At 27.9% G+C, this 57,671-nt stretch carries 55 protein-coding genes, 2 pseudogenes and 1 other annotated feature (1 of these 58 running past the window's edge); of the genes and pseudogenes, 16 read left to right on the top strand and 41 right to left on the bottom strand.

Annotated features, from left to right (window positions below; all coding sequences use genetic code 11):
- The 3 genes from HMPREF0216_RS15750 to HMPREF0216_RS17260 all read right to left on the bottom strand — a co-directional run.
- Window positions 1-721: the 5' portion of a carbohydrate ABC transporter permease gene (locus HMPREF0216_RS15750; RefSeq protein ID WP_005216359.1), read on the bottom strand. The gene continues 146 nt to the left of window position 1, outside the view; 721 of the gene's 867 nt are visible here — the first part of the coding sequence; it begins with the start codon at window positions 719-721; its stop codon lies off the left edge, out of view.
- A complete protein-coding gene (locus HMPREF0216_RS15745) occupies window positions 715-1,758 on the bottom strand; it encodes an ABC transporter ATP-binding protein (RefSeq protein ID WP_005216358.1) in 1,044 nt (347 codons plus the stop codon). Before HMPREF0216_RS15745 ends, HMPREF0216_RS15750 begins: the two co-directional genes overlap by 7 nt.
- Window positions 1,759-2,014: 256 nt before the next feature.
- The gene (locus HMPREF0216_RS17260; protein ID WP_005216357.1) at window positions 2,015-2,164 is read right to left on the bottom strand and encodes a hypothetical protein; all 150 of its coding nucleotides are present in this window, start codon (window positions 2,162-2,164) and stop codon (window positions 2,015-2,017) included.
- 196 nt (window positions 2,165-2,360) lie between these two features.
- Here HMPREF0216_RS17260 and plsY point away from each other — a divergent pair, with 196 nt between their 5' ends.
- Window positions 2,361-2,951: a glycerol-3-phosphate 1-O-acyltransferase PlsY gene (plsY, locus tag HMPREF0216_RS15740; RefSeq protein ID WP_051040734.1), complete on the top strand. Its 591-nt coding sequence runs from the start codon at window positions 2,361-2,363 to the stop codon at window positions 2,949-2,951.
- Window positions 2,952-3,076: 125 nt separating this feature from the next.
- Window positions 3,077-3,340 (top strand): DUF1294 domain-containing protein, encoded by a 264-nt coding sequence (locus tag HMPREF0216_RS15735; RefSeq protein WP_005216354.1) that lies wholly within the window; start codon window positions 3,077-3,079, stop codon window positions 3,338-3,340.
- On the opposite strand, the pseudogene HMPREF0216_RS15730 reads toward HMPREF0216_RS15735, so the two are convergent.
- From HMPREF0216_RS15730 to HMPREF0216_RS15680, 11 genes and pseudogenes are all read right to left on the bottom strand, one after another.
- A pseudogene (locus tag HMPREF0216_RS15730) lies at window positions 3,337-4,130 on the bottom strand (acetyl-CoA carboxylase carboxyltransferase subunit alpha). The gene HMPREF0216_RS15735 and the pseudogene HMPREF0216_RS15730 sit on opposite strands and share 4 nt — an antisense overlap.
- A 98-nt stretch (window positions 4,131-4,228) precedes the next feature.
- Complete coding sequence (gene accD / locus HMPREF0216_RS15725) at window positions 4,229-5,074, bottom strand: acetyl-CoA carboxylase, carboxyltransferase subunit beta (protein WP_005216350.1); 846 nt, start codon at window positions 5,072-5,074, stop codon at window positions 4,229-4,231.
- A 12-nt stretch (window positions 5,075-5,086) separates the two neighbouring features.
- Window positions 5,087-6,430: an acetyl-CoA carboxylase biotin carboxylase subunit gene (locus HMPREF0216_RS15720; protein ID WP_005216348.1), complete on the bottom strand. Its 1,344-nt coding sequence runs from the start codon at window positions 6,428-6,430 to the stop codon at window positions 5,087-5,089.
- A 16-nt stretch (window positions 6,431-6,446) separates the two neighbouring features.
- Window positions 6,447-6,863: a 3-hydroxyacyl-ACP dehydratase FabZ gene (gene fabZ / locus HMPREF0216_RS15715; RefSeq protein WP_005216346.1), complete on the bottom strand. Its 417-nt coding sequence runs from the start codon at window positions 6,861-6,863 to the stop codon at window positions 6,447-6,449.
- Between the two features lie 14 nt (window positions 6,864-6,877).
- Window positions 6,878-7,363 carry an acetyl-CoA carboxylase biotin carboxyl carrier protein gene (gene accB, locus HMPREF0216_RS15710; RefSeq protein ID WP_040420236.1) on the bottom strand — a complete coding sequence of 162 codons (486 nt, stop codon included), beginning with the start codon at window positions 7,361-7,363 and terminating at the stop codon, window positions 6,878-6,880.
- A 2-nt stretch (window positions 7,364-7,365) separates the two neighbouring features.
- Entirely contained in the window at window positions 7,366-8,610 is a 1,245-nt protein-coding gene (gene fabF / locus HMPREF0216_RS15705; RefSeq protein ID WP_040420250.1) for a beta-ketoacyl-ACP synthase II, read from the bottom strand.
- Between the two features lie 14 nt (window positions 8,611-8,624).
- Window positions 8,625-9,368, bottom strand: coding sequence for a 3-oxoacyl-[acyl-carrier-protein] reductase (gene fabG, locus HMPREF0216_RS15700; RefSeq protein WP_005216341.1), 744 nt, complete (start codon window positions 9,366-9,368; stop codon window positions 8,625-8,627).
- Window positions 9,362-10,309 (bottom strand): ACP S-malonyltransferase, encoded by a 948-nt coding sequence (fabD, locus tag HMPREF0216_RS15695; protein WP_005216340.1) that lies wholly within the window; start codon window positions 10,307-10,309, stop codon window positions 9,362-9,364. The genes fabG and fabD overlap by 7 nt, the downstream gene beginning before the upstream one ends.
- A gap of 13 nt (window positions 10,310-10,322) precedes the next feature.
- Window positions 10,323-11,249: an enoyl-[acyl-carrier-protein] reductase FabK gene (gene fabK, locus HMPREF0216_RS15690; protein WP_040420235.1), complete on the bottom strand. Its 927-nt coding sequence runs from the start codon at window positions 11,247-11,249 to the stop codon at window positions 10,323-10,325.
- A 16-nt stretch (window positions 11,250-11,265) separates the two neighbouring features.
- Complete coding sequence (acpP, locus tag HMPREF0216_RS15685; RefSeq protein WP_005216336.1) at window positions 11,266-11,493, bottom strand: acyl carrier protein; 228 nt, start codon at window positions 11,491-11,493, stop codon at window positions 11,266-11,268.
- A 91-nt stretch (window positions 11,494-11,584) separates the two neighbouring features.
- The gene (locus HMPREF0216_RS15680; protein WP_005216334.1) at window positions 11,585-12,562 is read right to left on the bottom strand and encodes a beta-ketoacyl-ACP synthase III; all 978 of its coding nucleotides are present in this window, start codon (window positions 12,560-12,562) and stop codon (window positions 11,585-11,587) included.
- Between the two features lie 236 nt (window positions 12,563-12,798).
- Here HMPREF0216_RS15680 and HMPREF0216_RS15675 point away from each other — a divergent pair, with 236 nt between their 5' ends.
- Window positions 12,799-13,860, top strand: coding sequence for an NAD(P)H-dependent flavin oxidoreductase (locus HMPREF0216_RS15675; protein WP_005216332.1), 1,062 nt, complete (start codon window positions 12,799-12,801; stop codon window positions 13,858-13,860).
- A 58-nt stretch (window positions 13,861-13,918) separates the two neighbouring features.
- Here the strand turns inward: HMPREF0216_RS15675 and htpG are convergent, their stop codons facing one another.
- Window positions 13,919-15,799: a molecular chaperone HtpG gene (gene htpG, locus HMPREF0216_RS15670; RefSeq protein WP_005216330.1), complete on the bottom strand. Its 1,881-nt coding sequence runs from the start codon at window positions 15,797-15,799 to the stop codon at window positions 13,919-13,921.
- 227 nt (window positions 15,800-16,026) lie between these two features.
- Complete coding sequence (locus tag HMPREF0216_RS15665; RefSeq protein WP_040420234.1) at window positions 16,027-17,016, bottom strand: S8 family peptidase; 990 nt, start codon at window positions 17,014-17,016, stop codon at window positions 16,027-16,029.
- Between the two features lie 289 nt (window positions 17,017-17,305).
- On the opposite strand from HMPREF0216_RS15665, the gene HMPREF0216_RS15660 reads away from it, so the two are divergent.
- Both HMPREF0216_RS15660 and HMPREF0216_RS17255 read left to right on the top strand, forming a co-directional pair.
- A complete protein-coding gene (locus tag HMPREF0216_RS15660; RefSeq protein WP_040420233.1) occupies window positions 17,306-17,728 on the top strand; it encodes a zinc ribbon domain-containing protein in 423 nt (140 codons plus the stop codon).
- Between the two features lie 68 nt (window positions 17,729-17,796).
- Window positions 17,797-17,952 (top strand): hypothetical protein, encoded by a 156-nt coding sequence (locus HMPREF0216_RS17255; protein ID WP_005216324.1) that lies wholly within the window; start codon window positions 17,797-17,799, stop codon window positions 17,950-17,952.
- Between the two features lie 111 nt (window positions 17,953-18,063).
- Here HMPREF0216_RS17255 and HMPREF0216_RS15655 read toward each other — a convergent pair whose 3' ends face one another.
- The 6 genes and pseudogenes from HMPREF0216_RS15655 to HMPREF0216_RS15630 all read right to left on the bottom strand — a co-directional run bounded on the left by HMPREF0216_RS15655 (window position 18,064) and on the right by HMPREF0216_RS15630 (window position 26,896).
- Window positions 18,064-18,867: a class I SAM-dependent methyltransferase gene (locus tag HMPREF0216_RS15655; protein WP_005216322.1), complete on the bottom strand. Its 804-nt coding sequence runs from the start codon at window positions 18,865-18,867 to the stop codon at window positions 18,064-18,066.
- A 92-nt stretch (window positions 18,868-18,959) separates the two neighbouring features.
- Complete coding sequence (locus HMPREF0216_RS15650; RefSeq protein WP_005216320.1) at window positions 18,960-19,871, bottom strand: AEC family transporter; 912 nt, start codon at window positions 19,869-19,871, stop codon at window positions 18,960-18,962.
- A gap of 179 nt (window positions 19,872-20,050) precedes the next feature.
- Window positions 20,051-24,398: pseudogene (locus HMPREF0216_RS15645) on the bottom strand (PolC-type DNA polymerase III).
- 149 nt (window positions 24,399-24,547) lie between these two features.
- Window positions 24,548-24,958 (bottom strand): arsenate reductase ArsC, encoded by a 411-nt coding sequence (locus HMPREF0216_RS15640; RefSeq protein ID WP_005216310.1) that lies wholly within the window; start codon window positions 24,956-24,958, stop codon window positions 24,548-24,550.
- A 220-nt stretch (window positions 24,959-25,178) separates the two neighbouring features.
- Window positions 25,179-26,126, bottom strand: coding sequence for a ribonuclease Z (locus tag HMPREF0216_RS15635; RefSeq protein ID WP_005216308.1), 948 nt, complete (start codon window positions 26,124-26,126; stop codon window positions 25,179-25,181).
- 29 nt (window positions 26,127-26,155) lie between these two features.
- Window positions 26,156-26,896: a nuclease-related domain-containing protein gene (locus tag HMPREF0216_RS15630; RefSeq protein WP_005216306.1), complete on the bottom strand. Its 741-nt coding sequence runs from the start codon at window positions 26,894-26,896 to the stop codon at window positions 26,156-26,158.
- Window positions 26,897-27,049: 153 nt separating this feature from the next.
- On the opposite strand from HMPREF0216_RS15630, the gene HMPREF0216_RS15625 reads away from it, so the two are divergent.
- The 3 genes from HMPREF0216_RS15625 to brnQ all read left to right on the top strand — a co-directional run bounded on the left by HMPREF0216_RS15625 (window position 27,050) and on the right by brnQ (window position 31,125).
- Window positions 27,050-28,447, top strand: coding sequence for an MATE family efflux transporter (locus tag HMPREF0216_RS15625; RefSeq protein ID WP_040420232.1), 1,398 nt, complete (start codon window positions 27,050-27,052; stop codon window positions 28,445-28,447).
- 120 nt (window positions 28,448-28,567) lie between these two features.
- Window positions 28,568-29,011, top strand: a complete 444-nt coding sequence (locus tag HMPREF0216_RS15620; protein ID WP_005216303.1) for a MarR family winged helix-turn-helix transcriptional regulator — start codon at window positions 28,568-28,570, stop codon at window positions 29,009-29,011.
- 295 nt (window positions 29,012-29,306) lie between these two features.
- Window positions 29,307-29,558, top strand: a binding site (T-box leader).
- Window positions 29,559-29,784: 226 nt separating this feature from the next.
- Window positions 29,785-31,125: a branched-chain amino acid transport system II carrier protein gene (gene brnQ, locus HMPREF0216_RS15615; protein WP_005216302.1), complete on the top strand. Its 1,341-nt coding sequence runs from the start codon at window positions 29,785-29,787 to the stop codon at window positions 31,123-31,125.
- Window positions 31,126-31,250: 125 nt separating this feature from the next.
- Here brnQ and HMPREF0216_RS15610 read toward each other — a convergent pair whose 3' ends face one another.
- From HMPREF0216_RS15610 to HMPREF0216_RS15585, 6 genes are all read right to left on the bottom strand, one after another.
- Complete coding sequence (locus HMPREF0216_RS15610; RefSeq protein WP_005216299.1) at window positions 31,251-31,970, bottom strand: GNAT family N-acetyltransferase; 720 nt, start codon at window positions 31,968-31,970, stop codon at window positions 31,251-31,253.
- A 171-nt stretch (window positions 31,971-32,141) separates the two neighbouring features.
- Window positions 32,142-32,885, bottom strand: a complete 744-nt coding sequence (locus HMPREF0216_RS15605) for a hypothetical protein (protein WP_040420231.1) — start codon at window positions 32,883-32,885, stop codon at window positions 32,142-32,144.
- A 69-nt stretch (window positions 32,886-32,954) separates the two neighbouring features.
- The gene (locus HMPREF0216_RS15600) at window positions 32,955-33,701 is read right to left on the bottom strand and encodes a DUF434 domain-containing protein (RefSeq protein WP_005216292.1); all 747 of its coding nucleotides are present in this window, start codon (window positions 33,699-33,701) and stop codon (window positions 32,955-32,957) included.
- 183 nt (window positions 33,702-33,884) lie between these two features.
- Window positions 33,885-34,244, bottom strand: coding sequence for a DUF2500 domain-containing protein (locus tag HMPREF0216_RS15595; RefSeq protein WP_147576287.1), 360 nt, complete (start codon window positions 34,242-34,244; stop codon window positions 33,885-33,887).
- 30 nt (window positions 34,245-34,274) lie between these two features.
- On the bottom strand, window positions 34,275-34,577 hold the full coding sequence (locus tag HMPREF0216_RS15590) for a hypothetical protein (protein WP_040420230.1): 303 nt from the start codon (window positions 34,575-34,577) through the stop codon (window positions 34,275-34,277).
- A 51-nt stretch (window positions 34,578-34,628) separates the two neighbouring features.
- Complete coding sequence (locus HMPREF0216_RS15585) at window positions 34,629-35,471, bottom strand: hypothetical protein (RefSeq protein ID WP_040420229.1); 843 nt, start codon at window positions 35,469-35,471, stop codon at window positions 34,629-34,631.
- A gap of 171 nt (window positions 35,472-35,642) precedes the next feature.
- Between HMPREF0216_RS15585 and HMPREF0216_RS15580 the strand changes: the two genes are divergently transcribed.
- The 3 genes from HMPREF0216_RS15580 (at window position 35,643) to HMPREF0216_RS15570 (ending at window position 39,928) form a co-directional block, all read left to right on the top strand.
- Window positions 35,643-36,083, top strand: coding sequence for a MarR family winged helix-turn-helix transcriptional regulator (locus HMPREF0216_RS15580; protein ID WP_040420228.1), 441 nt, complete (start codon window positions 35,643-35,645; stop codon window positions 36,081-36,083).
- A 142-nt stretch (window positions 36,084-36,225) separates the two neighbouring features.
- Window positions 36,226-37,959 carry an ABC transporter ATP-binding protein gene (locus tag HMPREF0216_RS15575; protein ID WP_005216282.1) on the top strand — a complete coding sequence of 578 codons (1,734 nt, stop codon included), beginning with the start codon at window positions 36,226-36,228 and terminating at the stop codon, window positions 37,957-37,959.
- Between the two features lie 34 nt (window positions 37,960-37,993).
- The gene (locus HMPREF0216_RS15570) at window positions 37,994-39,928 is read left to right on the top strand and encodes an ABC transporter ATP-binding protein (RefSeq protein ID WP_051040735.1); all 1,935 of its coding nucleotides are present in this window, start codon (window positions 37,994-37,996) and stop codon (window positions 39,926-39,928) included.
- 149 nt (window positions 39,929-40,077) lie between these two features.
- Here HMPREF0216_RS15570 and HMPREF0216_RS15565 read toward each other — a convergent pair whose 3' ends face one another.
- From HMPREF0216_RS15565 to HMPREF0216_RS15520, 10 genes are all read right to left on the bottom strand, one after another.
- Entirely contained in the window at window positions 40,078-40,383 is a 306-nt protein-coding gene (locus HMPREF0216_RS15565; protein WP_005216279.1) for a hypothetical protein, read from the bottom strand.
- Entirely contained in the window at window positions 40,340-40,882 is a 543-nt protein-coding gene (locus HMPREF0216_RS15560; RefSeq protein ID WP_005216278.1) for a DUF3299 domain-containing protein, read from the bottom strand. Before HMPREF0216_RS15560 ends, HMPREF0216_RS15565 begins: the two co-directional genes overlap by 44 nt.
- Before the next feature lie 6 nt (window positions 40,883-40,888).
- On the bottom strand, window positions 40,889-42,136 hold the full coding sequence (locus HMPREF0216_RS15555) for an ABC transporter permease (protein ID WP_005216277.1): 1,248 nt from the start codon (window positions 42,134-42,136) through the stop codon (window positions 40,889-40,891).
- Entirely contained in the window at window positions 42,136-42,798 is a 663-nt protein-coding gene (locus HMPREF0216_RS15550; RefSeq protein ID WP_005216276.1) for an ABC transporter ATP-binding protein, read from the bottom strand. Before HMPREF0216_RS15550 ends, HMPREF0216_RS15555 begins: the two co-directional genes overlap by 1 nt.
- Before the next feature lie 112 nt (window positions 42,799-42,910).
- Window positions 42,911-43,255, bottom strand: a complete 345-nt coding sequence (locus HMPREF0216_RS15545) for a hypothetical protein (RefSeq protein ID WP_040420227.1) — start codon at window positions 43,253-43,255, stop codon at window positions 42,911-42,913.
- Window positions 43,256-43,512: 257 nt separating this feature from the next.
- On the bottom strand, window positions 43,513-44,142 hold the full coding sequence (locus tag HMPREF0216_RS15540; protein ID WP_005216274.1) for an ABC transporter ATP-binding protein: 630 nt from the start codon (window positions 44,140-44,142) through the stop codon (window positions 43,513-43,515).
- Window positions 44,132-45,076 carry an ABC transporter ATP-binding protein gene (locus HMPREF0216_RS15535; protein ID WP_005216272.1) on the bottom strand — a complete coding sequence of 315 codons (945 nt, stop codon included), beginning with the start codon at window positions 45,074-45,076 and terminating at the stop codon, window positions 44,132-44,134. Before HMPREF0216_RS15535 ends, HMPREF0216_RS15540 begins: the two co-directional genes overlap by 11 nt.
- 21 nt (window positions 45,077-45,097) lie before the next feature.
- Window positions 45,098-45,964 (bottom strand): ABC transporter permease, encoded by an 867-nt coding sequence (locus HMPREF0216_RS15530; RefSeq protein WP_005216270.1) that lies wholly within the window; start codon window positions 45,962-45,964, stop codon window positions 45,098-45,100.
- Window positions 45,957-46,940, bottom strand: a complete 984-nt coding sequence (locus HMPREF0216_RS15525) for an ABC transporter permease (RefSeq protein WP_005216269.1) — start codon at window positions 46,938-46,940, stop codon at window positions 45,957-45,959. The genes HMPREF0216_RS15530 and HMPREF0216_RS15525 overlap by 8 nt, the downstream gene beginning before the upstream one ends.
- Window positions 46,933-48,567 carry an ABC transporter substrate-binding protein gene (locus HMPREF0216_RS15520; protein ID WP_005216266.1) on the bottom strand — a complete coding sequence of 545 codons (1,635 nt, stop codon included), beginning with the start codon at window positions 48,565-48,567 and terminating at the stop codon, window positions 46,933-46,935. The genes HMPREF0216_RS15525 and HMPREF0216_RS15520 overlap by 8 nt, the downstream gene beginning before the upstream one ends.
- Window positions 48,568-48,763: 196 nt before the next feature.
- On the opposite strand from HMPREF0216_RS15520, the gene HMPREF0216_RS15515 reads away from it, so the two are divergent.
- Entirely contained in the window at window positions 48,764-50,407 is a 1,644-nt protein-coding gene (locus HMPREF0216_RS15515) for a potassium/proton antiporter (RefSeq protein ID WP_040420226.1), read from the top strand.
- A 104-nt stretch (window positions 50,408-50,511) separates the two neighbouring features.
- Here HMPREF0216_RS15515 and HMPREF0216_RS15510 read toward each other — a convergent pair whose 3' ends face one another.
- Window positions 50,512-50,838 carry a metal-sensing transcriptional repressor gene (locus tag HMPREF0216_RS15510; protein ID WP_425458695.1) on the bottom strand — a complete coding sequence of 109 codons (327 nt, stop codon included), beginning with the start codon at window positions 50,836-50,838 and terminating at the stop codon, window positions 50,512-50,514.
- A gap of 440 nt (window positions 50,839-51,278) precedes the next feature.
- Between HMPREF0216_RS15510 and HMPREF0216_RS15505 the strand changes: the two genes are divergently transcribed.
- The 3 genes from HMPREF0216_RS15505 (at window position 51,279) to HMPREF0216_RS15500 (ending at window position 53,878) form a co-directional block, all read left to right on the top strand.
- Complete coding sequence (locus HMPREF0216_RS15505; RefSeq protein ID WP_005216261.1) at window positions 51,279-52,382, top strand: DEAD/DEAH box helicase; 1,104 nt, start codon at window positions 51,279-51,281, stop codon at window positions 52,380-52,382.
- A 115-nt stretch (window positions 52,383-52,497) separates the two neighbouring features.
- The gene (locus HMPREF0216_RS17425; RefSeq protein ID WP_083875448.1) at window positions 52,498-52,686 is read left to right on the top strand and encodes a hypothetical protein; all 189 of its coding nucleotides are present in this window, start codon (window positions 52,498-52,500) and stop codon (window positions 52,684-52,686) included.
- Window positions 52,625-53,878, top strand: a complete 1,254-nt coding sequence (locus HMPREF0216_RS15500; protein WP_169317592.1) for a nucleotidyltransferase family protein — start codon at window positions 52,625-52,627, stop codon at window positions 53,876-53,878. Before HMPREF0216_RS17425 ends, HMPREF0216_RS15500 begins: the two co-directional genes overlap by 62 nt.
- 144 nt (window positions 53,879-54,022) lie before the next feature.
- Here HMPREF0216_RS15500 and HMPREF0216_RS15495 read toward each other — a convergent pair whose 3' ends face one another.
- On the bottom strand, window positions 54,023-54,979 hold the full coding sequence (locus tag HMPREF0216_RS15495) for a poly(ethylene terephthalate) hydrolase family protein (protein WP_005216258.1): 957 nt from the start codon (window positions 54,977-54,979) through the stop codon (window positions 54,023-54,025).
- A gap of 124 nt (window positions 54,980-55,103) precedes the next feature.
- On the opposite strand from HMPREF0216_RS15495, the gene HMPREF0216_RS15490 reads away from it, so the two are divergent.
- Window positions 55,104-55,595 (top strand): TetR/AcrR family transcriptional regulator, encoded by a 492-nt coding sequence (locus HMPREF0216_RS15490; protein ID WP_005216256.1) that lies wholly within the window; start codon window positions 55,104-55,106, stop codon window positions 55,593-55,595.
- Between the two features lie 119 nt (window positions 55,596-55,714).
- On the opposite strand, the gene HMPREF0216_RS15485 is transcribed toward HMPREF0216_RS15490, so the two are convergent.
- On the bottom strand, window positions 55,715-57,484 hold the full coding sequence (locus tag HMPREF0216_RS15485) for an oleate hydratase (RefSeq protein WP_005216254.1): 1,770 nt from the start codon (window positions 57,482-57,484) through the stop codon (window positions 55,715-55,717).
- Window positions 57,485-57,671: the final 187 nt, after the last annotated feature.

The raw sequence follows: 57,671 nt of genomic DNA, 5'->3' as shown, positions 1-57,671 counted from the left end.
ATACCGCACCATCTAGTGTACGTCCTCCAAATAAAACATAAACTTCTGTGTAAACTTTGAAGGCAGCAATTAAACTAATAACATATGTATAAGCAATCATAGGAGAAACTAATTTAACCGTTATTTTTCTAAATATAGTTCCACTTGTTGCTTGGTCTATCTTAGCAGCTTGGTAGTATTGTGGATTTATAGAAGCTATCCCTGTAGTTAATATTAATGTATTAAAGGCTAGACTTTTCCACACAGCAAATATTATCAATGCAACCATTGCATATTTAGGATCATTAAGCCAGTTTATTGGACTAATTCCTATTTTCCCTAATATGAAATTAATTATTCCATATTGTGAGTTAAATAACCAAGACCATACTATTCCTATTGCAACTAATGAAGTTACATATGGAAGGAAGTATATACTTTGGAATACACCTTTAACTTTTTCATTTTTAATATTTGCAAGAGCATTCGCTATCAATAAAGAAATTATTACTGATAAAGCTGGAACTATAGCTGCATAAATTACAGTATTAATTAAAGATTGAATAAATCTCTTGTCTTGGAATAGATATTTATAAGATCCAAATCCAAAAACAAATCCTTTTGCTTTAGTTTCATCAAAACTTAATATAATCGTATTTATTATAGGATAAAATACAAAAATACCTAATATAATCAATGCAGGTAATAAGTATAAATATCCTTTCTTATTTTTCTTTAACATTTTGTTATGAACTCCTCACTTTCAGCATCAAAAACATAACTCTTTCCTTGCTTTGGCCTAATAGTTAATTCTGCTCCTTCATCAATAAAGAATTCTTTATCAACTAACATCTTATATGTAGCACCTTTATGATTTAAAGTTAATAATCTTTCTCTACCTAATATTTCAACTGTAACTACTGTTGTTTTTAAGCCTTCTTCTGATACCTCAAAATCTTCAGCTCTAACACCTAATACAACCTTTGATTTATCTTTTGGTAAGTTTTCTAGTGTTAAAGTATCAATAATACCTTTCCCATCCTTAACATCTACATCTACAAAGTTCATTTCTGGACTTCCTATAAATGATGCAACAAATTTATTTACTGGGTTTAAGTATATATCACTTGGAGAAGATACTTGTTGGATTGCTCCATTCTTCATTAGTACTATTTCATCTGAAATACACATTGCTTCTTCTTGGTCATGAGTTACAAATATTGCTGTAACACCAGTTTCTTTTTGTATTCTTCTTATTTCTTGTCTTGTTTCAACTCTTAGCTTTGTATCTAAGTTTGATAATGGTTCATCTAAAAGAAGTATTTCTGGTTTTTTAGCTAATGCTCTAGCTATGGCAACTCTTTGTTGTTGTCCTCCTGAAAGTTGAGCTGGCTTCTTGTCTAATTGATCTGCAATTTTAACAATTTCAGCAACTTCTTTTACTCTTTTTTCAGCTTCTTCTTTATTCCACTTTAAATTTTTCAGTGGAAATAATATGTTTTCTCTTACAGTCATATGTGGGTATAGAGCATAGTTTTGGAATACTAATCCTATTCCTAATTCTTCTGGCTCAAGCCCTGTAACATCTCTATCTCCAAAGAATATCTTTCCACCAGATGGTTTATGAATTCCTGAAATAGTAAATAGTGTTGTTGATTTACCTGATCCTGAAGGTCCTAATAATGATACTAATTTGCCCTTTGGGATTTGTAATGTAACATCATTAATAGCCTTAAAATCTCCAAATCTTACAACTAGATTTTCTAGTCTTATTCCCATTTTTAATTCACCTCATGTTTTATACATATATTAATCATGCAACATTTTATAAAGTTCGCACATTTAACAGAATACGACAAACATTTTACCTTTGTCAATATTTTTCCTAACATACTATTTATTATTTCACTATTATTTATTATTTATTTAAAATTATCTCTGTATATGATGGATTATTTTCTTCATTTTTACATTTTTCTCAGTTGTTTATCACTTTTTAGCTACCGTATTTATTTTAAAATTCATTTGATTTTTTTTATTTAAATAATCTTGTTACTATATCTTTTGTTTCATACATTATACTTTTATAACAATATTGGTAAAAATATTTATATTTATTTGTACTTTCTAAAATTGCATCACATGTTATAAAAGCAATTAATGCTATCCCATCTATTTTATTCAAAACAAAAAATTTCTCCTTTATAATAAGTATTATTATTATACTATGAAGCTAATTTAAATATTGATATCTTAAAATATCAATAAACTCAAAAATTTAGAGCTTCACATTACTTATATATTAAAGTAAATATCTCTTGCATATTTTCCTATTCTTAAATATTATAATTATTGTAAAGTTATATTTTATGGAGGTATTTATGTTACCATTATTAATTATTTTTTCATATCTTATGGGATCTATTCCTTCAGGATACATATTAGTAAAAAAGAAATTAAATAAAGATGTAAGAGATTACGGTAGTGGCAATATTGGTGCAACTAATGTAAAAAGGGTAGCTGGAGAAAAATTATCTAAAATAACAGCTATATGTGATATGTTAAAAGCTATTATCCCTGTTCTTATTACTCGTATTTTATTATGGAGTAATGTTTTAACTACTGGCGAAAGTCTAAGCTTATCATTAGTAGCAATAGCTGCAATACTTGGACATAATTATACTATTTTTCTTAAATTTAAAGGTGGAAAAGGTGTTGCTACATCAGCAGCTGCTTTTATGTGTGTTGTTCCTATTCCATTTTTAATAACAGCAGTAGTATTTTTTGGATTAAAGTTATTTACTAAAATAGTTTCTATTCGTTCATTAGCTGCTGGAGTTACTTTATTTCTTTCAACTTACTTACTTGGCTACGATAAAAATTATGTACTAGCTTCATTATTCGCATGTTTACTTGTATTTTGGAGACATAGAAGTAATATTGTAAGATTAGCTAAAGGTGAGGAAAAATAGTAAATATAAAAAATATATTAATTTTATTCATTAACGAAATAAACCAGTAGACATGCTCTTACTACTGGTTATTTTTAAATTCATAAATATTTTTAAATTTATAAACAAAGAAAGGATTTTTTATTATGGGTATTTTTCTTTTTTCTTATTTTATAATAATAAATATTATTTCTTTCTCTTTATTTCTTATAGATAAAAAAAAAGCTATTAAGAAAAAATGGAGAATAAGTGAAAATACTCTTTTATTAACCTCTTTATTAGGTGGAAGTATTGGTTCTCTTATTTCAATGTATAAATTTCATCATAAAACTAAGCATTTTAAGTTTACATTTGGAATTCCATTTATAATAATATTACAATTGCTTTTATTTTATATTATCTTTTATTAAAATTTTCTATATCTTAAATATCTCTCTTCTAATAATTCTTCTACAGGTTTATTTTTTAAAATTTTTATCTCTTGAATAATATTTTGTTTTAAGCTTTCCGCTACGGCTTTAATATCATTTTGAGCTCCACCCTTAGGCTCTTTAATTATTTTTTCAATTATACCTCTTTCTAATAAATCATATGAAGTTATACCCATAACTTCAGAAACCTCTTTTGCTTTAGATGCATCTTTTAATAAAATTGAAGCAAATCCTTCTGGTGATAAAATAGAATATATTGAATTTTCAAGCATCCAAACTTTATCACCACAGGCTAAAGCTATTGCTCCACCACTTCCACCTTCTCCAACTATTATAGATATTATTGGAACTTTTATTTTAGCAATTTCCATAAGGTTTTTTGCAATAGCCTCACCTTGCCCTCTTTCTTCTGCTTCAACACCACAATAAGCCCCACTTGTATTTATAAAACAAATAATAGGTCTATTAAACTTTTCTGCTTGTTTCATTAATCTTATAGCTTTTCTATACCCTTCAGGATGGGCTGAACCAAAATTTCTTTCTATATTTTCTTTTAAATTTTTACCTTTTTGTATTCAATTATAGTTACAGGAATATCTTCTAAAAAACCAATTCCACCTATTACTGCTTTATCATCCTTATAGTATCTATCACCATGTAACTCTATAAAATTATTAAATATTAATTTTATATATTCATCAGCATTAGGTCTTTCTACCATTCTTGCAATTTCTAATCTATCCCATGCTTTCATTTTTTTATTTAGCATTATATGGCCTCCCTTGTTTAATAAATTTTCTTTTACTCATATTAAAAGATGTACATATAGTGTATAACTTCAAATCCATCAAATATAAAGTTTTAATTTCACTTATGTAGTTTTAATAATAATCCAAGGGTCTTTCTAAGCTCTTCTCTATTCACTATTTTATCAACAAAACCTTTTTCTAATAGGAATTCAGCACTTTGAAAATCATCTGGTAACTTTTCTTTTATTGTGCCTTCAATTACTCTTCTTCCAGCAAAACCAATTAAAGCCTTTGGCTCCGCTAAAATTATATCACCTAATGATGCAAAACTTGCCGTAACCCCTCCTGTTGTAGGATCAGTTAAAACTGTTATATAAAGGCCTCCATTTTCATCATGCTTTGAAAGTGCAGAACTTACTTTTGCCATTTGCATAAGAGAAAGTATCCCTTCTTGCATCCTAGCTCCACCTGAAGCTGTAAATATTATTATAGGTAAATTTTTTTTTGTTGCTGTTTCAATTGCTAAAGTTAGTTTTTCACCAACTATAGTTCCCATACTCCCCATCATAAAATTTGAATCCATTACTGCTATTATTGCATCATTTCCCCTTATTTTACATTCTCCAGTAACAACAGCTTCCTCAAGCCCTGATCTTTCTTTGTTTTTTTTAATTGTCTCCTCATACCCTGGAAAATCCATTGGATTTTTACTTTCCATATTTTTATTAATCTCAATAAAGGTATCTTTATCGCAAATTTGACTTATTCTCTCATAAGCCCCTAATCTAAAGTGATAATTGCAATTTATACATTTTTTAAAGTTTTCTTCTAACTCTTTTTTATATAAAAGTTTTCCACAATTATTGCACTTTACCCAAGCTCCATCAGGAACTACAGGAAAATCATCACCTTGTTTTTGACTAACACTTAAAACACCATACTGTCTTTTCTTAAAAATATTCATAATTCTCACCAACTATATTCCGTATTCATTACTTATGAAACTTGTATCAAAAGTACCTAATCGGAATCTTTCATTATTCAATATATCTATTTGGAAATCAACATTACTATCAATTCCATCAATAACGAACTCATCTAAAGCTCTTATCATTTTATTTATTGCCTCTTCTCTATCTTTACCATAAGCTATTACTTTAGCTATCATAGAATCATAAGTAGGTGGAATTACATACCCTGGATAAGCTGCAGTATCAACTCTTATACCATTTCCTCCCGGTATATTTAAAAAATTTATTTTCCCTGGTGATGGTGCAAATGCTTTACTTGGATTTTCAGCATTTATTCTACATTCTATAGCATGACCTTCTATTCTTATATCATCTTGCTTTATAGAAAGTTCTTCTCCATTTGCAATTTTTATTTGTTCTTTAACTATATCAATAGAAGTTATCATCTCTGTTACAGGATGTTCTACTTGTATTCTGGTGTTCATCTCCATAAAGTAAAATTCTCCATACTTATCAACTAAAAATTCAATAGTACCAGCATTAATATAATTTACAGCCTTTGCTGCATTTACTGCTGCATCTCCCATCTTTTTTCTTAATTCTTCACTTAAAATAGATGATGGTGCTTCTTCAAGAACCTTTTGATTTCTTCTTTGAATTGAACAATCTCTTTCACCTAAATGAATTATATTACCAAAGCTATCACCTAAAATTTGAAACTCTATATGTCTTGGATTCTCTATAAATTTTTCCATATACATAGAATCATCACCAAAATTATTTTTAGCTTCTGATTTAGCAGTAAGAAAGGCATTTTCAAGTTCATCTTCACTTTTAACTATTCTTATTCCCTTTCCTCCACCGCCTAATGCTGCTTTAATCATTATAGGATATCCAATCCTCTTAGCTTCTAAGATAGCTTCATCTAAATTTTTAATAGTTCCATCACTACCTGGTATTACAGGAACTGATGCATTTTTCATAATTTCTCTGGCTTTAGACTTGTTACCCATTATGCTAATAGTTTCACTACTGGGACCAATAAATTTTATATTGCACTCTTCACACATATTAGCAAAACTTGCTTTTTCAGATAAAAACCCAAATCCTGGGTGAATTGCATTGCATCCAGTTATTACAGCTGCACTTATAATATTACTTTCATTTAAATAAGAATCTTTAGATTTAGAAGTTCCAACACAAATAGCTTCATCTGCAAGCTGTGTATGCATAGCCTCTTTATCAGCTTCTGAATATATTGCAACAGTTTTTATTCCAAGCTCCTTACAAGCCCTTATTATTCTTACTGCTATTTCACCTCTATTAGCTATTAAAACCTTTCTAATCATAAATCACCTCAATATTTTAACCTACCATAAAGGTTAATTCTCCTTCACATACCTTTTTATCATCTACGTATGCTATTCCATATCCTACTCCAGCTCTTCCTCTAATTTTAGTAAGTTCAACCTCTAATCTTAAAGTATCTCCTGGAACTACTTTTCTTCTAAATTTTGCATTATTTATCCCTGCAAAATATGCAATTTTCCCTTTAAACTCTTCTTTACTTAATAATGCTACAGCTCCAGCTTGTGCTAAGGCTTCAATTATTAACACACCTGGCATTACAGGTTCCACTGGAAAATGACCTTGAAAAAAGTATTCATTCATACTAACATTTTTTATTGCAACTATTTTATTATCCTCAATGTTTTCAACCTTATCTATTAAAAGAAAAGGATATCTATGAGGAATTATTTTCATAATCTCTTTAATATCCATATTATCTCCTTATTCTATTTAATCTTAAATAGCTCCATACCAAACTCAACTATATCTTCATCTTTTCTAAGTACTTCTACTATTTCACCATCAAATTCAGATGTTATTTCATTCATAACTTTCATAGCTTCTATGATACATAGCGTATCACCTTTTTTAACTTTACTTCCAACTTCCACATAAGGAGTTCCCCCTGGTGTTGAAGCAGAATAATAAGCACCTACTAAAGGTGATTTAACTATATTATAGTTTTCTTCATTGAAATCTTCTTTAACTTCATCAGTCACTTCTTTAGCTACTTCTTTTTCTAAAGAAATTTCTTTATTTAAGTATGATGATATTTTTTCTTCTTTACTATAATCTTTGTTATCCTTATATATACTATTTTCTTTATTCTTGCTAAGCTTTAGCTTTATATCTTGACACTCTAATTCAAAAACTCTTAAAGATGATGAATCAATTTCTTTAATTATCTCTTTAATTTGATTATAATCAAGCATTTTTATTCTCCCTTCCACTTCTTAAATATAAGGGTTCCATTATGGCCACCAAATCCTAAAGAATTAGACATAGTATAATTTACATCTATATCAGTCTTTCCAGTATTATTAACTAAATTTAAATCACACTCTTCATCAGAATTTATATAATTAATATTTGCCGGAACAAAATTATCATTTAGTGCTTTTATAGACACTATAGCCTCTACGGCTCCAGCTGCCCCTAATAAATGTCCTGTCATAGACTTAGTTGAACTTAAATATGGTTTATATGAATTTTCTTTAAAAGCTAACTTTATAGCTGCTGTTTCACACTTATCATTTATCGGAGTTGAAGTTCCATGCGCATTTATATAATTTACTTGTGATGAATCAATTTTAGCTTCATTCATAGCACTTATCATTGCCTTAGCAGCCCCACTTCCATCTAAACTTGGTGAAGTTATATGATATGCATCACATGTGCTTCCATATCCAACTATTTCTCCATAAATTTTAGCACCTCTTTTAATAGCACTTTCCAAAGTTTCAAGTATAAGTGCTGCTGCACCTTCTCCCATTACAAATCCATTTCTATCTTTATCAAAAGGTATAGATGCTCTATTTCTATCTTCACTTTTACTTAATGCAGTAAGTGATTGGAACCCTGCTATACCGAAAGGACAAATTGAAGCTTCTGCTCCACCAGCTATAATATAATCGCTATATCCATCTTTAATGTTTCTATAAGCTTCTCCTATACAATGAGTAGATGTCGCACAGGCTGATACTAAACCTAAACAAGATCCTAAAAGTCCATATTCTATTGCAATAGTACCTGCTGCAATATTCGAAATTGCCATAGGTATCATAAGTGGTGAAACTCTATTTGGTCCTTTATTAGCTAAAATCTTAACTTGATTTTCTATAGTTATTAATCCACCAATACCTGAACCAAAGTATACCCCAAATCTTTCCTTATCTATTTTTTCTAAATCTAAATTACTATCATTCATAGCCTCTTTAGCTGCAATCATAGCAAATTGAGTATATCTATCCATTCTCTTAGCGTCTTTTTTATTTAAAAAATCTTCTACATTATAATTTTTAACTTCTGCAGCTAGTTTAACCTTAAATTCTTCTGTATCAAATAAAGTTATATTATCTATTCCATTAACTCCATTTTTTATAGATTCCCAAAACTCTTCTACACTATTTCCAATTGGAGTTATAGCCCCAAGTCCTGTGATTACTACTCTTCTTCCCATTACTTCCATCCTTTCTAGCTCATCACCATTCCACCATCAACATTTATAACTTGCCCTGTTACATAGTTTGATAAATCTGATGATAAAAATACTACTAAATTTGCTACATCCTTTGCACTTCCTATCTTTTTCATAGGAATAGTATTTATAACTTCTTCTTTTACCTTATCGCTTAACACCTTTGTCATATCAGTTTCAATATAACCTGGTGCAATTACATTTACATTTATATTTCTACTTGCAAGTTCTCTAGCCATAGATTTTGAAAAACCTATAACTCCAGCTTTTGAAGCAGCGTAATTGCATTGTCCTGCATTTCCTATAATACCCACAATTGAAGAAATATTGACTATTTTTCCTGATCTTTGTTTTATCATTATCGGTGCTGTAATTTTAGTTGTATTGAATGTACCTTTCAAATTAACATCTATAACATCATTAAAGTCTTCTTCTTTCATTCTAAGAATAAGACCATCCTTAGTTATACCTGCATTATTTACTAAAATATCAATTGATCCAAATTCATCTTTAGTTCCCTTAATAAAATTCTCTACTTCTTCTACATTTCTAACATCACACTTAAATGCAAATACTTTAACATCTAAAGCTTTTATTTCTTCTATAAGATTTTCTACTTCTTTATTTAATGTTCTATAATTAATAGCAACATTAGCACCATTTTTTGCTAGAGTAAGTGCAATTTCTCTTCCTATTCCTCTAGTAGCACCTGTTACTACAGCATTTTTATTTTTTAACATACTTGTAATACCTCCAGAGTTTTGTTTAAAGACTTAAGATCTTCAATATTAAAAATCTTAACATCGGCTCCTCTTTCTTTGCTTATCTCTTTTACAAAACTACTTAAAGTTTTAAGTGGCCCAATTTCGATAAATACATCAATACCACTATCCAACATCTTTTCAATGGTTTCACTCCATTTAACTGATGACTTAACTTGTTTTGTTAAAAGCTCTTTTATATAACTTTTATCTTCTATAAACTCAGCATTCACATTACTAATAACTCTAACTTTAGGATTATTAAAACTTATATTATTAAGTTCCTTCTCTAATTTTACTGATGCTTCTTCTAATAAAGATGTATGGAATGGTCCGCTAACCTTAAGAGGTATAGTTCTTCTTGCACCAGCTTCCTTTAAAAGCTCTGCGGCATAATTTACAGCCTCTACTTCACCACCAATAACAATTTGTTTATTAGTATTATAGTTAGCAATTTCAACCACACCTTTTTCTCTAGCTAAAACTAAAACTTCCTCTATTTTTTCTTTAGATAATCCTAAAACTGCTACCATAGCACCAACACCAAGAGGAACAGCTTCCTGCATAAACTTTCCCCTTTTTCTTACTAAAGCAACGCCGTCTTCAAAACTTAAAGCTGAGCTTGCAACAAGAGCACTATACTCACCTAGACTTAAACCTGCAACTATCTCTGGAGTTATTCCTTTCTCCTTTAATATAGACAATGTAGCTATTGAAGTTGTTAAAATTGCTGGTTGAGTATTTTCAGTTATATCTAACTCCGATTTTTCTCCATTAAATATAAGCTCTGTCAAGTTAAAACCTAAAACTTCATTTGCTTTATTAAAAACTTCTCTGCAAGATTCTATATTTTCATATAATTCTTTTCCCATTCCTATATATTGAGAACCTTGACCTGAGAAAATAAATCCTATATTCATACTTCCTCCTAACTTAAAAAGCTCTCTTTAATTCTTCATATTCTTCAAACATTTCTTCAATAATTTCTCTTGCACTTTGTACCTTAGATATCATACCTGATATTTGCCCTGCCATAAGAGAGCCATTTTCTACATCTCCAAGTTCTACAGCATTTCTTAAAGCACCTTTTCCCAACGCTTCAAGCTTTTCTATTGGCGCATTTTCTTTTTCAAGACTTAAATATTCTTTTGCAAGTTTATTTTTTAATACTTGTACTGGATGCCCTGTTGTTCTACCAGTTACAACAGTATCTATATCCTTAGCTTTAACTACTGCATTTTTATAATTTTCATGTATTTTACACTCTGTAGATGCTAAAAATCTAGTTCCAACTTGAACTCCGCTTGCACCAAGGAAAAATGCTGCTCCAATACCTCTACCATCTGCAATACCACCTGCTGCTATAACTGGAATATTTACAGCATCAATCACTTGAGGTAAAAGTACCATAGTTGTTAACTTTCCTACATGTCCCCCTGATTCGCATCCTTCTGCTATAATGGCATCTGCACCTGCTCTTTCCATTCTTTTAGCTAGAGCTACTGATGCAACTACAGGTATAACTACAATACCAGCTTCTTTCCATTCATTCATGTACTTACCTGGATTTCCTGCACCTGTAGTTATTACCTTAACACCTTCTTCTATTGCCATTCTTGCAAGTTCATCAGCATTTTTAGAAAGTAACATTATATTTAAACCAAAGGGCTTATCAGTAAGCTCTTTAGTTTTTCTAATTTCTTCTCTTATAACATTTGCAGGAGCATTTGCCCCTGCAATTATTCCAAGTCCTCCTGCATTTGATACAGCAGCTGCTAAAGTGCTATCCGATATCCAAGCCATTCCTCCTTGAAATATAGGATATTTAATATCTAAAATACTTCTTATATCCTTTTTCATAAAAATACCTCCAATATTATTTTTCAGTTGCACTTTTTATAAATTCAACTGCATCTTTAACAGTTTTAATATTTTCAGTATCCTCTACCTTTACATCAAATTCTTCTTCAATTTCCATTATTACTTGGAATAAATCTAGTGAATCTGCTTCTAAATCCTCAATAAAGTTTGTTTCTAATTTAACATCTTCTTCATTTACACCTAATTGTTCTACTACTATTTCTCTAATTTTTTCAAATATCATTTTATAATCCTCCTAAAATTCACTTTAATTATTTTCTTTTTTATCTATTATTAAGTTAAAATTAAACTTACTTTAATTTCTTTATTTCAAATTAAAACTGAACTAAAACTCCAGCCCAAGTTAATCCTCCACCAAAAGCAACTAATATAACTTTATCACCTTTATTAATTGCTTTTTCTTCAATTGCTTCACTTAAAGCTATTGGTATACTTGCAGCTGATGTATTTCCATAATTCTCTAAATTTAAATAAAATTTTTCTTTTTCTATTTTTAATCTTTTAGCTGCTTCATCTATTATTCTTGAATTAGCTTGATGTGGAATTATATATTTTATGTTAGATAAATCTTCTCCTGATTTTTCTAACAGTTTATTTACTACTTCTGGAATTATCGATACAGCAAACCTAAAAACTTCCTTACCATCCATTTCAATAAATTCCTTTTTTGATAATTCATTTTTTGAAAATGGATTATTAAGTGTAAATTCATTTGCGATTAAAGCCTTATGTCCACGTTCACCATCTGAACCAAAATAAGTACTTAATATTCCTTGTTTTTCATCAGAAATTTCTAATACTGCAGCTCCTGCTCCATCTCCAAATAATACACAAGTATTTCTATCTTCCCAATCAACAATTCTTGATAAAACTTCACTTCCTATTACTAAAGCCTTTTTACCTTCTCCATTTTTCAAGAGAGAATTTGCAATTATAGATGCGTATATAAATCCTGAGCAAGCTGCTGAAACATCAAAAGCTACTGCATTAGTACACCCTAAAATATTTTGAACACTACATGCTGTAGAAGGCATAATTCTATCTGGAGAAGTAGTTGAAACTATAATTAAATCAATATCTGTTTCTTTACAATTAGCCATATTTAAAGCCATCTTTGCTGCCTTTATAGCTAAATCTACAGTACCTTCACCATTTGAAATTCGTCTTTCTTTTATGCCAGTTCTTTTAAATATCCATTCATGTGATGTATCAACTATTAATGCTAATTCATCATTGCTTACAATATTATCTGGACAATAATGTCCAACTCCTATTACTTTTACTAATCCCATCTTCACACCTTTGTTTTTATCATCTAATTATTTGACAGTCAAATTAATCTGTAAAAATTTTTTGTATAGTTCAATATTGTTCCTCCTTTAAATATTTTGAGCATCAAACAATTAGATTTTAACTATTATTTGAATTATTGTCAATATTTATTTTTTTGTTGCTATTTTTCTGCACCTGTATTATACTACAAATATATTTTGATTGTCAAAATATTTGATTTGAAAGGAGATAGATCATGAAATTTAATCCATTAATAATAGGGAATTTAAAAGCTTCTATACCAATTATTCAAGGAGGAATGGGAGTTGGTGTATCCTTATCTAAACTAGCAGGAACTGTGTCAAAATTCGGAGGAATAGGTGTTATTTCTGCTGCTCAACCTGGTTATTTAGAAGAAGATTTTGAAAGTAATACTCTTCAAGCTAATCTTAGATCTTTAAAAAAACATATAAAAAAAGCTAAAGAAATTAGTAATAATGGAATTATTGGGGTAAATATTATGGTTGCTATGAATAATTATAGTGATATTGTAAAAGCAACTATCGAAGCTGGTGCTGACATTATTATATCAGGCGCTGGTTTACCTCTAAAATTACCAGAATATACAAAAGGTAGCTCTATAAAAATATTTCCTATAGTATCATCATTAAAAGCTACAAAACTTATTTTTTCTTATTGGAAAAAACATTATGATAAAGTTGCAGATGGTTTTATTATAGAAGGTCCTGAGGCAGGCGGTCATTTAGGGTTTAAAGCAGATAAGCTTAATGATGACATTATAAATTTTGATGATAATGTTTCTTCTATTTTAGAAGAAATTGCTAATTACGAAAAAACTTACAACTGCAAAATTCCAGTTATAGTTGGTGGTGGCGTATTTAATTCATCTGACATAAAAAAATATCTTTCATTAGGGGCTAGTGGTGTCCAGATTGGAACTAGGTTTGTTGCTACAGATGAATGTGATGCTCATATAAACTTTAAAAATGCTTATGTAAATTCTACAAAAGATGACATTAAAATAGTTAAAAGTCCTGTAGGAATGCCTGGTAGAGCTATTAATAACAAATTTTTAGAATCATTAAATTCAGAACATAAAAAAATAAGCAAATGTTATAATTGCTTAGTTCCATGTAATCCTCTGACTACACCATATTGTATAAGCAAAGCTTTAATTGATGCAGTTTCTGGAGATATTGATAATGGTTTAATATTCTGTGGTTCTAATGCCTATAAAATTAATAAAATTGTTTCTGTACAAGAACTTTTATCAGAACTTACTTCAGAATTAAATTAATAAATAAGAATAGTAGTAGCAAAATTACTATTTTGCTACTACTATTTTTTTATCATATCTACTTCATTAATTTACAAATATTATTTGTAAATTCAACTGGATCTTCAATTGATAAACCTTCTATTAATAAGGCTTGATTATACAATAAATTTGTGTATAATCCTAATTTTTCTTTGTCATTTTCATAGGCATCTTTCAAAGCATTATAAACTTCATGATTAACATTAATTTCTAATACTTTATCGGCTTTTACTCCTTGATTATTAGGCATAGAATTTAAAACTTTTTCCATCTCAATTGAAATTTCACCTTCATTTGATAAGCAAACTGGATGTTTCTTTAATCTCTTTGAAGCCTTAACAGCCTTAACTTTATTATTTAAAACTTCTCTCATTGTTTCAAATAAAGCTTTGCTTTCTTCTTCATTTTCATTATTTGAATCTTTTTCATCATTATTTTCTATTCCTAAATCATCGCTATATACTGACTTAAACTCTTTATCTTTATATTTCATTAACATCTTAATTGCAAATTCATCAATATCATCAGTACAATATAAGATTTCATATCCTTTATCTAGTAAAAGATCGATTTGTGGCATTTTTTCTATTCTTGCTATAGATTCACCTGTTGCATAATAAATATATTTTTGTTCTTCAGACATTCTAGTAACATACTCATCTAAAGTTACCATCTTCTTTTCCTTTGAAGAATAGAACATTAATAAATCTTGAAGAACTTCTTTTTCTGCTCCAAAATTATCATAAACACCAAATTTTAATGTTCTTCCAAAAGCAGAATAGAATTTTTCATAGCTTTCTCTTTCATTTTTAAGCATTTTTTCTAATTCGCTCTTTATTTTATTCTTTATATTTTTAGCAATAAATCTTAATTGTCTATCATGTTGAAGAATTTCCCTAGAAATATTTAAAGATAAATCTTCTGAATCAACAATTCCTTTTACAAATCCAAAGTAATCTGGAAGTAAATCAGAACATTTATTCATAATCATTACACCATTTGAATAAAGTTCTAATCCTTTCTCATAATCTTTTGTATAGAAATCATATGGCATATTTTCTGGAATATATAAAATTGCATTGTAACTTACAGTTCCATCTACACTTAAATGAATATGTTTTAATGGCTTATCAAATCCAAAATGCTTTTCATTATAGAAATTATCATAATCTTCCTTACTTAATTCACTTTTATTTTTTCTCCAAATAGGAACCATACTATTAATTACTTTTTCTTCAACGTAATCTTCATATTCATTTTCTGTTCCTTCTTTAAGTTTTCTTTCAGTTATATCCATTTTTATTGGATATCTTATAAAATCTGAATATTTTTTAATTAATGATTTAATTTTATATTCATTTAAATATTCATCAAAATTTTCATCTTCAGTATTTTCTTTTAAATGTAATATTATATCTGTACCTATAGTTTCCTTTGTAGCTGGCTCTATAGTATAACCTTCAACACCTTTAGACTCCCACTTGTAAGCTTCATCACTTCCAAAAGCTTTAGTAATAACAGTTACTTTATCTGCTATTAAAAATGACGAATAGAAACCAACACCAAATTGACCTATTATATCATAACCTTCTTTAGCTTCATTTTCTTTCTTAAATTGAAGAGAACCACTTTTAGCAATAACACCTAAGTTATCATCTAACTCTTCTTTTGTCATACCAATACCAGTATCAGATATTTTTATTATTCTGTTATCTTTATCTATTGATACCTTTATAAAATAATCTTCCTTATTAAAACTTATATTATCTGATGATAATGCTTTATAATAAATTTTATCAATTGCATCACTTGCATTAGATATAAGCTCTCTTAAGAAGATTTCTCTATGCGTATAAATTGAATTAATCATTAAGTCTAAAAGTCTTTTAGACTCTGCTTTAAATTGTTTTGTTTCCATAAAACTCTCTCCTTACATACTTGATTGTTAGCACTCACCAAACTCGAGTGCTAATACATATTTTTATTATATACCTTGTTTTTTTTTAGTCAATACCTTAAAAATTATTAATTGTATTTTTTACATTTTTGAAACATTTTTCATTTATATGTAAACCGAAGTATTGATATACATCTTAATATTTACTAATACTTCAGTTTTATATTTTTAATAATAATTCTATTTTATTAGAAGCTATTTTTTAATATTTCACTTATTAATTTATCATCTTTTATAATTTTCCCCATCAAATCATCTATAGTTAAATATAACATTCCGTTTCCTTCAATATTTTTATCATATCCTAATGATACAGTTTTCTTAATTAATTGTGCATAAATTTCTGTTTCACTTAATTTTCTTTTAAATACATCTTCTGCCCAATTAATTATTAATGCCAATGCTCCTGCAACATGCGGTGTTGCCATAGATGTTCCTTGCATCTCAGCAAATTTATTTCCTGGTGCTGTTGATAATATTCCCCTATTATTATATCCTTGTCCAGGTGCAACTAAATCAACTTGATTATTTGAAGCTGAAAATCTACTACTTTCTTTATTTGCATTAATAGACCCAACAGATATTACTTCATTATAAGCAGCAGGATAACTTAATTCTGTTGTTTTAGCTTTTGCATCTCCATCATTTCCCGCTGCACATACTACAAGTATCCCCTTATTTACTGCATTTTTTATAGCATCATGAAGTGCAATATCGTCATATTTTCCACCTAAAGACATTGAGATTATATTAACATTTTGTTTCACTGAATAATTTATCCCATCTACAATCCAGTTGTAGTTACCTCCATTTTTACTTAAAGCCTTAATTATTAAAAGATTTGCTTTAGGTGCAACTCCTACTACTCCATTTCCTATCTCACTTGCGGCAATAATTCCTGCAACATGAGTTCCATGTCCAACATAATCTGTTACAATACTCGTATTTCCTTTATCATCATCAGTAAAATTTCTTACACCTACTATTCTATCCTTTAAATTAATATGGGTAATATCACATCCAGTATCAATAACAGCAATAGTAATATTTTCTCCCTTTCTACCTCTATCCCAAAACTTTGGTGCATCTATAATATTAACTCCATCTGGAATACCACTAGCTACACTTTGTTGCTGAAGTACTGTATATGAAGTTAAATTTATATCTCTGTTTATCATAATATTTCCCCTCATTTTATCATTAGATTATTTTTATCTTCTAATAATAAAATACGAAGTAAACATTATTATGGTTACGAAAGGTTTATAAAATACAAAAGACGTTGCATTTTGTGCTGCAACGCCCCATAATCAAATTCTAGTTACTTTGTAACTAGATGACTATGCTTTTATTATTTCTTTTTATTAACTTTTTATTCATTATTTATTCTCATAATATAAATTGTACATGGTTATAAAATATATTATAATTATGGTAAATTTATATTTTAATATAAGGAGTGTTTATATGAAATTTTTACAAGGTAGATATGGAGTAGATTTGTTATCCCTATTGCTAACTTTACTTGCAGCAATACTTAATATTTTTGATATAACAAGACTTTTAGCACTTATAATCTTAATTTATGCAATCTATAGAGCTTTTTCAAAAAAAATATATAAAAGAAAAGAAGAATATAATATATTTTTTACATACACAAATAAAATTTTAAAAAAATTTGGTAAATCTATCCCATATAATCTTCCTGTTTATGATTTAAATAATTTAGTTATTTACTTTGATAACTTTAAAAAAAGATATATTGAATTTAGAAATTATAAAATTACAAAGTGTCCTAACTGTAAGCAAAAATTACGCTTACCTAGAAAAAAAGGTAAGATAGTAGTTACATGTAAAAGATGTGGACATAAATTTGATTTAAAAACATAAATATTTTTATTAAATTTGTAACATACTTAAAATAAATAGTTTTAGTAGTTATTTTATGGAGGTTACAAATGAAAAAATTTCTTATGTATATACCAATACTTTTTTTAACATTATCTATGTTTTCAACATCTAATATATATTCTATTTTAGTTGAAAATAAATCAAAAATTACAAATTATTCAATTACTGCTCCAAATAAATCATTGCCGAAATGGTGGAGATAACTTATTTAGAAGTTAGTATTTATAGTTTAAAAAAAGAGATAAAGTCAGTTTATTACTGATTTATCTCTTTTTTATATTTCTCTCAAATATATTTTCTATTAATACTACCCACTAATTAAAAGGTTTTACTCCTTTCGCCATTAAATTTAAAAATATTATTGTACAATTATTACTTAAATTTGTATCATTACATAGTTTTAAAATTTTTGCTATTCGTGGATTTTTTCTTGATATCATTTTCAATTCTTGTTGTCCTATTTTGGGAGTTCCAATTATGTTTTTTATACCTACTATATCACTATGAATAGTAACAGCTTCAAAATCTAATTTTTCAAATCCTTGATATTTTAATATTTTTACAAGCTTTCTACCTATTTCTCTATTCCAACCTACACGTTTTTCTATTTGGCTTATATAGCCTCTACCACTTTTGAATAACATATCTGGATCACTTACACCATAAAGTCCCCTATCAGAGTCTATTATTACAACTATACCACCTGGTTTTAATAGTCTATATACTTCTTTTGCTGCTTCAAATGGATTTTCTAAATGTTGAAATACAAATCTGCAAATTATGAAATCATAGGTGTTTTCAGAAAGACCACTATCTAAAATAGATCCATACTTGAAATTAATTCTTCCTTCCGAATACTTCTTTAATCTTTCCTTTGCTATACTAAGCATATTTTTATCAACTTCTAAATCAGTTATATTTGAATTAGGTAAGTTATCTAATAATAATTCACTATAGACTCCTGTTCCAGAACCTACATCTAATATCTTCATTCCATCTCTTAAACCTAACCATTTTAGAGTTCTAAACTCTTTTTTCCAACCAAGCTTTGCTTGCATTTCAAGTCTATTAATTTCATTATTTAATCCAATAATATTATAAATTGAATTATAACTCACTACATTCCCCTTTTAGTGCTAATTATTCTTTATCTACATGTTATGTTTTTAATAATTAATGTGTTCTTTAATACTTAATAAAAATATATTTTCTATAATATGAATTTCAATAAAATTGGAAATGTTACTAAGAATAATAATGTAGTTATAAAAACAATTATTGCTGAATATTCTACTTCTTTTTCATAGCTTTCAGCTAAAATTGATGTCATTGCAGCTGCCGGCATTGCAGTAAGTACAATCAAAGTCTTAACTACTATAGAATTATCATTTATCACTTTAGATATTATTATAAGAATAATAGGCAATAAAATTAATTTTAAAAATGCACTATAATATATAGTAAAATCCTTTAAATATTTTATAAAATTAGCCTTTGAAAGTATAACTCCTACTATAATCATTGATAAAGGACCTGTTAATGAACCTACTAAATCTAAAGTATTCAAAATTACAGTTGGTAAATTTAAATTAAAAATCATAATTATTAATCCTATAACTACTGCAATAATTGAAGGATTTAAAATAACCTTTTTTATATCTTTAAAACTAACCTTACCTGTATATAACAAAACTCCATAAGTCCATAAAAATATAGTAAAATACATATTAAATATAGATGCATAAATTACTCCTTCAGCTCCAAAAATACTAATTATTACAGGAAATCCTATAAAGCCACAGTTTGAAAAAACATTTGCAAATTGAATTATTACCTTTTTGTCTGATTTTAAAGGTAGAAGTAATAAATATGAAACTATTATTGTTATTAAAATTACTATAGGACTATAATAAAAACATTTTATTATGTTATTTTTAACCTCTTCATTCATATCAAAAATAAAAGATACAATTATCATAGCTGGCAATGTTATTTCTAACAACAAATTAGTTAAACCTTTATTAATTTCTCCTGTAATAATATTTCTCTTACTCCCATAAATACCAACCAAAATTATCAAAAACAATGATATTACACTATTAATTATTACTGATAAATCCATTTTTCATCCCCCTTCATTTCTATATTATTCTAAAACTATCTATAAGAGAAACACTTAACATCTTAATTTTTACAAATTTTTTTATACCAAATATACTCACTTAAAAATTTTAACAAATAAAAATGATAAGTTAAAGAAAACTCTACGTTTTAACTTCAACTTATCATTTAAATTTTTAACTAAAATAATGATAATTGGTTTGTTTCTGACATTCCTTCTAAGCATCCATGATTACTTAAAGTTTCAATTACTGTCTTAGAAACCTTTGATCTCAACCTTAAATCTTCCTTTGAAATAAATTCCCCATCTTTTCTAGCTTCTGCAATAGATTTAGCTGCATTTACTCCAACTCCTTGAAGAGAACTTAGCGGTGGTCTCAATGCATTATCTACAATTTGGAATTTAGTTGCATCTGATTTATATAAATCAACCTTTAGCATTTTAAAACCTCTCTTATACATTTCAAAAGAAAGCTCAAGTACAGTCATTAAACCCTTATCCTTTACTGATGCCGAATTTCCAAGAGCATATAGTTCTTGTAATTTAGCATGTACTGCACTTTCTCCTTTACAAACTAAATCTGCATCAAAATCATCAGCACCTCTTACTGTAAAGTATGTTGCATAATATGCTAAAGGATAATAAACCTTAAAGTAAGCAACTCTAACTGCCATCATAACATATGCAACAGCATGCCCTTTAGGGAACATGTACTTAATTCTTTTACAAGACTCTATATACCAATCTTCAACTTTATTTTCCTTCATTATTTTTTCAAATTCTTCTGTTAAGCCTTTACCTTTTCTTACACTTTCCATTATTGTAAAAGCTGTTTTTGGTGGTACACCTTTATACATAAGGTATACCATGATATCATCTCTTGTTGCAATACAATCTCTAAGTGTAGTGTATCCTTCCTTAATAAAGTTTGAGCATTATTAAGCCAAACGTCTGTACCATGAGATAAGCCAGATATTCTAACTAAATCTGAGAATGTTTGTGGCTGTGTATCAACAAGCATTTGTCTAACGAATTTTGTACCAAACTCAGGAAGTCCATAAGATCCGACTTCACATTCAAGTTCCTCTTTAGTAACTCCTAAAGCTTCTGGTGATGTAAATAAAGACAGTACTTTTTTATCATTAAGTGGAATAGTCTTAGGATCTACTCCAGTTATATCTTGAAGCATTCTAAGTACTGTCGGATCGTCGTGTCCAAGTATATCAAGCTTAAGTAATCTACCTGAAATTGAATGATAATCAAAATGTGTTGTAGTTACATCGGATGTAGAATCATCAGCTGGTCTTTGTATAGGCGTAAAATTATAAACATCTGTATAATTAGGTACAACCATGATACCACCTGGATGTTGTCCTGTAGTTCTTTTAATACCTGTACATCCTATTGTTAATCTTTCGATTTCTGCTTGAGATACCACTATTCCTTTTTGATCTAAATATTTTTTAACAAATCCATATGCAGTTTTTTCAGCCACTGTTCCTATTGTACCTGCCTTAAATACGTATCCTTTACCGAATAAAACTTCTGTATATTTATGAATATCAGCTTGGTTATCTCCTGAAAAGTTTAAGTCGATATCTGGTTCCTTATCCCCTTCAAATCCAAGGAAAGTTTCAAATGGTATATCATGCCCATCCTTAATATATGGCACATGACAATCTGGACAATCCTTATCTTCTAAGTCTGCACCCGAACTTACAGATCCATCTAAAAAGAATATAGATTTTTTACATTTTGGACAAACATAATGAGGTGGAAGTCCGTTAACCTCTGTTATATCTGACATTGTTGCAACGAAAGAAGATCCAACTGATCCTCTAGAACCAACTAAATATCCATCTGAATATGACTTTGCAACTAACTTTTGTGCAATTAGATAAAGTACTGCATACCCATTATTAATGATTGAATTTAATTCTTTATCTAATCTCTTTTGAACTACTTCTGGTAAATTATCACCATAAATAGAGTGAACCTTATTTAAAGTCATATTTCTAATATCATCATCTGCACCTTCAATTTTAGGCGGATAAGTTTCATCTGGAATTGGTTTTAATATATCAATAGAATCTGCTATTGCTTGAGGATTTTTAATTACAACTTCTCTGGCAATATCAGAACCTAAATATGAAAATTCCTTAAGCATTTCTTCTGTTGTCTTAAAATATAGTGGTGGTTGATTATCAGCATCAGCAAATCCTTGCCCTGCCATTATAATTCTTCTAAAAGCTTCATCATACGGCTCTAAGAAGTGAACATCTCCAGTTGCAACTGTAGGCTTATTTATTTCCTTAGCTAAGTTATATATTTTTCTATTTATATCTCTAAGCTCTTCTTCATCTTTAACATTACCTTTTTCAATTAAGTACGCATTATTTGCAATTGGTTGAATTTCTACATAATCATAAAATTCCATTATACTTTTTATTTCATCATCACTTTACCACCAATTACAGAACGATAAATCTCTCCAGCTTCACAGGCCCCACCTATAATTAAATGTTCTCTCATTTCCATAAGTCTTGACTTCTTAGTTCTTGGTCTTCTAAAGAAATTATCTATATGTGCTTCTGAAACAAGTTTATATAAATCCCTAATACCTTCTTGTGATTTTGCTAACATTATTATGTGATATGTAGGTAATTTCTTAATATCAACCTTTTCTAAGAATACCTTATTTAACTCTGTTAAAGTTTCTATTTCTAATTCTTCTTTAATTTTCTTTATACATATAACTAAAATATCACCTGTTGCCTTTGCATCATCTACTGCTCTATGGTGACTTTCAAGCTTAACACCTAAATGCTTAGCAACTAAATTTAACTTTACGGATTTAAGCTCTGGATATAAAAATCTACAAAGCTGTACAGTATCAACGATGGTATTATTAAACTCTAAACCTAAATCCATGCAGTTTTTTGATATAAAGCTGCAATCAAAACTTGCATTATGAGCTACAACAACTGCATCCCCTATAAATTCTAAAAATCTTGGGAGTACATCATCTATTGCATTTGCATTTGCTACCATATCATCACTTATACCAGTAAGTTCTGTTATATTATATGGTATAGGCCTTCTTGGATTAACAAACTCACTAAAGTTATCAACTATAACTCCATTTTGAATTTTAACTGCACCAATTTCAATTATCTTGTCATTTTTAGATGAAAAACCTGTTGTTTCTATATCAAATACAACATATGTATCATCTAAGCTTTGACCTTTTTCATGTAATGCAAGAGGCACACCATCATCAACTAAATATCCTTCAACACCGTATAAAACCTTTATCTTATTTTTCTTAGCTGCAATTTGTGCATCTGGGAATGCTTGAACCCCACCATGGTCTGTAATTGCTATTGCAGGATGACCCCATTTTGCAGCTCTTTCTACAATTTTACCTACTGGTGTTGTACCATCCATAGCACTCATAGTAGTATGGCAATGAAGCTCAACTCTCTTTTCTTCAGCTCCGTCCATTCTTTCAATTTTCTTCATCTTAAGAATATCTCTGCCCATTATTACAACTTCACGCTGATAAGTATCGTATATAGCTTCTCCTCTTACTTTACAATAAAGGCCTTTCTTAACATTTTCAAGAACTTCATCTTTTTCTTGTTGCTTTAAGAAGCACTTAACTGTAATTGACCCTGTATAATCAGTTATATAGAAAGTTAATATTATCTTACCTGTCTTAGTTTCCATAGTTTCAACTTTAAATACTTCGCCAAGTATAGCAACAAAACCTGAAGTTTCATCTATATCTCTAATTGCAGTTGCCTCAATAGAAATATTTCTACCATATATAGCATTTTCAGCCTTAGGCTCTCTCTTATATGTATTTTCTCGCTTTTCATATGGCTTCTTTTCTTGTGGTTTATTAGCTACTGGTTTAGATTGACTAGCTAACTTTGACTCTGAAGCCATTTCCTTAGCCCTATCTGAAAGTGCCTTAGTTAATAATTCTCTTTCTCTTCTTTCAGCTTCCTTAGGATCAATAACAATTTCCATAGCAGGATCAAATTTAACTTCAATTTTACACGTTATTCCAAACATAGCATTTATGGAATTTTCTAAAGACTTTACTCCATCTTTAGCCTTTAAATGATCTGTTAATTTTTCATAACCATTATAAAGAACTACTTTATTTCCTGTAACTTCTTTTCTACAATTCATTAATAGTGTCTTACAAAGTGGTGTTTTCTTTAAAGTATCAGTAGTGCACTCAATCCAATGATTTTTTATTACTTCCTCTAAAGTAATATCACTGGCATCTCTATAAAAAACTATCTCAACAGTTATTTTTATCATAAGAGTTCTACATATAATATTTTTTATTAGCTCTTCTTCTTCTATAGCTAATTTTTCTTTACCTCTTAAAATGACCTTTAAAATCATACTTTTTCTTAAAAGTTGAAATTTTATTATTTTAAGCTCCTTATCTTCTAAGCTTTCTTGCTTATTTATTTCAAGGGTTAACTTTTTAATAATGTCTTTGCTCATATTCTTCCCCCTTAATTTCAACTAAAATAATCAGCTTTACTATTATATCATAAATTAAAATTACTTAAATAACTTTAATTTATTCCATTTATAATAATAAAAAAACAACCTCAAAACTACTTCTTTATAGCTTGAGGTTATTTAATATCTTAAACTAATTCATTATTTTTTATTCTTTCCATTAAATCTTTAATTTTAATTTCTATAGTTTTTGCTGTCTTAATAAAGTCTTCATCACATTTTCCTGTAGGGTCTTCTAATCCCCAATCTTCAATATGCTTTGCTGGTAAATATGGACATACTACATTACATCCCATTTTTATAACTATATCTACAGTTGGAATATCATTTAATAATTTTGATTTTTGTGTTTCATTCATATCAACATCATATAACTCTTTTATTATTCTTACTGCATCTTGATTTATTTGTGGTTTTGTTTCAGTTCCTGCAGAATAACTTTCAAAAACATCTGATCCATATATTCTCCCTAATGCTTCTGCCATTTGAGATCTACAAGAATTGTGCACACATACAAATGCTACCTTTGGTTTATTCATAACTTTCTCTCTCCTTATATAGATATATATCTATATAGTATAAAGAAATTATATTCATAGTCAATATAGTTTCTTCATATTATTCTTAGTTGCTAAAAATCACTAATAATTTCCTAAGTTAATAATCCCTTTGTAGAAAAAATAATCACTAAATTTTATCTTTTTATATCTACTTAATTAAATATAAAAATAATAAATATCGTATTTTTATTACTTCTACTTACTCTGTAAAGCTAATATTTTTTATTAATCTATCTTCACCTATTATTGTATTTTCAAAAATATTAGTTGCATTTTCTATAAATTCCTTTGGTTCTGCTAAAGCTGGACTAAAATGTGTTAATAAAAGTTCTTTACATCGTCCTTCTTTTGCAATAGTAGCTGCTTCACTAAATGTCATATGTTTATTTTTTATTGCCTTATCTTTATCTAAATCACTTCCATAAGTTCCTTCACAAATAAATAAATTACTTTCTTTAATAAAATCTATCATTTCTTCCTTGGGTCTGCTATCTGTAATTAAACTTAACTTTATTCCTCTTCTTTCATCACCTAAAACCATCTCTCCAGTATACTCTTTACCATCATATACTATCACTTCATCAATCCCACCTTTTTGAAGCTTATTCCATAATATTTTAGGCACTCTATTTTTCTCAGCTTTATCCACAGAAAATTTTCTATCACGTCTAAAATAAAAGCTATATCCTATACATGGTGATGAATGTTCAACTTCTAATGTAGTTAATTTTATTTCTCCTTTTTCTTCTACTACATTTATATTTTCTTTAGTAACATTTAAATTAACCTCTCTTGGATTTTCTATTATATTAATATCGTATGGCAAATACTTTGCTATAACTCTAAGACTATTAACAACTTCAGTAATTCCTTGTGGTCCAATTATAGTTAAAGGCTCCAATCTTCCACTATTTCCTATAGTTGCTAAAATTCCTGGAAGTCCTACAATGTGATCTCCATGGCAATGAGTAATCATAATTACATCTACAGACTTAAACCCCCACCCTACTATTCTCATAGAAACTTGAGTTCCTTCACCACAATCTATAAGTATCTTTCTTCCTTTAAAATTCAAAAGTGTTGCCGATAAATTTCTATAAGGCATAGGCATTCCACCTAAACTACCTAATAAACATAAATCAACCATATTTACACCAACTTTCTACTGTATACTTATTAATATTCCATCCTAAACGTACACCCTGGATAGTTTTTGCATCCTTTAAAGCTACCATATCTATTATGACGTTTCTTTAGCTTTCCTCCACATCTAGGACATCTATTTTTATTTAATCTTTTTTTAGCCTTTTTAACACTTCTTTTAATACTTTTAATATGTACTTTTCTTTCTCTTAAAGAATTTATATTTAATTCTTTAAGCTTTCCATAAATATTATTTACCTCTTCTATAGTAAATTCTCTCTCTTTATTTTTCTTTATAATCCTATTTATTTTATTACAATAAACTACGTCTGTTTCAACATTAATATTTAATTTTGCTCTTTTAGTAAATGCAATTATTGAATTTATCTTTTTATATTTAAGTTCCGGAATTATATTTTTTAATGCTATTATATGACCATTATTTTGCTTTATAGGATTTCTTAGAGTTTCTTTCTTATTAAAAAGTATTTGTATCCAATTGTGGTCATATTCATTTCCTTTAATTATTCCTTTATAGTTTTTAGTTTCTATAACAAATATTCCATAAATTGATATAACTATATGATCTATTTGGGTAGTAGTGTTTGGTGCTTTTAAAAGTATATTATTTATTACCTTATATTTTTTCTTATTTAATTTACTAAGTCTTTTACTTACTATTATTTCCCCTATATAACCTTTAACCTTAGATTTATATACATTTATAATAGTCAGTAAAATTATTAATATTCCAACTAATGCTTTTATCTTCATGTACTTCCTAATCTTTCTATCTGATTTGATAATATTATTTTGCCATCTTCCATAGTTATTGTAAATATTTTATTTTTTCGTTGCTAACGCAACAATGTTATGATAAAATTCATTTCGTTGCTAACGCAACAATATTTAAAGGAAGGTGAAAATATGTCTAAAACAAATAATCAAGACACTCTTGGTAATGAAAGTATTTTAAAACTTTTAATTAAATTTTCAATTCCAGCCATAGTTGGTATGATAGTAAATATGCTTTATAACGTAATAGATAGAATTTACATCGGTAATATACCTAATATTGGTGGACTAGCTATAACTGGTGTAGGTATAACTATGCCATTAACTACAATAATAACTGCATTTGGTATGCTAATTGGTATTGGAACATGTGCTAATATATCTATTGCATATGGTAAGAAGAACAAAACTGAAGCTGAAAGTTTCTTAGGAAATGGTGTAGCACTTATAATTATCATTAGTATCTTAATTGCTATACTTGGTAATATATTTGCTAAACCACTTTTAACTTTATTTGGTGCAAGTGAAAATACATTACCTTATGCATTAGCATATATAACTCCATTGTTTACAGGAACAATTTGTAATTTATTTGCATTTGGTTTAAATAACTCTATACGTTCAGATGGTAATCCTAAGCTTAGTATGCTTACTATGATTATTGGTGCAACTATAAACTTACTGTTAGACCCTATTTTTATCTTTGGCTTAAATTTAGGAATAAAAGGTGCAGCCTATGCTACTATTTTATCGCAATTTATAGCTAGTTGTTGGGTTTTACATTACTTTACAAAAAGCAAAAAATCTTCTATAAATATCACATTACCTAAAATGAAATTAAAAAAACATATAGTTAATTCAATATTAATGATAGGCTTATCACCATTTTTAATGCAAATAGCTAGCAGTATCGTTTCTGTTCTTGCAAATAAAGCTTTAATGACTTATGGTGGAGATTTAGCAATTGGAGCTATGGCTATAATAACTTCTATTTATTCAATATTCATAATGCCTATATATGGGTTAAATCAAGGTACTCAGCCAATTATAGGATATAATTATGGTGCAAAAAAATATGATCGTGTAAGAAAAACTTATATTTATGGTTTAACTTGCTGTACGATTATACTAGTATTAAGTGCTATCTTTATTCAATTATTTCCTGAAAAAGCTGTTGGAATGTTCAATAACGATCCACTCCTTACAAATATAACCATATCAGGAATGAAGCTTTATCTTTTATCAATGCCTATAATAGGAATTCAAATGACTGCTTCAAATTATTATCAAGCTGTTGGTAAAGCGAAAAAGGCAATGTTTATAAGCTTAACAAGACAAATAATCTTTTTAATCCCTGCATTTTTAATATTCCCTAAATTATTTGGGCTTACTGGAGTTTGGCTTGCTGGACCTATTGCAGATTTTTTAGCTATATTACTTTCAGGAATTGTTATATTTAGAGAAATGACCTCATTAAAAAATCTCTCTACTGAAGAATCTGATCTAAACACTAAGAAATCTGTTGCATAATAATTAAATTAATATTTCATAATACAATTATTAATTGTATTATAATATAGATTTTTATTTAATTAACATGTTAAAATATCAGTATATATTTTAATAATCGAAAGAAAAGGTAATATATTTATGAATTTATATGATAATGAAACTGTATCAAAATATTTAAGCTTTTTTCATAAAATAGGTGTGAGTTTTTTATCAAATGCTTATGAAAAATATGAAATAGGTGTTGGACAGTATCAATTTTTAATTCAACTTTATTTAAATGATGGTCTATCTCATGATGCTTTAACTGAAAAGGTATCTGTAGATAAAGCTACTACTACAAGAGCCATAAAAAAACTACAAGAATCTGGCTATGTAAAGCTAGAACTTCACGAAAAGGATAAAAGAAAATATCATATATACCTTACAGAAAAAGCAACGTCACTAAAAAATGAAATTTTTGATGTTTATTATTTATGGGAAGAAGAATTAGTTAAATCTCTTTCTGAAGAAGAAGTAAAAACATTACTTTCATTATTTAAAAAAATGTATGAAAATGGTCTGGATAAATTCTTAGTAAAATAAAAAATTAGAGAGCAAGATATAACTTGCTCTCTGTCTTTATATACATATATTTTTCATACATACCTTCTTCAATTATAATTTCAAATTCTAATACAACTATATTTAATACTCACCTCTTTCTTACTTCTCCCTTTAGTTTAATTATTTTTTACTTTTCAATAATATAATTCTCAAATAGTAAATTTACTCTATACTATATATTCATACTTACTCATTAATCTTTATACCAATTATTTTTAAATTTGTGTTGACATATTAAATTCAAAGTTGTATCCTTAATATAACAATTAAGTTAATAAATTCTGTGAAGAGAAAAGTAAGTCTTATATTTGTTCTACAGAGAGTTGGTATTTTGCTGCAAACCAATGTTCAATGTATTACTGAAAATCATCTCGGAGAAGCAGTACTGAACTTTTTAGTAAGTATTGCCGGAGTCTTTCCCGTTAAAAGAAAATCGTATTGTTTGATATGTAACTAAGTGCTATAAGGGATTTTTATAATCTTTTTATAGAATTAGGGTGGTAACGCGGTTAATTCCGTCCCTTGTTTTTAAGGGACGGATTTTTTTTATTCAAATTTATTAATTTAATTAAGTTTTTCACAAAAAGGGGGCAACGTTATGAGTATAGAAAGCGACATAGATATTAAAATAAGAAATTTAAAATCAGATTAAATCATACTACTTGTTATACATTATTGTTAATATTTACTTTAATAAACATATAAATGCTATTTTGTATAACAAATAAATTAAAAATACTGGGGGCAAAATTATGAAAAACTTATCAAAAAAAGATTTATTATTAGTAAGCTTAATGCTTTTCTCATTATTCTTTGGAGCTGGAAATTTAATCTTTCCACCATTTTTAGGGCAATCTGCTGGAAATAAAACTTGGGTAGCTATGGCTGGATTCCTTATAACAGCAGTAGGCTTTCCAATCTTAGGAGTTGTTGCTGTTGCTAAATCTAACGGATTATACAATTTAGCAAAAAAAGTTAATCCTATATTTGCACTAATTTTTACAACATTAATATATTTATCAATAGGACCTGGACTTGGAATTCCAAGAGCTGGTAGCTTACCTTTTGAAATGGCTGTAGCACCTTATTTACCACAAGGCATGTCAAGAACTTTAGCATTATTTTTATTTACTTTAGTTTTCTTTGCTGTGGCTTACTGGCTTTCATTATCACCATCAAAGTTAGTTGATAGAATGGGTAAAGTTTTAACTCCTACTCTTCTATTTTTAATTGCTATAATTTTTATATCTTCATTATTTAGCCCATTAGGCTCTTATGGAAATACTGCACCTGAATATGTTGCTAATCCATTTTTAAAAGGATTTTTAGAAGGTTACTTAACTATGGATACAATTGCTGCATTAAACTTTGGTATTGTTATCTCACTTACTATAAAATCTAGAGGAATAAAAGATGAAAATTCAGTAATTTCATCCTCCATAAAAGCTGGACTTATGGCTGGTTTACTATTAATTGTTATTTATTCAATGCTTGCTCACCTTGGTGCAACTAGTGGTAATTTATATGGTTCAACTTCAAATGGTGCAGAAACCTTGACCAATGTAATGTCTCACATTTTTGGTGCTCCTGGACTAGTATTACTAGCTGTGGTATTTACTTTAGCTTGTTTAACAACATCTGTCGGACTTATAACTTCTTGTAGCCAATACTTTGGTAGTTTAACAAGTAGGATTTCTTATAAAAACTGGGTAAGAATTTTAGTCCTTTCAAGTATGTCTCTTGCTAATATGGGGTTAAATAAAATACTATCTATTTCAGTTCCTATATTGAATGGAATTTATCCAATTGCAATCATGCTTATAGTTCTTGGAATCCTAAATAAATATTTTAAAGATAACTCTACTATATATAAATTAACTATTTTATTTACAGGAGTTGTTAGTTTTTTAGATGCTCTATCTCAACTTGGATTGAATATTGACTTTTTAAATAAATTATTATACAAACTTCCACTTTATTCTCAAGGTCTTTGCTGGCTTGTACCTGCTTTAATTGGATTATTATTAGGGGTTATACTTTGTTTATTTAGAGAAAAATTATCACCTTCAAAATTAAAATCTACTTTAAATTAATATAAATTAAATGGCAAGTAAAAAAAACTTTTGATAATTTTTTATATACATTATCAATTTTACTTCTAACTTGCCATTTATCACTTCTAATTTTAACTAAATAAATTTATATTTAACTTTTAATTTTATTTTATCATTAGCCAATATACCATTTCACTAGAAAGTTCAAATCCTAGTTTTTTTTGAAGCTTAATGGATTTTTCATTATTAACTTTAACTTGTCCATAAGGTATTCTACTTTGCTGTAATGCTAAATTAGTTGCATGTTTTTGTAATAATGCTCCAATCCCATTCTTTCTATACTGTGGTAATACTTCTAATATTCCCATGGAACCCTCTTCATGTGTTCCAATAAAACCGACTAATTTTTCATTAATAAAAGCACCTAACATAGTATTAGTATTAATTCTCTCCTTTATATATTTAATATCTACAGTATTTTTACTTGAATAATTATTAAATATACTTTCTACATATTCTTCATTAAGAATTTTTACATTAATACTACTTTCTTCAATATTAAAAGGTTTATTTTTTGTATAAACACTCTGATAACAACTCATTTCATCATAAACATTAAATCTTTCTTTTAAATAATTACAATAAAAATATTGATGAATAACTAGCATTTCAACACCTTTAGGTATTTTATCTATTAAAGCCTTTGCTGTTTCCATATTAAAAGCTGTTAACATTATTAATGCCTCTTCTTTATCAGATATTAAAACTCCACCTTCAATATACTCAATTATTTTATACTCATTATTCTTAATACATTCTATCATATCAACATGAAGTAAATACTCTTTATATAAAAATTCTAAAACTTTTTCTATAGCTATCACCTCTCATAAGATTTTCACAATATCCTTTGATTTTCATACCTATTACAAAGTTATTACTTTTCTTTTAATTATAAACTATAATTAAAAGAAAAAATATGTTTAATACAAAATAAAGCCATAGGATTATCTATGGCTTAGAATACAAATTATTTCTATATAAAATTAAACTTTTTATAAAAACTCTTCCTCTACATCAAAATTATCTCCACCACTTAAATTCTCTTGTAAATTTATATTTTCTAAATCTCTAAAACTGTCTAACTCACTTAAATCTTCTTGTGAATTTATATTTTCTGAATCCCTAAAACTATCTAACTCACTTAAACTACCTATTTCACTAATACTATCAGTATTAACTAATTCTTCTGTAGAGTTTAAACAATCTATATACTCAAAGAAATTTATATTATTTTCGCAATTTGGATTACTTTCACACTCTGTGTTATTTAAAGATTCTGTGTTATTTAAAGATTCTGTGTTATTTGAAGTTTTAATACACTCTTCATATCTTAATTCTAATATACATCCTTTTTCTTTAGCTTCAATTGATTTATCAATCATATTTAATGCATTTTTTAATGAACATACAGCCCTCTCAATATATTCTTCTGAAAGATCAAACTGCTCATTAGCACTATCTTTTAATTCTTTACAGCTATTACTGTTTGTATTGCATACATTTCCGCAAATATCCTCACGCAAAATCTTTTCTGCTACACGCTTACATGCTCTTGCCTGATCATAAGTTCTACTTGCATTACATAATGTTTTAATGGCCTCAATAATTTCTTTCCTTGCTGTTTTATTAAGCAATTCCTCACTCTTATCAAATAACCTTTCTGAAAGTCTAATTAAAAGATTATACTTTTGTACAGTTCTAATTAAGTTTTTCTTATTGCAATTACAACAACTCATTCTATCTCCTCCTTTGTAAATAAAATCATTTATACTATTTATTATATGGAGATACATGTAAGCTGTTATTTATTTTAATACATTCTTACTAATATCAAGATTAACTATATCTACATCAGTAATATATTCCTCAATAATATACTTAGCTAAATTAATCCAACCTGTACATTTATCAAGTATTATAGAATCGCTAGATACAACATAATCCATATTTTCAAGTTCTTTATCAGGATTTTGAACAATATAAACATTAGTATTACAATTCCATCTTGTACTTGCTTCTAATATGTTTGTTTTAAGTTTTCCAGAATTAGATACAGGCTTATCTATATAAAAATTAACACCTCTTAACTTTAAATCCTCAAATGCTTTTTCTAAAATCTCTAATACAATATATGTTTTATCAATTAATCTATACGTACCCCTAAGACCAGCTAAATCTCTAATTGTTCCATCCATACATCTTATTAAAAGCCCCTTAGATAATGCCACTTCTAATGTAATTATAAAATTAAACGCATCAATGTTAATATCTTTTCCGCTTAATTCATCAATCTTATATTCCTTAGCTTTTCTTAAAGTTAAATTTTTAATTGCACAACTTGCTCTTTGAATTGCTATACGTTGTCTTGATGAAAACTGATACCTTCCCCCCACAAGCTCCATAATACTCGATATATAATATCCTCTATCTAATAACCATACAACCTCTTCTTCTGCTTTCCTTAACATATATATATTTTCAATTGAAAAAAATCTATTATCTTTGGAATCTGTACCTCTTACTGTAATTTTCTTTTGATTTTCCTTCTCCATACTTATTACCTACCTTATTATACTTATATAAGGTTATTATATCCCAAACAAAACTATTACTTTAATTATTATTAAAATTAATTATATGCTACTTACCTTAATAAATTTTTCGTATACTATAAATAAGAGAATCAAAATGATTCCCTTATTTATAGATTATTTCTTATAAATTTTGCATTTTTATTAAACTATATTCCTTTCAAAACTAATAAACCTGCTTCCTTGGAAAGATAAAATTCCATTATCACCTTCAGCTATTAATCCATATTTAGTCGATGGAACCCTAAGTTCTATCCTTTCCCTATTACTAAACTCAAATGTAATATAATACGTTGTAGAACTAGAGCTAGTATGAGTGTTGTTATTATGATGATGGGTAGTATGTCCCCTCTTTGCAACTACTATAGCATCTACTGGTATTATTGGCTGCTTATTATTATAGCTCCATTCTTTTATTCCTTTAAAAATACTAATAATTATTACTCCTACAATTAAAATAAACATTATAGGAAATATAATTGAGAATATATCGCCAAACCACATATTTATCATCCTCCTAAGCAGTTGTTCTTTTTAAAATATATATGTAATGTTTTGTGGTTCATAATATGATAATCCATGAGCTTTTACCATAGATTGAACCAAATCATTTAAATACTCAGCATCTTCTATCATGCACCCTATTATTACAAAACCTTTTCCTTTATCTGCTGTTATATTAAGCTTTTTTGAAATTAAATCTTCATAAAACTCATCAATTATATCTATATCACCAACTAATGTAGTATTACCTTCACATAACATTTCATATAAAACTTGTGCTCCTGCTGCACTAGATACTGCATCACTATTCCATACTGCACAATACCAATCCATAATTTTCTCCTCCATATATTTCTTTTTTCAAACCTTCTAAAAAAATTTCTACTAACTATTGAATATAAATCTATAAATCATCCTCCAAATATATGTTAAAATTACATTAATTATAGAAAATAAAATAGCTAACATTAAAAACATAAGTATATAAGTATTTATAATACAACCTATTTTTAATAATTTCTCTGGACTAAAACCTAAAAATACCATAACTACGTTTACTATAAATATAAGTATAAAAACACTAGGTAATCCTTTTAAAGCCCCCTTTACATCAGCAGAACTTAATGACCTATGTGATGCCACAGACATTGCTAAAAATATAAATATCCAAAATTGTATCTTTGAAAAATTATCTCTTGCAAAAATTATTGTAATCATATCAAAACTTGTTTTCATTATTATAGAAATAAACTCTAAGCTAAAAACTCCAATTTCTTTACTTATATCTAAAGAATATTTAATTATTTCTAGTAATTGAAAATACGTATTTGGTATTAATAACTTCAATATTACAAAAAGGAATAAAGTTCCTCCTATTATAGGTGCTATACCTACTAAAAATAAAAACATCCTATGTATAATATTACTCTTATTATATGAATAATTTACATATCCGAGCCTTCCATCAGTATACCCTTTAATAGGTCTAAATAGCTTTACTTCTGTTGGTTTCATTCCACCTAATAAAACAAAAATTAAATGACTTAATTCATGAATTACTACTCCCAATCCAGTAATTATAATACCTTTATATCCTATTCCTATATATATGTTTTTTATAGCCTGTCTCTCAAATATCTCTATTAAAAATCCTACAATAGTTATGCAAATCAAAGTATAACATAAAGTTACAAATGAATTTTTAATCACTTCAAAAACTATATTCATTACTTCTCCCCTAAATATTTTTATAGTACTCTTTAAAATTATATCAAACAAACAAAATTTATCCAATCTAAATCCCATAGTAACAAAATGGTACAAATTTATTCTTATTTGACTATAATATCTATTAGTGATAAAATACATAGCATACTATGTATTCAAGGAGAAGAAAAAATGAGTGACTTTAATCCTAGAGATCATGTTGGTCTTTTAATTAAATTTCTTAATGGAAGGATTTCAAATAAAGTTAATAAAAATCTTTTACAATTTAATTTAACTGGCGTTCAACATGAAATATTATGCTTCATTGATAGAAATGAACGAAAAAGAGATGTTTTTCAAAAGGATATAGAAAAATGCTTAAAGCTAACTAATCCTACAGTAACTGGTATAGTAAAAAGATTAGAAGAAAAAAAATTGATAGTTAGATGTCCAAGCACTGATGATGCAAGATATAAATGTCTACATTTAACTAAACAAGGTCAAGAAGTTATTTGTAAAAGCCTTAAATTTGGAGCAACTCATATTGAAGGTAAATTAACCGAAGGAATGACAGATGAAGAGATTAAAATGTTTAAGTATTTATTAAATAAGTCACTAGATAATATGGAATAATACTATTATTCATTTTTAATACAATATATAGTCTACTATGTATTTAAAATTAATGTAAAAACATGAATATTACTGTAATAAATATCTACTACAGTAACAGTAGTGTTTTATATAAATAAAAATTTTATAAAGAGGTGAAATCATGATAAAAAAACTACTTCCGTATATGAAGAAATATAAAACGCCTTTAATATTAGCAGTTTTATGTGCTGCTTTAGAAGCTATTTTTGAATTATTAATTCCATTAGTAATGGCTCAAATAGTTGACGTTGGTATTTCTGCTGGAGATACGGGCTACACAATAAAAATGGGACTACTAATGGTTGTTATGGCAATGATATCACTAGCTTTTGGCCTTGGGCTGTCAAAATTTTCAGCACAAGCTGGACAAGGCTTTGGTTCAGAACTTAGACAAGCTGAATATGAAAAAATTCAAACTTTTTCATTTAAAAATATTGAAAGGTTCAGCACATCCTCATTAATTACTCGTTTAACTACAGATATTACAATGATACAAAATTCTCTTACAATGGGAATTAAACTTTTAGTTAGAGCTCCTATGATGCTTATAGTTGCTTGTATATTATCTATTACAATTAGTTCTAAGCTAGCAATGATATTCTTAGTATCTATGCCAGTTCTTATTATTTCAATTGGACTTATAATAAAAAATGTTAAACCAAGATTTGAATCAATGCAAAAGAAAATTGATAATCTTAATACTACTGTTCAAGAAAATTTAATTGGTATTAGAGTTGTTAAATCTTTTGTAAGACGTAATAAGGAAAAAGAAAAATTCAAAGTAAGTAATGATGATTTATTACAAGCTTCTGAAGGTGCTTTTGGTATAGTTGTTCTAAATATGCCAATTATGCAAGCTGTTGTTTTTGCTAGTGTTATAGGTATTCTTTGGTTTGGTGGAAATATGGTTTACGCAGGATCATTAACAGTTGGTAAACTTACAAGCTTTATGACTTACTCTTTCCAAATATTAATGTCTCTTATGATGCTTTCAATGGTTCTTATGATGATGTCTAGAGCTGTTGCATCAGCACAACGTATAATTGAAGTTTTAGAAGAAGAATCTGATATTAAAGACCCAGTAAATCCAATAACTAAAGTTAAAGATGGATCTATTGAATTTAGAAATGTTAATTTTAAATACGAAGATGATAGTGATGAAAATAACTTAGAAAACATCAATATCACTATTAAAGCTGGTGAAACTGTTGGTATAATAGGTAGCACTGGTTCCGGTAAATCAAGTTTAGTTCAACTTATTCCAAGATTATATGACACAACTACTGGAGAAGTTTTTGTTGGTGGAGTTAATGTTAAAGACTATCATTTAGAAACATTAAGAAACGAAGTTGCAATGGTTCTTCAAAAGAACACTTTATTCTCTGGAACTATAAAAGAAAATCTTATGTGGGGTAATGCAAATGCAACAGATGCTGAAATTGAAGCTGCTGCATCCTCTGCTTGTGTAGATGAATTTATAGATAGACTTCCTGGTAGATATGATATGCATCTAGAACAAGGTGGTGTTAATGTATCTGGTGGTCAAAAGCAAAGACTTTGTATAGCGAGAGCTATATTAAAACAACCTAAAGTATTAATCTTAGATGATAGTACAAGTGCTGTTGATACTGCAACTGATGCTAAGATTAGGAAAGCCTTTGCAGAAGATTTAAAAAATACTACTAAGATAATAATTGCTCAAAGAGTTAATTCAGTATCTACTGCTGATAAGATTATCGTTATGGATGATGGTAAAATAAGTGCTATTGGTACTCATGATGAATTAATTGAAAATAGCGAAATCTATAAAGATGTTTACAAATCTCAACAAGAAGGGGTGGGTTTACGTGAGTAAGGAAAAAATTAAGCCTAAAAATATTTCTCATGGAATGCCAGGTAAAGGTGGTAAAAAACCAGGACCTCCGAAGCCTAAAAATATGAAAAAGACAATTAAAACTTTAATGCACTATGTAGGTAAATATAAATTACTTCTATTATTCGTAATGATTTTAATAGTAATAAATTCCTTTGCAATGATTGCAGGTTCATACTTCCTAAAACCACTAGTAAATAATTATATATTACCTGGTGACTTTGCAGGTCTTGCTAAAATGTTAGTATTGCTTGGAACAATTTTTGCTTTAGGTGCACTTGCTTCTTATGGATATTCAAGAATAATGGTTCATATTTCACAAAATACAATAAGTAATATAAGAACAGATTTATTTAATAAGATGCAAGAACTTCCTATTAAATATTTCGATAGAAATACTCATGGTGACTTAATGAGTTTATATACTAATGACATAGATAATATCGGTGAAGCTTTAAATAATAGTTTTACAAATATTTTATCTTCTGGACTTACATTTATGGGAACTATAATAATGATGGTTGTTTTAAGTCCAATCTTAAGTGTAATTACCATTGCCTTCTTAAGTTTAATGATATTTATTATTAGTAAAGTTGGTGGAAAAAGTAAGTACTACTTTGGCATGCAACAAAAAAATATTGGTAAATTAAATGGTTATATCGAAGAAATGATAGAAGGACAAAAGGTTATTAAGGTATTCTGTCATGAAGATAAAGCAATTGAAGACTTTAGAGTTCATAATGAAGAGTTAAGAAAGGCTTCTACTGGCGCTCAAACATTTGGTGGATTTATGATGCCAATGCTTGGTAATCTTTCTCATATGAATTATGCTGTTACATGCTGCGTTGGTGGATTAATGACTATAGGTGGAGCATTTGACCTTGGTTCTTTAGTTTCTTATCTACAATATACAAAACAAGTTTCTAACCCAATTGCTCAAGTTTCTCAACAAGTTAACATGATATTAGCTGCCCTTGCTGGTGCTGAAAGAATATTTGCTGCTTTAGATGAAGAAGTTGAAGTTGATGAAGGTGAAGTTACTTTAACAAGAGTAGAAATCAAAGAAAATGGTGAATTAGTAGAAACTGAAAAATATACAGGCCACTGGGCTTGGAAGATTCCTGCAGCATTAGCCTCAAAATTAAGAGATAGTGAAGATAAGGAAGCTTGCGCTGATTTAGCTAATGATAACTTAAAAGCTCCTGCATTAAAAGAGCTTACTGGTGATGTTAGATTTAAAAATGTTGTATTTGGTTACAATGAAGAAAAAATAGTATTAAAGGATATTAGTTTATTTGCAAAACCTGGACAAAAAATTGCCTTTGTTGGTTCAACAGGTGCAGGTAAAACTACAATAACTAATTTAATAAATAGATTCTATGAAATAAATTCTGGTACAATAACTTATGATGGAATAGATATTAAGGATATTAAAAAGGATGATTTAAGAAGATCATTAGGAATAGTTCTTCAAGATACTCATCTTTTCACCGGAACTATAGCTGATAACATCAGATATGGTAACTTAAAGGCTACCGATGAAGAAGTTAAAGAAGCAGCTAAACTTGCAAATGCACATACATTTATTAAACACTTACCTCATGGATATAATACAGTTATTACTGGAGATGGTGAAGGTTTATCACAAGGTCAAAGACAATTATTAGCTATAGCAAGAGCTGCAATTGCAAATCCTCCAGTATTAATAATGGATGAAGCTACAAGTTCAATAGATACAAGAACTGAAAAACTTATTGCCGAAGGTATGGACAAACTAATGGAAGGAAGAACTGTTTTCGTAATTGCACACAGACTTTCTACTATTAAAAATTCTAAAGCAATAATGGTTCTTGAACAAGGTGAAATAATTGAAAGAGGAGATCACGATTCTCTATTAGAAGAAAAAGGTAGATACTATCAATTATATACTGGTAAATCTGAATTATCATAATATATATATCCTTATATAAAAATATAATTTAATTAGTATATATATTCTAAAAGAAATAGCACTAAGTAATATTAAAGCTCATTACTTGGTGCTATTATTATATTGGGGGAATAAATTATTTATACTCTGATATGCATATATCTAAAAAATTATAGCTCCGGTTTCATTAACCACTCATATACTGCATAGAATACATCGAGATCTCTACCTTGTAAACTTGAAAGTTTTGAATAATTTCCTGCCTCTATTAAATCATTTATCTCAACAACTAATCCTTTCAAACTCTCTACTTGTTCTAATATATCTGTATACTTACCTTTATCTAACCCATCAAAAGTATCATCTAATGTTTTTATTAAATCATCAGAGATTTTATCAATATCAGTTGTACTTAATCCTATCTTTTCATAATTAATAATAGTATTTGCTTCTAAAATTACGTTTCCTAATAGCATCAACAAATCCTCTATCTACTAATTGAGTGTATAGCTTTGCTTCCTCAGTTAAAGATTCTACATCTGCCTCTTTAAGTTGTCCATTAACTATTCTATAACTATATGAATATCCCATTTCATCAGTTATATCTTCAAATTTAATTTCTCCTACAACTTCTACTGCTAAATCTGAAAACTCAATTTTCTTTCCTTCTTTAGGATATACAGCCATAGTATTAACAAGTTGATTAGTATTAGGTAAACAATATACACAACTTTGATATGGCATATTCATTAGATATATCATTGAGCCATCTAAAGGTGAACTTTGAGCCATAAATCCTGTAATTTTAACCTTTGTTCCATCTAACTTGCGTAACTCTTCTACATCTATCATATCCTTAAATCTTATTTCTGTAACTGTTCCTGATGCCTGATTTATACTTTTTGAATCACTATTCTTATTACATCCTACTAATAATAAACAAATTGTAACTATCATTAAAATAAACTTTTTCATACTTTATTAATTCCCCTTTTTAGTTCTAATATAGGTATATAAAATTGTTGAAATCATTATAATTCCTATATAACTTAATGTAATATAAATTTCATTTGGATAAATCTTAGTTACATCTAAAACAATTCCTAATTGTGATGAAATATTGTTTGCAATTTTTAATACAAACTTATTTATCACTAATGATGCTACTATACTTATTGATACTAATATTCCTGTTTGCCATATGACATAACTATATATCTTTGATTTTTTCATTCCTAAAAATCCAAATAAATTTATATCTCTTTTCAAATTAATAAGCATTAAAAAGCTCATTACACAAGTTAAAAGTATTGCTAATATTATTATGATTCCACATAATAATAAAGCTACTTGTTTGCTCATATCTATATTTCCAACTAATTTTCTTAAAACTTTTGTTGTATTTATAACTTGTATATCTGCATTTTCATTAAAATCAGCCTCTAATTTATTTGCTATAGACATATTGCCTGTTTTTATTAATAATGAAGTATATCCAGCAACTTCTTCATGTTCATGATCTTCTTCATAATGAATATCATAACTATACTCTTTATTCTGACTATGACTTTCATTATCATATTCAAGTTCTTCTGTAGATATACCTTCATTTTCATCATCTTCACTATGCTCATGAGAAGCATGTACACTTTCTACATTAGTAAAGCAAGTATTATCATAAGATGTATTTGTTACTTTTAGTATACCTACTACTGTATATGGACTATGGTAATGCTGCTCTGATAAAGCACTAGTCCCATGAGCTGTTATTAAGCTATCTCCAATTTTAAGGTTATAGTCTTTAGCTACATTACCTCCTATAACAATTTCAAAATTATTGGCAAATAAATTACCTTCTTCTAACTGATACTCTTCTAATAAATCACTAGTAGTTCCAACTATTCTACTGTCTCTATAATAATCAGCTATAGCTAGGGGAATTATTTTTGCTAAATCATATTCTTCAGATATTTTATTAAGATATTTACTATCTACTGTTCCTAGAGGATCATCTGAAAAGAATAAACTTGACATAACTAATTGTGTATCGCTTCCTTTTGGTCCAACTATTATATCATATTTTTTATCAACTTGATAAAATCCCTCTTCTATTTGTGAACTAATATTAATAGCTAACATACTTATAGATACTGCAATAAATATAGCTAAACTAAATAAAATACTTATTGTTTTTTTGCTTAATAAAGATTTTATAGAATACTTTATCATTAGTTTATACCTCCAATACTCATCTTAGTAAAATCTTCATAATGAATAACTTTATCAAAATACGAGGTTAAACGTTCATCATGTGTAACTACTATTAAAGTACTTTTAGTTTTTTTATGCAATTCTATAAGAAGCTTTATAATTTCATTTGCTAATGCTTGATTTAATGAACCAGTAGGCTCATCACATAAAATTATTTTTCCTTTTTGTAAGAGTGCCCTTGCAATACAAACTCTTTGCTTTTCTCCACCTGATAATGTACTTACCTTTTGTTTTAACTTTTTTGATAATCCAACAAGTTTTATCGCCTCTTCTATAGAAATATTAGTACTTTTTACATGATTTATTATATTTAAATTATCGTAAACAGTAAAATTATCAAATAAATTAAACTCCTGTGATACATAGCTAATATTATTTCTTCTATACTCTTGCAATTTATCTTTTGGTAAAGCTTCTAACCTATATTTAATATTTTCTATGGTTGCTTGTACATTACCTCCATCAGCCTTTATATTTCCACTTAATAAATTTAATAATGTTGATTTACCACATCCTGATGGTCCAAGTAATACATAAGATGTGTTATCTTCAAAAATTATATCTTTAAACTTTATTTCATTATCTTCGAATATTTTTACAACATGCTTTATTTCTATCATTTAACTTTTCTCCTTTTGAATTATTTATTTTCTCATAAAATTAACTTATTTTATTTTTTAAAATTCAAATAGAGTTAACTATTTTAAAATCAAAAAATAATTCAAAAGGATTTTAAATATCTAACCGCACCTTAAGGGATACTAATGTATTATTATAAAAATACTTATTAACTAATATTAAAATAAATGCTATTATTGCTATATTAAAAAGATTATTAATATTAAAGAAACTAAGTGAAATCCCATATTTATTTATGTGGACTATACAATCATTTATTTCAATACATATTTTACAATTTTCATGTGTACAATTATGATAGGCATTAGATACACTATATCCTATATTAATTAAAATATTAAATAATATGAAAGTTGCTATTAACATAGCTATTAACCGATTATTATTAGTTTTTTTAATAACCTTTTTAAATTCATATTTATTTTTAATATAATTCACCACTATCCTCCTTTCCAACATTTGCATTTATAATACAGATATAATTTTACACTAATACTAATCTTTTCACCAATATTAAATTTACTTTTTTAGATTCCAGTAAGTATAATTCATTTAAAAATCACATATAAAATATATTAAATATTCAATAAAACAAAAAGCAGTAAATTAGAGAATGAAACTTTTAAGTAATTCAGATCTACTCTTTATAAGTTCTTCCTAAACCTACTACTCTTTATTTTAGACTTTTCATTATTTTATACTGCTACTTCTTCCACTTTATTTAATTTCGGCAATTCTATTACCCTATCACAAACTCTTTTAGCTAATTCCATATTATGAGTAACTACAAGCATCCCAAATTCATTTTTCTTGGAAATCTTTAAAAGAAAATTCCATATTTGTGCTTGAGTTATTACATCAAGCATTGTGCTTATTTCATCACAAACTAAAAATTTAGTTTCTGGACTTAAAACTCTTGCTATACAAAACCTCTGTAACTCTCCACCAGATAATTCACTTGGCCACCTGCTAAGCCATGACTTCTCTATGCCCATTTCACTTAAAATATTATCATCTATCTTAAATGCCTCATTTAAGATTTTACTCATTTTCCACCTTGGATTAACTGACTTTTCAGGATGCTGATAAATCATTTGAATTGGGCAATATCCCTTTTCAGGAATTGGTTTACCATCCCATAAAATTTCACCTTTTTCAGGTTTTATATATCCCGATATTATCTTAGATAAGGTACTTTTTCCATAACCTGATGGACCGACTAAAGCAACCCGTTCTTTAGAGTCTATAGTAAAGCTAACATTTTCAAGTATCCAAGGAGAATTTTTGTTGTATCGATAACTTATATTTTTTACCTCAAGTAGCATTAATACATCTCACCTCTCCACCTCTTAATCTTCTCATTTCAATAGCTTTATTACAAGCTTCAGACCTTATAGGGCATCTATCCCCAAATAAACAACCTGTTGGTAAATTTCCAGCATAGGGTTGAAATCCTGGTATAGCTTTAAATTTATTTTGTGGAAGTGCATCAATAAAAGCTTTGCTATATGGATGTCTTAAAAACTCCTTACCTTTTATAAAATCATATACTTTTGCAATTTCAACTATTGTTCCTGAATAAAAAACAGCTATTCTATCAGCAACATTTAATGCTAAATCTACATCATGAGTAATTAACAAAACCCCACAACCACTATTTGCAATTTCTCTAAAGTGTTTTAATGTATCCATAGCTAATTCTAAATTTAAACCTGGAGTTGGTTCATCTGCTATAATTAATTTTACATTATTCATTACAGCTGTTGCTATTAATACTCTTCTTGCCATACCTCCTGATAATTGAAAAGGATATTTATCTGCAACATTATCGTCTAAATCATATTTTTTAAATACCTCTCTTTGTTTTTCTTTATTACCATTAATTCCAATAACCTGTTTTCCGATTTTCATTAACGGATCTAAAAATTCTATTGATTGAGGTATAAACGCTATATCCTTCCCTCTAATCTTTTTTAAATATTTTTCTGTTAGATTTTCTTCACAAAACTTTATATTGCCCTTTACTTTTGCATTACCAGGAAGTATTCCCATTATTGCATGAGCTAGAAGACTTTTACCTGAACCACTAGAACCTACTACTGCTACTATTTCTCCCTTTTTTACATTTATGCTTAATTCATGAATAACTTCTAAATCATTTTTATTTAATCCTTTATCATACATGCTAAAGGCTACTGATAAATTTTCTACTTCTAATACTTTTTCATTTTCTTCTAATACCATTATATTATCCTTCATATAATCCTCCTTTGCATTAATTTACTGATTTCCACTACTTGGATTAATTAACAGCTTAAGATTTTCCCCAATTACATCAAATAGTAATACAACACTTAATAACATAAGTCCTGGAAATAATGCAAGCCACCATTTACCTGTTGCAATATGCTTCATTGCTTCTGATAAAATAACACCAATAGCAGGAACCTCTGCTGGCAGTCCAAACCCCAAAAATGTTATAGAGGCTTCATGCATAATTGCATGTGGAAATAATAATATAACTCCAATTAAATATACTGGAAGTACATGAGGTATAATATGTTTTTTTGCTACTTCAAATTTACTTTTTCCCATCTTATAAGCAGCTTGTACATACTGTGTTGAACGAACTTGTAAAACTTCTGCACGTACTAATCTTGTAAGACTTGTCCAGTGAGTAACTGCAACTGCTACAGTAACTCCAAAAGCTCCTCTTCCTAGCATAAATGATATTAATATTAATAAGATAAGATGTGGTATTCCCATACAAAGATCTACACACCAATTAATAAATTTATCATACCATCCACCTATAACAGCAGATGAAATTCCAAATATAAGAGCAATAAATGAACTTACTATAGATGCAAAAACACCTATTAATATACTATTAGATAAACCTTTAATACATCTCCAAAACATATCTCTTCCCATAAAGTCAGTTCCAAATAAATGTTCTAAAGATGGACTCATAAATTTTGCAGAATAATCTACTGCGTATTTATCTGGACTCATTGTTAAACCCACAATAAAAATTACCATTAAATAAATAACTGAAAGCGTCACATAAAAAGTTATTCTTTTTCTAGTATTTGAAAATATTCTTATTCTTTTCTTCTCTAAATTAGCGGAAGGATTATTAAGCATTATATCCCTCCTCTTTTAATCTTGGATCTAAAACTCCATATAATATATTTGCAATAAAGTTTCCTACAAATACAAATATAGCACTAAATATTGCTATTCCAAGTAATAATGGAACATCACCTTTTAAGCCTGCAGCTGTTGTTGCAGTACCTAAGCCTGGATAAGAAAAAACTGTTTCTGCTAAAGCAATCCCTCCAAAGAGCTCACTAAAAGATGCAAACTGTTCAGTAATTGCTGGTAATGCTATATTTTTAATTCCATGTCTCATTATTAATTGAGCAGTATTTTCTCCTCTTGCTTTTGCAAAAAGTATAAAATCACTATTCATTATTTCTATTAATTTTTGTCTTGTAAATAAAGTTATCTTACCTATGCTTAATACGCTTAATGTTAAAGCTGGTAATATAAGATGATATATTCTATCCCAAATAGTTATGTCTGAAGATAATTTTCCCATTGGAGCTGCAAGCCCTATAGGAAACCATCCTAACTTAACTGCAAAAAGGCTTAAAACCAATAATCCAATCCAAAATGTTGGTGCCGATTGAAGAGCAAGACAAAATATCTTTATAATCTTATCAAATATACTTCCCTTATATACTCCAGCTAAAATTCCTATTATAAATCCTAAAACTCCTGAAAATACCCACGCTACCAGCATTAAAACAATTGAGTATTTAAATCTTTCTAAAATTACTGTTTTTACTGGTTGCTTAAAAGTTATTGATGTACCTAAATCACCTTGTAATACATTCTTTCCCCAAGTTATAAATCTAGTCACTGGGGGATCATTTAATCCCCAGTGTTCTGCAATTTCTTCTTTTGCAGCTTCTGATAAAGTAGACTCTGTTCCTACATATGCTGTTAATGGGTCTATAGGAGATGATGTAACTAATATAAAAGATAAAATACTAACTGCAATTAAAAGTGATAACATTCTTAAAAATGTTGAACCAATATATTTAATTCTATTCATTTATCTTCCAATCCTTCATATTACAAATAATTGGAGAACCATGTCCATGTGGATGTGGGATTTGCGTATCTACTGAAATATCAACAGAGTCATTTATAAAATAACTATGCTCAATATTTACTATATATAAATAAGGATAATCTTCTGCTGAAACAGTTTGAACTTCCTTCCACTTTTCAACTGCTTCCTCTTGATTATTACTATCTATAGCCTCATCAATTAATTTATCTACTTTTTCATTAGAATATCCAACTGTATTGTCATAACCACCAGTTAAGAATAAATCAGAATAAAGTAATGATCTTAATACTGTTGGACTATATTGACCCCATCCCCATACTATTCCACATCTATTAGCTTTTTCAGTAATTTCATCCCATGTCGCTTGTGTTACATTAATACTTATTCCCAATTTCTTAGCATCCTCTGCAACTGCAACTGCTAATAAATAACGTTGTTGGTCATTAGCTGCTGCACATACCTCAAACTCGCACTTTATTCCATCTTTTTCTCTAATTCCATCATTATCTGAATCAACCCATCCTGCTTCTTCTAAAAGCTTTTTAGCTTCATCTTTTTGATTATCTTCATAAGTAGTAGTATTACCCCAAGATAAATTATTAGTAAAGCCAACTGCTAGCTTACCTATACCATTTAACGCATTGTCTATTATTGATTGTCTATCTATTCCTATACTTAAAGCTTTACGAACTGCAATATCAGAAGTAACATTATTTCCTACAGTTACTTCTTTTCCATCTTTATTTGTTATGGTTTGCTCCTTTAAGCATGGCAAACTAATATTACGAACATCCATTGTTTCAAGGTTTTCAATATGCATTCCATCTATTTTTTCATCTGCATAATTAGGTGCTACCATAACTATATCTAATTGACCTGATTTTGCATTGGAAAATGCTGCTTCATTGTCCATCTTTATAAAAGTTACTTGCTTAATTTCAGGTGCACCTTCATAATAATCTTCATTTGCTTGCACTATAATTTGTTGGTCTGTATCATATTGAACAACTTTCCAGGCTCCAGTACCTATTGGATATTTATCAAAGGTTTCACTATCATAAGCATCACTTGGAACTATTCCTAAAGATGCTACTGAATCAAAGAAAGGTGAGTAAGCCTCTGACAATTTAAATTCAACTGTATATTCATCTAAAGCCTTTACTGATTCTAATCTTGATAGATCTACATTTTCATTATTTCCTTGATTTTCTTTAACAGTCTCATAAGTAAACACTACATCTTCTGCAGTAAAATCTGATCCATCTTGAAATTTAATACCTTCACGTAATTTAAATGTATAAACTAAAGAGTCTTCGCTTATCTCCCATTCTGTTGCTAAATCTCCTTCATATTCTGAATTTGGATTTACTCTTGTTAATGCACAATTTGTAAATGAGTACCCATAACTCATTGCACCTTTAATAGGATCTAAACTACTTTCAAAAATATTAGTTCCAACATATATTGATATACCATTCTTAGAACTATTAGTAACAACCTCTTCTTCATTAATATTGTTATCAGATTCATTGCCAGCACTACCGCATCCAACAAGCATTAAACTCATCGCAACAAATAGTGATAATACTACTTTTCTTTTTTTCATTTTCTTCCCCCTAATAATATTTTTAAGTGAGCTATTAATAAAATCTTATCATTTAACATTTTTTACCACAAGCCCGGTAGGGGGTATTTTTTTATAATATTGATGATATTTTGTATAATTGAAATAAAGAAAAAAATATAGTAATATATACTTAAAAATGTAATAGTTGTTTATTTTTTACAAAGGAGGAAAAACTATGTTAAACTTGATGATTATTTGTTCACTAATATTATTAATATGTATAACTTCTACAAAGATATTATATAAGTTCGGTGTACCAATTCTTTTAATCTTTATAGTTCTCGGAATGCTTTTTGGGTCAGATGGCATTGTTGGCATATACTTTGATAATTATGAACTAGCTAGTGATATATGTTCTATAGCATTAATATTTATAATGTTTTATGGAGGCTTTGGTACTAATTGGAATATGGCCAAACCTGTCGCATTACAATCTATAGCTATGTCTTCATTAGGAGTTGTTTTAACTGCTGGATTAACAGGTTTGTTTTGCTTCTTAGCATTTAAAACAACATTATTAGAAGGATTACTTATAGGTTCAATAGTTGCATCTACAGATGCAGCATCTGTTTTTGCTATATTACGTTCACAAAAGCTAAATCTAAAAGGCTCACTTGCTTCTACCTTAGAAATAGAAAGTGGTAGTAATGACCCATTTGCGTACATGCTTACAATAATTATATTAGGATTAATGTCTAATGGTGGATATGGCTATATAATTCCAATATTATTAAGTCAAATTATTGTAGGAATACTGGCATCAATTATATTGTCAAAATCCTCAATTTTTTTACTAAGACATACCAAATTTGAAATAGAAGGGTTTTATCCTATATTCATAACTGCTATAGCAGTATTATCTTATTCATTAAGTGAATATTTTGGTGGAAATGGATATTTAAGTGTTTATATAACAGGTATTATCATAGGAAATAGTAAAATTCCTCACAAAAAAAGCATATTCCAATTTTTCGACGGTGTATCTTGGCTAATGCAAATATTGTTATTCTTCTTACTTGGATTATTAGCATTTCCATCTAAAATTCCATCAGTTATGCTTAAAGGAGTATCAATTTCAATATTTATGATTTTAATTGCAAGACCAGTTGCAACATTTAGTATATTAAGCCTATTTAAAGTTCCTTTTAAGCAAAAACTTTTCATATCATGGGTAGGTATTAGAGGGGCAGCCTCAATAGTTTTTGCAATATTTGCTATAACATATGGTGTTCCAATAAATAATGATATTTTTCATATAATATTCTTTATAGCATTATTTTCAGTTTCCGTACAAGGAACCCTTATACCTCTAGTTGCAAAAAAACTTGATTTGATAGATAACTCTGAATCAGTCTTAAAAACATTTAATGATTATAAAGAATATAAAAGTACACAATTAATTGAATTTAATATTAGTGAAAATAATAGTATTGCTAATAAAACTTTAATGGATGCTAATATTCCCGAAGATATTCTTGTTGTTATGATAAAACGTAAAGGGGATGTATTTGTACCAAATGGTGCTACAGTAATATTACCTGGTGATATACTTGTTTTATCAGGTAATAATCTAAATAATTTTAATTTTTATAAAGAAGATAAAAGTACAAATTTAATGGAGATTTCAGTTAAAGATAATAGTATTATTGCTAACAAAGCCATAAAGGATTCAAATATAGCAAGTAATATTCTTATAGTTATGATAAAACGTAAAGATAAGATAATAATCCCAAATGGAAATACAGTAATACTACCCTATGATACATTAGTTGTGACAGCTAATGATATAACAGAAGTAGAAAGTCTTGTAACGGCTTAGTTTATGTGAAAACAAATATAATGAACTTTATAAAACATTAGAAAAGAGGCCATTTGTAAATAATTTTCAAAACAGCCTCTTTTCAATAAAATTCCAATATTATGTCATTTAATAAATTGTCCTATTGCTTTATTTAAATCTTCTATAGCTTTTTTATCACCTGATTCTACTGCAACTACTATACAATTTTCAATATGCTCTTGTAAAATAACTTTTCCTGTGTTATTTAAGGCTGCTATTACTGCAGCTAATTGAATTAATACTTCACTACAATCTCTATCATCTTGCACCATTCTCTTTACAGATTCTAAATGCCCTATTGCACGTGATAATCTATTAACTACTGCCTTAGTATTTTCATGTATATGTTTATGTGTATGCTTTCCATTATCATCATGGGTATGTGTGTATATATGCCCATCTTCGCCTATATGAATGTGTTCTTTAACTGCATCTTTATCCAAAACTATACCTCCAAATTATTTATTTAAACCATATTTATTATACCATTTTTTGTTATAAAATAATTATATTGTAAAAATTGCTTTTTACAATTATCAGATAAATTAAATTTATTTCATCCATTTTAACTATATTCTTTTAATTAATAATATCCTATTACTAATTACATATATTAATTCTTTTTTTATTTATATGCCTATACCGACATTAGTTTTCTATTGAATTTAATAAAGTATTAAATATTTTGCAAAAGAAATACCTACTGATATTCTTTCATAGCTTTAAGTTTAGCTTACTAACTGGAGACTTGTAGTTTTAATTATAAGAAATAAATTTTAATTTTTACAGTTGTAATTAAATTAGTATGTTATAATTATATGAAACTTAAGACAAATGGAAGGTATAATATATGAATTTTAAAAACTTAGGAATTAGTAATGATATAGACAATATACTAAAAAAATCTGGAATTAAAACCCCAACGCCTATTCAACAAGATAGTATTTCACATATTTTAAGTAATAAAGATGTTATAGCAGAAGCTCAAACAGGTACTGGAAAAACTTTAGCATTCTTACTACCTATATTTGAGAATATCTCATTAGGCTCTAAAGGCATACAAGCCTTAATAATTTCTCCAACAAGAGAACTTGCTATTCAAATCACTGAAGAAGCTAATAAATTAAGTACTGCTAAAAATGTTGGTGTATTATCTATGTATGGCGGAAAAGATATTGGCTCACAAATGAAAAAACTTCAAGGAAATATTAGACTTATAATTGCAACTCCTGGAAGACTTTTAGACCACCTTAAAAGAAAAACTGTAAATTTAAGTTCATTAAAAACATTAGTATTAGATGAAGCTGATCAAATGCTTTTAATGGGTTTTAGAAATGAAATTGAAGCTATAATGAAAGAAACTCCAAAGAAAAAGCAAATCTTATGCTTCTCTGCAACTATGGATTCATCTGTAAAAAAACTTGCTTATAGATATATGAAAGAGCCTATAGTTGTAACTGTTAAGAAAGAAGAAATAACTTTAAGTAATATTAAACAAGATGTTGTAGAAACTATTGATAGAGAAAAAAGAGACGCCTTATGTAAAGTCTTAGATATAGATAATCCATTTATGGCAATTGTATTCTGTAGAACAAAAAGAAGAGCTGACGAACTTGAAACTGTAATGCATAGACGCGGATATAACTGTAAAGTAATTCATAGCGATATTCAACAATCTAAAAGAGAACGAATAATGAAATCTTTTAGAAATGCTGACATTCAATATTTAATTGCAACCGATGTGGCATCTCGCGGCTTAGATATTAGTGGAGTTACTCATATTTATAACTATGATATTCCAGAAAATGTTGAAACTTATATTCATCGTATAGGTAGAACTGGAAGAGCTGGTGAAGATGGTTATACTTGTCTTTTTGTAGACCCTAAGGATTCTAGAGTACTTTCTGAAATTGAAAAAGAAATTAATTTTAAAATTCCTAGAAGAAATTTATAAACACTTAACTTTATTAGCTCATCTATAAATTACATTAAAACATTTATAAACTTCCTGTATTTATAATTAGATATATAGCTTTGTAATTTTATAATATTTAGATAGAGGTGTAATTTTGAATATTAAAGAATTTGACTATTTAGAAATAGCGTTAAATGAATTAACAAATAATCAAGAAGTTCTAATTAAAGCTTCTATTGATTTAGAAAAAATCTTTTTTAATATTTTAGATGAAAGTTATTGTGATTTTTCTAATATTAGCTGTAGAGTTAAATCTACAGAAAGCTTACGAAAAAATACTTAGAAATCATTATTATAAACGCTACCCTAATGCCAATGACCTTATATTTAAATTAAGTGATCTTATTGGAATAAGAATTGAATGCAGATTTGGTGATGACGAAAAGAAGATTTATCGTTTCTTAAAAAAATATTTCAATAAAAAACTTGATGATGATTTTTACTGTAGTGATAATTATAATAATATTTTTCTTAAACTTTCTGGTAAACAACCACAAAAGCAAAAGAATGGCTTCACAATTTATAGGATTGATGGAAAACTTCTTTATGAGAATTTATTAATTCCATTTGAATTACAAATTAAATCTCTTACAAATATGTTTTGGAGCGAAATTGAGCATCAAATAATATATAAAAATTCTAATTATGTTATTGAAGATCAATTTTTAAAAGATATTATGAATTCTATAAAAAATAATTTAACTATGATAGACAATCAGTTATTAACGGTTTTAAGACATGTTGAATCAAAAAAAGTTAAAACTAATGTTTCAAATAAAAGAAATCTTCAAGAAATAGTATCAAAACTTATATACGATATGTTCTCATCAAAAATGAAAGAATCTATTGATATGACTATTAATTTTAAGGATTCTTGTGAAACTATAGTTGAATATGTATTCTTTAAAAACAATATATCTAACGAAGCTGATTATACTGATATACTAATAAATGCTTTAAATAGATTAAACTTAATTTCAGATGAACAATTAGATTTTAATTCTCATTTAATATTTGAAAGAAGTGTAGTTTATGATCACCCATTTAAAAAAATACTTGGTGAATATTTTGAACAAGTAATGAATAGTGAGTTTAATTGGAATTTATTCTTTAGAATTTTATTCTCCTTAGAGCCTTTAGATAATGCTGGAGACTTTGAAAAGTTTTTATCTTATCTTAAAGTTAGCTATACAGAAAGTAAATATATTAATAAGCAAAAAGATATTTTAATTTCTAGGTTTGATAATGACTTTTTAATAATTGAAGATGCAGTTAAAGAACAAATTGCTAAAACTTTAGTATCTATTGATAAAATAAATATAGTTTATGATTATGTTATTGAAGAGGTTAATGCTGCTGTTGAATATATTTATAAATATATTTATGATAACATAAACACCCTTGAACAATGGTTTAATAATTCAGAAGCTATATTGTCACATTTAAATACTGAAATAATAGAATCCTTAGAATAATTTATATGAAACAAAAAAGAACTATATCTTATAAAATAGTTAAACTATCTTTCATAAATAGTATAATTTAGAATAATATAGTTCTTTTTTATTTACCTCATATTTACTTACATAATTAAATCTTCTGTAATTGAATACTTAAATCTACAATTGGATACTTAAATCTAGGTTTTTTCTCCTTATATCTTGCCAATTATTTTTATTAGATAATATTTCAGGTGAATCACCACTGAATACTTCACTTGCTTCATTATCATTCATTAATGTATATCTAAACCAAGCTGTCATATATCCATCAGCATAAAGTAGCATGTCCCCATGGTCCACATTTTTTCTTCTAGCCATAATCGCCTTAATATCATTATTTAAATACATATAGTTATTAATTATAGACTCAAGTGGAGCTATTGTTTCTGAATCAACTTTACCCGTGCCTGCAACCATAAAATAAGGTATTTCTATTTTTGTTACATCATATGTCCACTTAAGAGCGTTAGCTAATTCAATAGATGTGGTACTTGCAGTATAAATAGATTTAAAAACATCACTATTATCAAAATCAGTTACAGCGTTTATTGCACCTACCCCACCTTGAGAATGTCCTGATATTCCTACATTTTCTGTATCTAATTTATTATAAAAAATACTCTCTTTATTGTTATTTAATGATAATATATAGTCTAATGTAATTGAAGAAGATTCACCTGTTGCAGAGCTCGCATCATCATTTCCTACAACAACAAATCCCCATGAAGCTAAATGTTCAAATGTTGCTTCATATTTCGAATACGGTACCCCTGTTCCATTTACAAATATTACAATAGGATATTTTTTATTATAATTTTTACTTAATTGAGATGGATACCATATCTTATATTGAGTAAATAATTCTTCTCTACTTTTAAATTCAATAGAGTCAACCTCAAACTCCCCATAATTAGTATATTTTTTTTCTAATGTTCCACATGCGTCAACATAATTAAAATAATCACTTTTAACTGCTTTTACCTCTAGATTTTTTAATATTATTAAAAAAGTAATTATTAATAAAAATATAATTATTAATACTATTAATGTAATTTTTACTATCTTCTTTATCATTTATATCCCCCTTGACTATCCTATGATACATATGTATCATTATTTTGAGACAAGTGTATCATATAGCATTCTAGAAGACAATATTTAATAAGAAAATGAGACAACTAGCGAGGTTTTGTATCAAATGAAAACAGAGAAAAGTAATTCATATGTTAAAAAACAGATTACCAAGGCACTTATAAAATTAATGCAGACTAACTCTTTTGAAGAAATAAAAATAACAGATATAGTAAAAGAAGCTATGGTTGGAAGAGCATCTTTTTATAGAAACTTTACTAACAAAGAAGATGTATTAAAACAATATTTAATTCAACTAATTCAAGAATGGGGAAGTGAATTTGAACAAAGTAAAGATCCAAACTTAGTGGAAAGTTTATTTAGTCATTATAAAAAATATAGTGAATTTTATAAACTACTGTATTATTCTAATTTATTTCATTTAGTTTTAGATAATATTAAATCTGTTTGTGGTCCTAAACCAGAACAAGATTCATTACAAGCTTATACAAGTGCATGGTTTGCCTATGGTTTGTTTGGTTGGATTAATGAATGGGTAGCAAGAGGAATGAATGAATCTCCAACCGAAATGTCACAATTAGGCAAGTTAAATGGGTAACTTTAAGTTTCTAAAAACTAAAAAGTGGACATAATGATATGCTCCCATTATAGTAGACAGTTAAAATAATAAACCTGCTCTATAATGGGAGGAATTTTTTATACTTAACTTTAAAAATTCTATATTAAGTTATATCTTTTTAATAAATCTTCAATTACAGTTCCTGCAATTTCCTTTTTAATTTTCTTTTCTGCCAATGTTGCCATAAATGGTAATTTAATATCTGTTATTTTCTTGCCATCCATCATCTTAGATGTAGAATCTAAAAGCACTCTAATATCATAACAAGAACCAAATACTTCTGGAACTCCACGATCTACATCTAACAATGTATATACTGCTTCCATAGCTGTTCTTACTGAATATTCTGTAGTAAATACAGTATCACGGACAGTATCTGCAAACTGTCCTAAAAAAGCAAAGTTAACACATCCATCTGGTACAACCTTTGGTCTATCACCTGCACTTCTTGGCATAAAGAATGCAGTTATATATGGCATCATACAAGGTACACAACGTGCTGAATTCCTAGCCATATCTGGAATTTCTTCTACTGGAACACCTAAGTGATATAGCCATTCTTGGGTAATCTCATAGCCAGTACATTCCTTCATTGGTTTATTAATAAAATCACCTGGTACATCTGTAAATAATCCATAAACCCATACAACAAGTTCATTATCAGATTGTATCTTAAAGTGTGGCTGACGATTTAATGTATAGCTCATTAACCAAGAAGAGTCTTTAACAGTTATAATACCACCTGTAACAACATTTCCACTAAAAGGGTCACGCTTGCATATATTTTTTATATATGGTGGTATTCTATAATCTAATGTTGTTATTGTTGCCGATTCCCAGTTAGTGGCTTCTATATTAGTGCAGAATTTATCCGGATGTCCAAATGAGGTGTCTTGTGCTGCGATATTTCTCCACAGTTTCCAACATGCGCCTTCTTCAGTATTCAAAACTGGTGCATGGTCCTGATCACCTAAAGTAGCATTTTCTGTACAACTACCATTTGTAACAAATACTAGATCATCTTCGACTAAATCTATATTTTCTCTTTTCCCATTATGAATACATTGAATTTGTTTTGCTACTTTCTTATCTCCAACAATTTCAAAGATTACATTTGTCACTACAGTATTATATTGAAAATTTACTCCATTGGATTCTAAATATTTAATCATCGGTAGTATTAATGATTCATATTGATTATACTTTGTAAATTTTAAAGCTGAAAAATCAGGAAGTCCACCAATATGATGAATAAATCTTTGTATATAAAGTTTCATTTCTAGTGCACTATGCCATTCTTCAAAAGCAAACATTGTTCTCCAATACAACCAAAAGTTCGATTCAAAAAACTCTTCTGTAAATACATCCTCAATCTTTTTATCATATAAATCTTCATCCTTTGTTAAGAACAAATGTATAATTTCCATAGAAGCTTTATCACTTAAGGTAAACTTACCATCAGTATACGCATCTTCTCCTCTATTAACTGTTGCTCTCATTAAAGAATAGTTTGGATCCTTTTTGTTTAGCCAATAATATTCATCTAATACAGAAGCACCTTCTGTTTCTAATGATGGTATTGATTTAAATAAATCCCATAAACATTCAAAATGGTTTTCCATTTCACGTCCACCACGTATTATAAATCCTTTTTCTTTATCTTTAATTCCATCACAAGCTCCACCTGGTAAATTCATTTCCTCTAGAATATGAATATGTTCACCTTTCATTTGACCATCTCTAACTAAAAAACACGCTGCTGCTAATGATGCTAGCCCTGCCCCTACCAAATAAGCTGATTTTCTATCTACATCTGCTGGTTTTTGTGGCCTTGCAAATGCCTCATAATTTCCATTACTGTAATACATAAAAATCCCTCCCTTTTAATACTTAATTTTTACTCTTATCTTTATATCATTTAATTATTTAATTTATATTTTTATATTAGCTTTTTTTATAAATACTTTCTCTAGACATCTTTATCTTAATGTCTAATTATTAAACATTTCCTTATAATTGTAAAAAAACTAGACAAATCTTAAAATTTGTCTAGTT

This window comes from Clostridium celatum DSM 1785 (assembly GCF_000320405.1).
GTDB lineage: Bacteria > Bacillota > Clostridia > Clostridiales > Clostridiaceae > Clostridium > Clostridium celatum.
This window is presented reverse-complemented; position numbering and strand designations above follow the sequence as displayed.

Excerpts from the sequence above, each read along its gene's own strand:
- HMPREF0216_RS15745 (WP_005216358.1), bottom strand. The coding sequence starts at position 1,758 with ATGGGAATAAGACTAGAAAATCTAGTTGTAAGATTTGGAGATTTTAAG.
- plsY (WP_051040734.1), top strand. The coding sequence starts at position 2,361 with ATGTTACCATTATTAATTATTTTTTCATATCTTATGGGATCTATTCCT.
- HMPREF0216_RS15735 (WP_005216354.1), top strand. The coding sequence starts at position 3,077 with ATGGGTATTTTTCTTTTTTCTTATTTTATAATAATAAATATTATTTCT.
- accD (WP_005216350.1), bottom strand. The coding sequence starts at position 5,074 with ATGAATATTTTTAAGAAAAGACAGTATGGTGTTTTAAGTGTTAGTCAA.
- HMPREF0216_RS15720 (WP_005216348.1), bottom strand. The coding sequence starts at position 6,430 with ATGATTAGAAAGGTTTTAATAGCTAATAGAGGTGAAATAGCAGTAAGA.
- fabZ (WP_005216346.1), bottom strand. The coding sequence starts at position 6,863 with ATGGATATTAAAGAGATTATGAAAATAATTCCTCATAGATATCCTTTT.
- accB (WP_040420236.1), bottom strand. The coding sequence starts at position 7,363 with ATGCTTGATTATAATCAAATTAAAGAGATAATTAAAGAAATTGATTCA.
- fabF (WP_040420250.1), bottom strand. The coding sequence starts at position 8,610 with ATGGGAAGAAGAGTAGTAATCACAGGACTTGGGGCTATAACTCCAATT.
- fabG (WP_005216341.1), bottom strand. The coding sequence starts at position 9,368 with ATGTTAAAAAATAAAAATGCTGTAGTAACAGGTGCTACTAGAGGAATA.
- fabD (WP_005216340.1), bottom strand. The coding sequence starts at position 10,309 with ATGAATATAGGATTTATTTTCTCAGGTCAAGGTTCTCAATATATAGGA.
- fabK (WP_040420235.1), bottom strand. The coding sequence starts at position 11,249 with ATGAAAAAGGATATAAGAAGTATTTTAGATATTAAATATCCTATATTT.
- acpP (WP_005216336.1), bottom strand. The coding sequence starts at position 11,493 with ATGATATTTGAAAAAATTAGAGAAATAGTAGTAGAACAATTAGGTGTA.
- HMPREF0216_RS15680 (WP_005216334.1), bottom strand. The coding sequence starts at position 12,562 with ATGGGATTAGTAAAAGTAATAGGAGTTGGACATTATTGTCCAGATAAT.
- HMPREF0216_RS15675 (WP_005216332.1), top strand. The coding sequence starts at position 12,799 with ATGAAATTTAATCCATTAATAATAGGGAATTTAAAAGCTTCTATACCA.
- htpG (WP_005216330.1), bottom strand. The coding sequence starts at position 15,799 with ATGGAAACAAAACAATTTAAAGCAGAGTCTAAAAGACTTTTAGACTTA.
- HMPREF0216_RS15665 (WP_040420234.1), bottom strand. The coding sequence starts at position 17,016 with ATGATAAACAGAGATATAAATTTAACTTCATATACAGTACTTCAGCAA.
- HMPREF0216_RS15660 (WP_040420233.1), top strand. The coding sequence starts at position 17,306 with ATGAAATTTTTACAAGGTAGATATGGAGTAGATTTGTTATCCCTATTG.
- HMPREF0216_RS17255 (WP_005216324.1), top strand. The coding sequence starts at position 17,797 with ATGAAAAAATTTCTTATGTATATACCAATACTTTTTTTAACATTATCT.
- HMPREF0216_RS15650 (WP_005216320.1), bottom strand. The coding sequence starts at position 19,871 with ATGGATTTATCAGTAATAATTAATAGTGTAATATCATTGTTTTTGATA.
- HMPREF0216_RS15640 (WP_005216310.1), bottom strand. The coding sequence starts at position 24,958 with ATGAATAAACCAAAGGTAGCATTTGTATGTGTGCACAATTCTTGTAGA.
- HMPREF0216_RS15635 (WP_005216308.1), bottom strand. The coding sequence starts at position 26,126 with ATGGTTGATTTATGTTTATTAGGTAGTTTAGGTGGAATGCCTATGCCT.
- HMPREF0216_RS15630 (WP_005216306.1), bottom strand. The coding sequence starts at position 26,896 with ATGAAGATAAAAGCATTAGTTGGAATATTAATAATTTTACTGACTATT.
- HMPREF0216_RS15625 (WP_040420232.1), top strand. The coding sequence starts at position 27,050 with ATGTCTAAAACAAATAATCAAGACACTCTTGGTAATGAAAGTATTTTA.
- HMPREF0216_RS15620 (WP_005216303.1), top strand. The coding sequence starts at position 28,568 with ATGAATTTATATGATAATGAAACTGTATCAAAATATTTAAGCTTTTTT.
- brnQ (WP_005216302.1), top strand. The coding sequence starts at position 29,785 with ATGAAAAACTTATCAAAAAAAGATTTATTATTAGTAAGCTTAATGCTT.
- HMPREF0216_RS15605 (WP_040420231.1), bottom strand. The coding sequence starts at position 32,885 with ATGAGTTGTTGTAATTGCAATAAGAAAAACTTAATTAGAACTGTACAA.
- HMPREF0216_RS15600 (WP_005216292.1), bottom strand. The coding sequence starts at position 33,701 with ATGGAGAAGGAAAATCAAAAGAAAATTACAGTAAGAGGTACAGATTCC.
- HMPREF0216_RS15595 (WP_147576287.1), bottom strand. The coding sequence starts at position 34,244 with ATGTGGTTTGGCGATATATTCTCAATTATATTTCCTATAATGTTTATT.
- HMPREF0216_RS15590 (WP_040420230.1), bottom strand. The coding sequence starts at position 34,577 with ATGGATTGGTATTGTGCAGTATGGAATAGTGATGCAGTATCTAGTGCA.
- HMPREF0216_RS15585 (WP_040420229.1), bottom strand. The coding sequence starts at position 35,471 with ATGAATATAGTTTTTGAAGTGATTAAAAATTCATTTGTAACTTTATGT.
- HMPREF0216_RS15580 (WP_040420228.1), top strand. The coding sequence starts at position 35,643 with ATGAGTGACTTTAATCCTAGAGATCATGTTGGTCTTTTAATTAAATTT.
- HMPREF0216_RS15575 (WP_005216282.1), top strand. The coding sequence starts at position 36,226 with ATGATAAAAAAACTACTTCCGTATATGAAGAAATATAAAACGCCTTTA.
- HMPREF0216_RS15570 (WP_051040735.1), top strand. The coding sequence starts at position 37,994 with ATGCCAGGTAAAGGTGGTAAAAAACCAGGACCTCCGAAGCCTAAAAAT.
- HMPREF0216_RS15565 (WP_005216279.1), bottom strand. The coding sequence starts at position 40,383 with ATGCTATTAGGAAACGTAATTTTAGAAGCAAATACTATTATTAATTAT.
- HMPREF0216_RS15560 (WP_005216278.1), bottom strand. The coding sequence starts at position 40,882 with ATGAAAAAGTTTATTTTAATGATAGTTACAATTTGTTTATTATTAGTA.
- HMPREF0216_RS15555 (WP_005216277.1), bottom strand. The coding sequence starts at position 42,136 with ATGATAAAGTATTCTATAAAATCTTTATTAAGCAAAAAAACAATAAGT.
- HMPREF0216_RS15550 (WP_005216276.1), bottom strand. The coding sequence starts at position 42,798 with ATGATAGAAATAAAGCATGTTGTAAAAATATTCGAAGATAATGAAATA.
- HMPREF0216_RS15540 (WP_005216274.1), bottom strand. The coding sequence starts at position 44,142 with ATGCTACTTGAGGTAAAAAATATAAGTTATCGATACAACAAAAATTCT.
- HMPREF0216_RS15535 (WP_005216272.1), bottom strand. The coding sequence starts at position 45,076 with ATGAAGGATAATATAATGGTATTAGAAGAAAATGAAAAAGTATTAGAA.
- HMPREF0216_RS15530 (WP_005216270.1), bottom strand. The coding sequence starts at position 45,964 with ATGCTTAATAATCCTTCCGCTAATTTAGAGAAGAAAAGAATAAGAATA.
- HMPREF0216_RS15525 (WP_005216269.1), bottom strand. The coding sequence starts at position 46,940 with ATGAATAGAATTAAATATATTGGTTCAACATTTTTAAGAATGTTATCA.
- HMPREF0216_RS15520 (WP_005216266.1), bottom strand. The coding sequence starts at position 48,567 with ATGAAAAAAAGAAAAGTAGTATTATCACTATTTGTTGCGATGAGTTTA.
- HMPREF0216_RS15515 (WP_040420226.1), top strand. The coding sequence starts at position 48,764 with ATGTTAAACTTGATGATTATTTGTTCACTAATATTATTAATATGTATA.
- HMPREF0216_RS15505 (WP_005216261.1), top strand. The coding sequence starts at position 51,279 with ATGAATTTTAAAAACTTAGGAATTAGTAATGATATAGACAATATACTA.
- HMPREF0216_RS15495 (WP_005216258.1), bottom strand. The coding sequence starts at position 54,979 with ATGATAAAGAAGATAGTAAAAATTACATTAATAGTATTAATAATTATA.
- HMPREF0216_RS15490 (WP_005216256.1), top strand. The coding sequence starts at position 55,104 with ATGAAAACAGAGAAAAGTAATTCATATGTTAAAAAACAGATTACCAAG.
- HMPREF0216_RS15485 (WP_005216254.1), bottom strand. The coding sequence starts at position 57,484 with ATGTATTACAGTAATGGAAATTATGAGGCATTTGCAAGGCCACAAAAA.